General features: G+C 68.7%; 52 protein-coding genes and 1 tRNA gene (2 of these 53 cut by a window edge). 27 read left to right on the top strand and 26 right to left on the bottom strand.

Annotation, left to right across the window (positions count from 1 at the left end):
• From bcsB to bcsQ, 3 genes are all read right to left on the bottom strand, one after another.
• On the bottom strand, window positions 1–2,074 hold the 5' portion of the coding sequence (bcsB, locus tag AAFN46_RS02555; RefSeq protein WP_347807125.1) for a cellulose biosynthesis cyclic di-GMP-binding regulatory protein BcsB. The gene continues 200 nt to the left of window position 1, outside the view; 2,074 of the gene's 2,274 nt are visible here — the first part of the coding sequence; its start codon is at window positions 2,072–2,074; the stop codon falls past the left edge of the window.
• The gene (gene bcsA, locus AAFN46_RS02560; RefSeq protein ID WP_347807351.1) at window positions 2,071–4,167 is read right to left on the bottom strand and encodes a UDP-forming cellulose synthase catalytic subunit; all 2,097 of its coding nucleotides are present in this window, start codon (window positions 4,165–4,167) and stop codon (window positions 2,071–2,073) included. The genes bcsB and bcsA overlap by 4 nt, the downstream gene beginning before the upstream one ends.
• Window positions 4,168–4,247: 80 nt before the next feature.
• Complete coding sequence (bcsQ, locus tag AAFN46_RS02565) at window positions 4,248–5,405, bottom strand: cellulose biosynthesis protein BcsQ (protein ID WP_347807126.1); 1,158 nt, start codon at window positions 5,403–5,405, stop codon at window positions 4,248–4,250.
• Window positions 5,406–5,688: 283 nt separating this feature from the next.
• Between bcsQ and AAFN46_RS02570 the strand changes: the two genes are divergently transcribed.
• The 7 genes from AAFN46_RS02570 to AAFN46_RS02600 all read left to right on the top strand — a co-directional run bounded on the left by AAFN46_RS02570 (window position 5,689) and on the right by AAFN46_RS02600 (window position 11,337).
• Complete coding sequence (locus tag AAFN46_RS02570) at window positions 5,689–6,756, top strand: DUF2157 domain-containing protein (protein WP_347807127.1); 1,068 nt, start codon at window positions 5,689–5,691, stop codon at window positions 6,754–6,756.
• On the top strand, window positions 6,753–7,610 hold the full coding sequence (locus tag AAFN46_RS02575) for a DUF4824 family protein (protein ID WP_347807128.1): 858 nt from the start codon (window positions 6,753–6,755) through the stop codon (window positions 7,608–7,610). Before AAFN46_RS02570 ends, AAFN46_RS02575 begins: the two co-directional genes overlap by 4 nt.
• A gap of 33 nt (window positions 7,611–7,643) precedes the next feature.
• A complete protein-coding gene (locus tag AAFN46_RS02580; RefSeq protein ID WP_347807129.1) occupies window positions 7,644–9,119 on the top strand; it encodes a diguanylate cyclase in 1,476 nt (491 codons plus the stop codon).
• A complete protein-coding gene (locus AAFN46_RS02585) occupies window positions 9,116–9,322 on the top strand; it encodes a cysteine-rich CWC family protein (protein WP_347807130.1) in 207 nt (68 codons plus the stop codon). Before AAFN46_RS02580 ends, AAFN46_RS02585 begins: the two co-directional genes overlap by 4 nt.
• A gap of 3 nt (window positions 9,323–9,325) precedes the next feature.
• Entirely contained in the window at window positions 9,326–10,018 is a 693-nt protein-coding gene (locus tag AAFN46_RS02590) for a pseudouridine synthase (protein WP_347807131.1), read from the top strand.
• Between the two features lie 317 nt (window positions 10,019–10,335).
• Window positions 10,336–11,211 (top strand): alpha/beta hydrolase, encoded by an 876-nt coding sequence (locus AAFN46_RS02595; RefSeq protein WP_347807132.1) that lies wholly within the window; start codon window positions 10,336–10,338, stop codon window positions 11,209–11,211.
• Between the two features lie 51 nt (window positions 11,212–11,262).
• Window positions 11,263–11,337, top strand: a tRNA-Gly gene (locus AAFN46_RS02600).
• A gap of 141 nt (window positions 11,338–11,478) precedes the next feature.
• On the opposite strand, the gene AAFN46_RS02605 is transcribed toward AAFN46_RS02600, so the two are convergent.
• Both AAFN46_RS02605 and AAFN46_RS02610 read right to left on the bottom strand, forming a co-directional pair.
• The gene (locus tag AAFN46_RS02605) at window positions 11,479–12,147 is read right to left on the bottom strand and encodes a glutathione S-transferase family protein (protein ID WP_347807133.1); all 669 of its coding nucleotides are present in this window, start codon (window positions 12,145–12,147) and stop codon (window positions 11,479–11,481) included.
• A gap of 15 nt (window positions 12,148–12,162) precedes the next feature.
• Window positions 12,163–12,594: a DoxX family protein gene (locus AAFN46_RS02610; protein ID WP_347807134.1), complete on the bottom strand. Its 432-nt coding sequence runs from the start codon at window positions 12,592–12,594 to the stop codon at window positions 12,163–12,165.
• A gap of 101 nt (window positions 12,595–12,695) precedes the next feature.
• On the opposite strand from AAFN46_RS02610, the gene AAFN46_RS02615 reads away from it, so the two are divergent.
• The 4 genes from AAFN46_RS02615 (at window position 12,696) to AAFN46_RS02630 (ending at window position 17,987) form a co-directional block, all read left to right on the top strand.
• Window positions 12,696–13,589 carry a LysR family transcriptional regulator gene (locus AAFN46_RS02615; protein WP_347807135.1) on the top strand — a complete coding sequence of 298 codons (894 nt, stop codon included), beginning with the start codon at window positions 12,696–12,698 and terminating at the stop codon, window positions 13,587–13,589.
• A 206-nt stretch (window positions 13,590–13,795) separates the two neighbouring features.
• Window positions 13,796–13,957, top strand: coding sequence for a hypothetical protein (locus AAFN46_RS02620; RefSeq protein ID WP_347807136.1), 162 nt, complete (start codon window positions 13,796–13,798; stop codon window positions 13,955–13,957).
• 128 nt (window positions 13,958–14,085) lie between these two features.
• Window positions 14,086–15,723: a VRR-NUC domain-containing protein gene (locus AAFN46_RS02625; RefSeq protein ID WP_347807137.1), complete on the top strand. Its 1,638-nt coding sequence runs from the start codon at window positions 14,086–14,088 to the stop codon at window positions 15,721–15,723.
• A complete protein-coding gene (locus AAFN46_RS02630; protein WP_347807138.1) occupies window positions 15,720–17,987 on the top strand; it encodes an ATP-dependent DNA helicase in 2,268 nt (755 codons plus the stop codon). The genes AAFN46_RS02625 and AAFN46_RS02630 overlap by 4 nt, the downstream gene beginning before the upstream one ends.
• Window positions 17,988–18,004: 17 nt before the next feature.
• Here AAFN46_RS02630 and AAFN46_RS02635 read toward each other — a convergent pair whose 3' ends face one another.
• Window positions 18,005–18,304 (bottom strand): Fur family transcriptional regulator, encoded by a 300-nt coding sequence (locus AAFN46_RS02635; RefSeq protein WP_347807139.1) that lies wholly within the window; start codon window positions 18,302–18,304, stop codon window positions 18,005–18,007.
• Window positions 18,305–18,532: 228 nt separating this feature from the next.
• Here AAFN46_RS02635 and AAFN46_RS02640 point away from each other — a divergent pair, with 228 nt between their 5' ends.
• Entirely contained in the window at window positions 18,533–18,826 is a 294-nt protein-coding gene (locus AAFN46_RS02640) for a hypothetical protein (protein WP_347807140.1), read from the top strand.
• Here the strand turns inward: AAFN46_RS02640 and AAFN46_RS02645 are convergent.
• The 6 genes from AAFN46_RS02645 to AAFN46_RS02670 form a co-directional block, all read right to left on the bottom strand.
• Window positions 18,823–19,980, bottom strand: coding sequence for a phosphatidylserine/phosphatidylglycerophosphate/cardiolipin synthase family protein (locus tag AAFN46_RS02645; protein WP_347807141.1), 1,158 nt, complete (start codon window positions 19,978–19,980; stop codon window positions 18,823–18,825). The genes AAFN46_RS02640 and AAFN46_RS02645 overlap by 4 nt on opposite strands.
• A complete protein-coding gene (locus tag AAFN46_RS02650) occupies window positions 19,977–20,552 on the bottom strand; it encodes a YceI family protein (RefSeq protein WP_347807142.1) in 576 nt (191 codons plus the stop codon). Before AAFN46_RS02650 ends, AAFN46_RS02645 begins: the two co-directional genes overlap by 4 nt.
• Before the next feature lie 99 nt (window positions 20,553–20,651).
• Window positions 20,652–20,984, bottom strand: a complete 333-nt coding sequence (locus AAFN46_RS02655; RefSeq protein ID WP_347807143.1) for an amidase — start codon at window positions 20,982–20,984, stop codon at window positions 20,652–20,654.
• Window positions 20,981–22,078 (bottom strand): serine hydrolase, encoded by a 1,098-nt coding sequence (locus tag AAFN46_RS02660; protein ID WP_347807144.1) that lies wholly within the window; start codon window positions 22,076–22,078, stop codon window positions 20,981–20,983. Before AAFN46_RS02660 ends, AAFN46_RS02655 begins: the two co-directional genes overlap by 4 nt.
• Window positions 22,079–22,149: 71 nt before the next feature.
• Window positions 22,150–22,935, bottom strand: a complete 786-nt coding sequence (locus AAFN46_RS02665; protein ID WP_347807145.1) for an MBL fold metallo-hydrolase — start codon at window positions 22,933–22,935, stop codon at window positions 22,150–22,152.
• Window positions 22,936–23,128: 193 nt separating this feature from the next.
• On the bottom strand, window positions 23,129–24,007 hold the full coding sequence (locus AAFN46_RS02670; protein WP_347807146.1) for an acyl-CoA dehydrogenase: 879 nt from the start codon (window positions 24,005–24,007) through the stop codon (window positions 23,129–23,131).
• A gap of 137 nt (window positions 24,008–24,144) precedes the next feature.
• On the opposite strand from AAFN46_RS02670, the gene olsB reads away from it, so the two are divergent.
• Both olsB and AAFN46_RS02680 read left to right on the top strand, forming a co-directional pair.
• On the top strand, window positions 24,145–24,894 hold the full coding sequence (gene olsB, locus AAFN46_RS02675) for an L-ornithine N(alpha)-acyltransferase (protein WP_347807147.1): 750 nt from the start codon (window positions 24,145–24,147) through the stop codon (window positions 24,892–24,894).
• Between the two features lie 4 nt (window positions 24,895–24,898).
• On the top strand, window positions 24,899–25,663 hold the full coding sequence (locus AAFN46_RS02680; protein ID WP_347807148.1) for a lysophospholipid acyltransferase family protein: 765 nt from the start codon (window positions 24,899–24,901) through the stop codon (window positions 25,661–25,663).
• 4 nt (window positions 25,664–25,667) lie between these two features.
• On the opposite strand, the gene AAFN46_RS02685 is transcribed toward AAFN46_RS02680, so the two are convergent.
• The 3 genes from AAFN46_RS02685 to AAFN46_RS02695 all read right to left on the bottom strand — a co-directional run bounded on the left by AAFN46_RS02685 (window position 25,668) and on the right by AAFN46_RS02695 (window position 31,285).
• On the bottom strand, window positions 25,668–26,855 hold the full coding sequence (locus AAFN46_RS02685) for a multidrug effflux MFS transporter (protein ID WP_347807149.1): 1,188 nt from the start codon (window positions 26,853–26,855) through the stop codon (window positions 25,668–25,670).
• A 125-nt stretch (window positions 26,856–26,980) separates the two neighbouring features.
• Entirely contained in the window at window positions 26,981–30,115 is a 3,135-nt protein-coding gene (locus AAFN46_RS02690; RefSeq protein ID WP_347807150.1) for an efflux RND transporter permease subunit, read from the bottom strand.
• A gap of 12 nt (window positions 30,116–30,127) precedes the next feature.
• Window positions 30,128–31,285 (bottom strand): efflux RND transporter periplasmic adaptor subunit, encoded by a 1,158-nt coding sequence (locus AAFN46_RS02695; protein WP_347807151.1) that lies wholly within the window; start codon window positions 31,283–31,285, stop codon window positions 30,128–30,130.
• A gap of 152 nt (window positions 31,286–31,437) precedes the next feature.
• Here AAFN46_RS02695 and AAFN46_RS02700 point away from each other — a divergent pair, with 152 nt between their 5' ends.
• Window positions 31,438–32,067, top strand: coding sequence for a TetR family transcriptional regulator (locus AAFN46_RS02700; RefSeq protein ID WP_347807152.1), 630 nt, complete (start codon window positions 31,438–31,440; stop codon window positions 32,065–32,067).
• Window positions 32,068–32,107: 40 nt separating this feature from the next.
• Here the strand turns inward: AAFN46_RS02700 and AAFN46_RS02705 are convergent, their stop codons facing one another.
• Window positions 32,108–32,308 carry a heavy-metal-associated domain-containing protein gene (locus AAFN46_RS02705; protein ID WP_347807153.1) on the bottom strand — a complete coding sequence of 67 codons (201 nt, stop codon included), beginning with the start codon at window positions 32,306–32,308 and terminating at the stop codon, window positions 32,108–32,110.
• 130 nt (window positions 32,309–32,438) lie between these two features.
• Here AAFN46_RS02705 and AAFN46_RS02710 point away from each other — a divergent pair, with 130 nt between their 5' ends.
• The 3 genes from AAFN46_RS02710 to cueR all read left to right on the top strand — a co-directional run bounded on the left by AAFN46_RS02710 (window position 32,439) and on the right by cueR (window position 35,908).
• The gene (locus AAFN46_RS02710; protein ID WP_347807154.1) at window positions 32,439–32,864 is read left to right on the top strand and encodes a hypothetical protein; all 426 of its coding nucleotides are present in this window, start codon (window positions 32,439–32,441) and stop codon (window positions 32,862–32,864) included.
• Between the two features lie 74 nt (window positions 32,865–32,938).
• Window positions 32,939–35,314 (top strand): heavy metal translocating P-type ATPase, encoded by a 2,376-nt coding sequence (locus AAFN46_RS02715; protein WP_347807155.1) that lies wholly within the window; start codon window positions 32,939–32,941, stop codon window positions 35,312–35,314.
• Window positions 35,315–35,506: 192 nt separating this feature from the next.
• A complete protein-coding gene (gene cueR, locus AAFN46_RS02720) occupies window positions 35,507–35,908 on the top strand; it encodes a Cu(I)-responsive transcriptional regulator (protein WP_347807156.1) in 402 nt (133 codons plus the stop codon).
• Between the two features lie 41 nt (window positions 35,909–35,949).
• Here cueR and bfr read toward each other — a convergent pair whose 3' ends face one another.
• On the bottom strand, window positions 35,950–36,414 hold the full coding sequence (gene bfr / locus AAFN46_RS02725) for a bacterioferritin (RefSeq protein WP_347807157.1): 465 nt from the start codon (window positions 36,412–36,414) through the stop codon (window positions 35,950–35,952).
• Between the two features lie 219 nt (window positions 36,415–36,633).
• Window positions 36,634–37,392, bottom strand: a complete 759-nt coding sequence (locus AAFN46_RS02730) for an SDR family oxidoreductase (RefSeq protein ID WP_347807158.1) — start codon at window positions 37,390–37,392, stop codon at window positions 36,634–36,636.
• Between the two features lie 116 nt (window positions 37,393–37,508).
• On the opposite strand from AAFN46_RS02730, the gene AAFN46_RS02735 reads away from it, so the two are divergent.
• Entirely contained in the window at window positions 37,509–38,408 is a 900-nt protein-coding gene (locus AAFN46_RS02735) for a LysR family transcriptional regulator (RefSeq protein WP_347807159.1), read from the top strand.
• Here the strand turns inward: AAFN46_RS02735 and AAFN46_RS02740 are convergent.
• From AAFN46_RS02740 to AAFN46_RS02750, 3 genes are all read right to left on the bottom strand, one after another.
• Window positions 38,365–39,264 carry an EamA family transporter gene (locus AAFN46_RS02740; RefSeq protein WP_347807160.1) on the bottom strand — a complete coding sequence of 300 codons (900 nt, stop codon included), beginning with the start codon at window positions 39,262–39,264 and terminating at the stop codon, window positions 38,365–38,367. The two genes, AAFN46_RS02735 and AAFN46_RS02740, sit on opposite strands and share 44 nt — an antisense overlap.
• 90 nt (window positions 39,265–39,354) lie before the next feature.
• Window positions 39,355–40,239 carry a PA4780 family RIO1-like protein kinase gene (locus AAFN46_RS02745; protein ID WP_347807161.1) on the bottom strand — a complete coding sequence of 295 codons (885 nt, stop codon included), beginning with the start codon at window positions 40,237–40,239 and terminating at the stop codon, window positions 39,355–39,357.
• 56 nt (window positions 40,240–40,295) lie between these two features.
• Entirely contained in the window at window positions 40,296–41,183 is an 888-nt protein-coding gene (locus AAFN46_RS02750) for a LysR family transcriptional regulator (RefSeq protein ID WP_347807162.1), read from the bottom strand.
• A 102-nt stretch (window positions 41,184–41,285) separates the two neighbouring features.
• Here AAFN46_RS02750 and AAFN46_RS02755 point away from each other — a divergent pair, with 102 nt between their 5' ends.
• Both AAFN46_RS02755 and AAFN46_RS02760 read left to right on the top strand, forming a co-directional pair.
• Window positions 41,286–41,927 (top strand): NAD(P)-dependent oxidoreductase, encoded by a 642-nt coding sequence (locus AAFN46_RS02755; protein WP_347807163.1) that lies wholly within the window; start codon window positions 41,286–41,288, stop codon window positions 41,925–41,927.
• Between the two features lie 10 nt (window positions 41,928–41,937).
• A complete protein-coding gene (locus AAFN46_RS02760) occupies window positions 41,938–42,231 on the top strand; it encodes a DUF2218 domain-containing protein (protein WP_347807164.1) in 294 nt (97 codons plus the stop codon).
• Between the two features lie 4 nt (window positions 42,232–42,235).
• Here the strand turns inward: AAFN46_RS02760 and AAFN46_RS02765 are convergent, their stop codons facing one another.
• Complete coding sequence (locus tag AAFN46_RS02765) at window positions 42,236–43,408, bottom strand: HD domain-containing phosphohydrolase (RefSeq protein WP_347807165.1); 1,173 nt, start codon at window positions 43,406–43,408, stop codon at window positions 42,236–42,238.
• 22 nt (window positions 43,409–43,430) lie between these two features.
• Window positions 43,431–46,928 (bottom strand): response regulator, encoded by a 3,498-nt coding sequence (locus tag AAFN46_RS02770; RefSeq protein WP_347807166.1) that lies wholly within the window; start codon window positions 46,926–46,928, stop codon window positions 43,431–43,433.
• Window positions 46,929–47,052: 124 nt separating this feature from the next.
• Between AAFN46_RS02770 and ada the strand changes: the two genes are divergently transcribed.
• From ada to AAFN46_RS02785, 3 genes are all read left to right on the top strand, one after another.
• Window positions 47,053–48,090: a bifunctional DNA-binding transcriptional regulator/O6-methylguanine-DNA methyltransferase Ada gene (gene ada / locus AAFN46_RS02775; RefSeq protein WP_347807167.1), complete on the top strand. Its 1,038-nt coding sequence runs from the start codon at window positions 47,053–47,055 to the stop codon at window positions 48,088–48,090.
• Window positions 48,091–48,268: 178 nt separating this feature from the next.
• Window positions 48,269–48,571, top strand: a complete 303-nt coding sequence (locus AAFN46_RS02780) for a nucleotide pyrophosphohydrolase (RefSeq protein WP_347807168.1) — start codon at window positions 48,269–48,271, stop codon at window positions 48,569–48,571.
• A complete protein-coding gene (locus AAFN46_RS02785; RefSeq protein ID WP_347807169.1) occupies window positions 48,568–49,317 on the top strand; it encodes a methyltransferase domain-containing protein in 750 nt (249 codons plus the stop codon). Before AAFN46_RS02780 ends, AAFN46_RS02785 begins: the two co-directional genes overlap by 4 nt.
• 69 nt (window positions 49,318–49,386) lie before the next feature.
• On the opposite strand, the gene AAFN46_RS02790 is transcribed toward AAFN46_RS02785, so the two are convergent.
• Window positions 49,387–50,193, bottom strand: a complete 807-nt coding sequence (locus tag AAFN46_RS02790) for an ATPase (RefSeq protein WP_347807170.1) — start codon at window positions 50,191–50,193, stop codon at window positions 49,387–49,389.
• A gap of 212 nt (window positions 50,194–50,405) precedes the next feature.
• Between AAFN46_RS02790 and AAFN46_RS02795 the strand changes: the two genes are divergently transcribed.
• The 3 genes from AAFN46_RS02795 to AAFN46_RS02805 all read left to right on the top strand — a co-directional run bounded on the left by AAFN46_RS02795 (window position 50,406) and on the right by AAFN46_RS02805 (window position 52,764).
• Entirely contained in the window at window positions 50,406–50,711 is a 306-nt protein-coding gene (locus AAFN46_RS02795) for a hypothetical protein (protein ID WP_347807171.1), read from the top strand.
• 99 nt (window positions 50,712–50,810) lie between these two features.
• Window positions 50,811–51,623: a transglutaminase family protein gene (locus AAFN46_RS02800; protein ID WP_347807172.1), complete on the top strand. Its 813-nt coding sequence runs from the start codon at window positions 50,811–50,813 to the stop codon at window positions 51,621–51,623.
• A gap of 67 nt (window positions 51,624–51,690) precedes the next feature.
• The gene (locus AAFN46_RS02805) at window positions 51,691–52,764 is read left to right on the top strand and encodes a hypothetical protein (protein WP_347807173.1); all 1,074 of its coding nucleotides are present in this window, start codon (window positions 51,691–51,693) and stop codon (window positions 52,762–52,764) included.
• 161 nt (window positions 52,765–52,925) lie between these two features.
• Here AAFN46_RS02805 and AAFN46_RS02810 read toward each other — a convergent pair whose 3' ends face one another.
• Window positions 52,926–53,837 carry an SDR family oxidoreductase gene (locus tag AAFN46_RS02810; RefSeq protein ID WP_347807174.1) on the bottom strand — a complete coding sequence of 304 codons (912 nt, stop codon included), beginning with the start codon at window positions 53,835–53,837 and terminating at the stop codon, window positions 52,926–52,928.
• Between the two features lie 98 nt (window positions 53,838–53,935).
• A protein-coding gene (locus tag AAFN46_RS02815; protein WP_347807175.1) for a hypothetical protein crosses the window boundary here: on the bottom strand, window positions 53,936–54,209 show its 3' portion. 107 nt of this gene lie beyond the right edge of the window; only the last 274 of its 381 coding nucleotides appear in the window; the start codon falls outside the window, past its right edge; its stop codon occupies window positions 53,936–53,938.

Consider the following 54,209-nt stretch of genomic DNA (forward strand, 5'->3'; position numbering starts at 1 on the left):
CCACCGCCAGGCTGCCCTGCAGGGACTGCTCGTAGTCCTCGCCGCCGCGCAGGGCCGCGCTGACCTCAACCAGATTCTCGGGTGCATTGGCGGCGATCACCACCACGCTGCGCTCGCTGGTCAGTGGCGACTCGAAACCGGTGACGTAGGCTCCGGCCGCACCGCTGCCCAGCACCAGATTACTGCGTGCCGGGCGGCGACTGTCGCTGCCCACCCAGTAGCTCATGCGATGCACCAGGTCGGACAGCTCGAAGCTGGCGCGCCCGTTGATCTGCGCCGGCAGCCAGTCCGCCCAGCGCGTGAGCAGCGGCTGGTTGCTGCCGGTGGCGAGAATCAGCAGGTCCTTATCCTCCAGCTCGGCATCCTGCTCACCCTGGGTCACGGTCACGGCGCTGGCCGGCAAGCCGGTGGATTCGCCGAAACGACCGAGCAGGTCGAGCAGCAGGGAGACTTCCTCGGCGCTGGCGTTGGCCGGCACTACCACGGCGGTCTCGGACAGGTCGGCCATGCGCGTGAAGGGGAAGCCGCTGTTCTGGAACACGCCCAGGTTGGGCATGGCGATGAAGTGGTCGTAGCCGCTCAAGTCCAGGGTCGAATCCGGCTCGATAGTGCCGCGCATGTTGTCGATGATGATGTCGCGGCACTCGCCCTGCTTGATGTAGTCGTACATGAAGCGCAGCTGCAGGGTCGACTGCAGCGGCAGGCTCTCCAGGGGCAGCCGCAGTTCGGCCTCGCGCAGCAGGCTCTCGTCCTGCAGCTTGGCCAGCAGCGATTCGTCGAGGTTTTCCTGGGAGGGCAGCGGCAGCGACTTGATGAACTTGCCGCCGACGCTGATCAGCAGCGACGAGTTGGTCGACACCGGCTGCGGCGTGTAGCGGTACTTGAGGTGCAGTGGCACACCCTTCTCGCGCCAGTTGAACAGGTCCGGCGGCAGGCGCATGGGCAGCTCGATGTTGCCCGGGTTGTAACCTGCCACACTCAGGCGCTTGGCCTCGGTCAGCTCGCCTAGGCGCACCGGGCGGTCACTGGGCAGCCAGTTCGGCGCGTCATAGGGCTTACGCGGCGCCAGGCTGTCGACCCGCTCGATGCGCGCCTGGGCGCCGGCCAGCACCTGGCTGCCGCTGACCAGGGCCAGGGCGGCCTGCTTGAGCTGCTCGCCATCGCGCCCGGCGATCAGCAGGAGCTTGCCGTAGGGATCGTTGGGGTTGGCCATCAGGGTCAGGCTGGGGCCGTTGCCCGCCGGCACCTCGATGCCGCCGACGCTGGCCGGGCCATTGAGCAGGACGATGGCGTGGCCCTGCTCCGGCAGCTGCCCGAGGCTGACCGGGAAGCGCGCGCCACGGTAGCTGGCCAGGGCGCCGAACCAGGACGACACGCTGCCTGCCGCTTCCAGGGTGCGATTGTCCGGTACGCCGGCGAACACGAATGGCAGCTCCAGCAGGCGCGAGTCGCGGCTGTCGAAGAACGGCAGAGGCAGCTTGGCCAGGTCGTCCGGCAGGGCGATCTGGGTGGTCTCCAGCTGCAGCTCGCTGGTGTTGCTGACCTTGGCCCACAGGCTGGAGTGCAGCGGGTCCTCGCACATCATGGTGTAGTGGCCGATCAGCTGCAGGGTCAGGCGGTTGAACTCGGTGATCAGGTGCGGCGGGATGTCCAGCACCTGCTGCTGCAGGGTGCCGGCGGTCTCCTTGGGCACCGGCAGGCTGGCCGCCACCTGATCGTTGATCATCAGGTTGATCTGCGACAGATCGGGCAACAGTGCCGGCGAGTAGCTGTACTCCAGATTGACCCGCGCCTTGCTCACCACCTGGTCGGCACGCACATCGAAACTGACGCTGTCGCTGCCCTCGATACCGCGCAGGTGCATGGTGTAGTTGACGCCCAGCTGTTTGAGGCTGGCGCTGTAGGTCGGAACGAACTCGGGCACCAGCTCCTCCCCCTCGCCTTCGCCCTCGACAGCCTCCAGGCCTGCTTCCGCGCCGGCCTCGACCGGCTCCTCGGCCCAGGCCGGGAGCCAGGGCAGCGCCAGGCTCAGCGCGAGAAAGAGGGACGACAGTCCATTGCGTGTATGGCTCATGAGTTCCTCGGGGTGGAGCGAAGGTGGAAAGACAGGGCGCGCAGCTGGCCGACCAGTTCGACCAGGGTGGCACGCGACAACAGGCGGATGCCGCGCCAGCCGATGCTGGAGACTTCGGCCAGGGCGCCCAGCGGAGTGTCCACCGCGCCCTGGCCCCAGGTCGCGGCCCAGGTATCGGCGCGGGAGAAGGTCATGCCGGTCAGCTCGCGCTGCTGTTCGAGGTTCAGCTCGCAGAAGTTCAGGCCCAGGACATGCCCCTGGCTGAACACCACGGTGGCGGGAAACACGCTCTCCTCGCGGTCGCGGAACAGCGACACCAGCACCCGCTCACCACGGGCGACCACCGCCCCTTCGGGCAGTTCGAGGCCGACGCCGCTCTGGGAGAAGTCCTTGGTGCGGCACACCACCGTCTTGCCATCGGCCAGGCCGAGGGTGGCCGGCAGCTCCGCGTAGACCCGCGGTTCGCCGCGAATCTGCCGGGCCTCGGCGGCCACCGCCACCGAGGCGGCGCTGATGACGATGTTGTACAGGGTCCAGGTCAGGTTGATCAGCAGGGTGCTGGCGCTGGCCTCGGCATCGAAGCCCAGCTTGAACAGCCCGACCAGCACGCCGAGCAGGTTGAGCAGCAGCACCACTATGTAGGGTCGCGCCATCTTCCAGTCGAAGTAGCTCTTGTCGATCACCCCGCCCTTGGCCGTGACGTTGAACTTGCCGAGCTTGGGGTTGACCATCGCCAGCAGCACCGGGCGCATGATGTACCAGGCCAGTACCGACTCGTAGACCTCGTTCCAGAAGGAATGGCGGAAGCGCCCCTGGATGGTCGAGTTGGTAACGCTGGCGATGAGGATATGCGGCAGCGCGTAGGCCATGATCAGCAGCGCCTCGGCCTGGAATATCTGCGCGCCGAAGAACAGATAGGCCAGCGGCGCGGTGAGGAACACCAGGCGCGGCAGGCCGTAGAAGAAGTGCAGCATGGCATTGAGGTAGCACAACCGCTGCCCCAGCTTGAGGCCCTTGCCCAGCAGCGGGTTGTCGGTGCGGAAGATCTGCGCCATGCCGCGCGCCCAGCGGATGCGCTGGCCGATATGTCCGGACAGGCTCTCGGTGGCCAGGCCGGCGGCCTGCGGCAGCGCCAGGTAGGCGGTGTTGTAGCCCAGGCGATTGAGCTTGAGCGCGGTGTGGGCGTCCTCGGTGACTGTCTCCACGGCGATGCCGCCGACTTCCTCCAGCGGGCCGCGCTTGATGATGGCGCAGGAGCCGCAGAAGAAGGTGGCGTTCCACAGGTCGTTGCCGTCCTGCACCAGGCCGTAGAACAGCTCGCCCTCGTTGGGCACCGAGCGGAAGGTCTCGAGGTTCTTCTCGAAGGGGTCCGGCGAGAAGAAGAAGTGCGGCGTCTGCAGCATCGCCAGCTTCGGATCCTTGAGGAACCAGCCCATGCCGACCTGGAGGAAGGAGCGGGTCGGTACGTGGTCGGCGTCGAAGATGGCGATGTAGTCGCCACCGGTCAGCTTCAACGCATGGTTGAGGTTGCCGGCCTTGGCGTGGAAGTTGTCCGGACGAACGATGTAGCCAATGCCGGCCGCCGCGCAGAACTCGCGGAACTCGTCGCGACGACCGTCATCGAGCACGTAGACGTTGAGCTTGTCCTTCGGCCAGTCGATGGCCTGGGCGGCGAAGGCGGTCAGCTTGATGATGTCCAGCGGCTCGTTGTAGGTGGGGATGTACACATCCACGCTGGGCCACAGGCGCTGGTCGGCCGGCAGCGGATAGGGCTTGCGCTGCAGCGGCCAGGCCGTCTGCAGGTAGCCGAGCAGCAGCACCAGCAGGGCATACAGCTCGGCCAGCACCAGGCCGTAGCCGAACAGCATGTCCAGCAGGCTCTCGAACCCCAGGGAGCTGGTCAGGCGCCAGTACATGTAACGCAGCGAGGCGATGACCGACATCACGATCATCGCCAGTATCGCCAGGCGGTTGGCATGCCGGCGCAATAACAGCGCCGCCGCCATGCAGGCGGCGGTGAACAGCATCTGGCGTTCCAGGTCCAGCGGCGCCGCGACTATGACGGCGAGCACCAGCAGGGCCGCCAGCAGCATCAGGCTCTGCCCCGCTCGCCCCGCCAGAAAGCGCGCGAGCCGCGACTCCGGCGCGAGGGCGCCGGACCATGTACGGCGACTCACGCGGGTTGCTCGGCTCTGCTGTCCGTAGCCAACCTGGTCACCAGCCCCTGAGCGCACTCGAGGATGTCGTGACAGCCCCGTCCATGGGGGTCGAAGTCCAGTATGGTGCGGTTGTAGGCCAGCGCCTCGCCGATCGACTGATCGCGATGCACCAGGCCGAGCAGGCGCTGGCCGAGCAGCCCCTGCATGATCCGCGTGATGTCCTTACTGAGTTGCCGGGAGTTGTCGACCTGATTGATCAGGTAGGTCGCCCCGAAGAAATCCGCGCGCCCCTGCGCGTAATCGGCGATCAGGCCATCGATCATCGGCAGCGCGGTGTAGGACGCCGCGTCGGCGAGGCTGACCACCAGCGCCAGGTTGGCCACCGACAGCGCCTGCTGCAGGTACAGCGAGGGTCCCGGCGGCGTATCGATCAGCACCACCGCGCCTTCCGCCAGCTGCAGATCGGCCAGGCGCCGCGCCAGCCAGAGAGGGTCGTCGTCCAGGCGCTGCTCGAAGGCACGCCGGCCGGGCTCGTCGATCTGCCCGTAGGGCAGCACGCACACGCCGTCGCGGCTGGCCGCGCATAGCTCGCGCCAGTCCTGCTCGGCGCCGGACAGCCCCGCCACCACGGCCGGCCGCTCGTCGGCGAACTGGAAATGGTGATGCAGGGCGTTCTGCGGATCGAGGTCGAGGGCGAGCACGGCGCGGCCGGCCTTGCGCAACGCCGCGGCCAGGCTGGCGGCCATGGTGCTCTTGCCGACCCCGCCCTTGGCGGAGACCACGGCGATCACCCGCACATGCTCGAGACGCGGCCGCGCCTGCTGCAGAGCAGCCGCCTCGGCCTCCTGAGCCTCGTGCTCGCGAGTCTCCTCGGCCAGCTTGGCCAGCAGGCTCTGCAGCCCCTCGGGGGACCAGGCCGAGGCCTGCTGCGGCTGTGGCGCAGGCGCCTCGGTGGTACCGGGCACGGACGGATTGCCCTCGACGGCCTGCGCCTGCGACGCCGCGGCCACTGCAAACGGCGAGGGGCTCTTTACCGAAACCTCCCCGCGAGCCACCGTCGGCCAACGCTCGACAGAGGCACGTGAGTCATCCTTGCTCGCGATCTCCTGGTAGTGGTCGGGACGACCACCGAACTGCTTGAACAGATTGGCGATATCGCTAGAGACGCCCATGGCTACACCGCTGACTAGGAAATAACAGGGAGGAGATGAGACGCCCAACACATGGCGTCAAAAAATCAGCATCTGAATATTATTTATTGGAATGGTGTCAATTCTACAGCGATATAAAAAGATGATGTCAAGATGATATTTCACCTGCTTCCGCCCATGTCGCCAACAGAGCCGGTCGTGACGCCTCCAAGCAAGAGACGCGCCATTTATAAGAAACATGCGGAATGGCGCGGATTGGGGCATAAGGGCTAAAGTCGCGACAGCGCCCCCACAAGGACGAAGCATGCCGCTGACCCGCGACCAAGCCCAGCAACGGGCCGACGATATCCAGGCGTTCCGCCGCGAGGCGCAGCGCCTGGACGCCGAGAATGTACTGGCGACCGACGATGCGCCGCTGGCGCGTATCGCCGCCCACCACGACCGCCTGCTGGCACAGTACCGCGCCAGCTTCGACATCGATCACGACCAGCAGACCAAGCGCCTGTCGCTGAGCATGCGCATCGTCTCGCTGCTCGGCGCCCTGGCCCTGGCCGCCAGCCTGCTGTTCTTCTTCTACCAGTTCTGGGGGCTGTTCGGAGAAGCGAGCCAGATCGTCATTCTGATCGGCTTCTCGCTCGGCAGCCTGCTGCTGACCTTCGCCCTGCGCCGGCGCGATGCCTCCGGCTACTTCGCCAAGCTGGCGGCCATGCTGGCGCTGGCCTGCTTCATGCTGAACATCTATATGCTCGGGCAGATCTTCAACATCACGCCCTCGGACAAGGCCCTGCTGCCCTGGGGCGCCTACGCGCTGCTGCTGGCCTATGCCTGCAACGCGCGCCTGCTGCTGGTGCTGGGCCTGGCCTGCCTGCTGGCCTTCTGCGTCACCCGCCTCGGCAGCCTGGCCGGCTTCTACTGGCTGCACGCTGGCGAGCGCCCGGAAAACCTGCTGCTGCCCGGCCTGCTGCTGTTCCTGCTGCCGCAGTGGCTATCGCAGGCGCGCTACAGCGGCTTCGCCGTCGCCTACCGCATCGTCGGCCTGCTGGCCCTGTTCGGCCCCATGCTGGTGCTGGCCAACTGGGCCGAGGGCAGCTACCTCGACCTGGACGACGACCTGCTCGAGGGTGGCTACCAGCTGCTCGGCTTCCTCGCCTCGGCCCTGCTGGTGTGGCTCGGCAGCCGCCGCGACTGGCCGGAAGTGGCGCTGTTCGGCCAGCTGGCGTTTATCCTGTTTCTCTGCATCAAGATGGTCGACTGGTGGTGGGATCTGCTGCCCAAGTACCTGTTCTTCCTCATCCTCGGCCTGGCGGCGATCCTCGCGCTGCTGGTGCTCAACCGCCTGCGTCGCGGCCACAGCGGAGGTGCCAGCGCATGATCGCCCTCAAGCCTCGCCACGGCCTGCTGGCCGGCCTGGCGCTGATCCTGCTGAGCAACGCCGTGGCCCTCGGCGGCGCCTGGTACAACCGCCAGGGCGAGGCGGAAAGTCGCCTGCTGCTCTCCGAACGCGAGCTGTGGCGCAGCCACGACGGCATGCGCCGGGAAAACAGCGGCCTCAGCCTGCACCTGGACTGGCGCACGCCACGCGATCCCGAGAGCGAAAGCCGCTACAGCCGGCAGTCGCTCGGCGAGGCCACCCTGCTGCGACTGGGTTTCGAGCCCCACGCCGGCAGCGCGCAGCGCTGGCGCCAGCCGCGCGAACGCCAGGCCCTGATAGTGCTGGAGCTGGACGGCCCGGCCTACCGGGCCGAACTCCTGGCCGCCGAGCAGGAACTGCTGCAGGCCGAGAGGATGCTGGCCCTGAGCCCGGATAGCAGCGAACTCAAGGAAAAGGCCGAGCTGGCCCGCAAGGCGCTGGAACACGAGCGCACAAGAGCGAGCCGCCTGTTCGCCATAGACGCCGGCAGCGATATCCAGACCCTGCGCCAGCGCTACCCGGACCGCAGCCGCTACGCCATAGTCGGCGGCACTGTGCGCGCCTGGTGCAGCTGCGGCGGCGACGACCCGCACCGCCTGCAGGGGCAGGTCGACGCCCTGCTGGTCGACGAGCTCAACGTGCCCGCCACCTGGCGCGCGCAGCTGGCCGAGCGCATGCCGCGCCGCTACGAGAGCGAGCAGCTGCCGCTGCAGATCGAAGTCAGCTTCGGCCGGCGCCTGGAGCCCTGGATCGGCGCGCTGCGCCTGGCGGAAAAAGCCGGCGACCGCGATGACGGCGGCGCCACAGCGCGCTAGCATGGCCGCCAACGCTTCCAAGACCCAGCCCCCATGCCGCTCAGCACGTCCCGCAAGGCCCAGATCGTCCTCCTGCTGCTCCTGGCCGTCCTCCTGCTGGGCGGTTTCCTCGCCACCAGCCTGGTCAGCTACTACGCCTCGCGCGACAGCATCCGCGCGCAGATAGTCAACACCGAGCTGCCGCTGACCTCCGACAACATCTATTCGGAGATCCAGAAGGACCTGATTCGCCCGACCCAGATCGCCTCGATGATGTCGCGCGACACCTTCCTGCGCGACTGGGCGCTGGCCGGCGAGACCGACAGCGAGCCGATGATCCGCTACCTGCGCGAGATCCGGGAACACTACGGCACCTTCACCAGCTTCTTCATCTCCGAGCGCAGCCGCACCTACTACCAGGCCAAGGGCGTGCTCAAGCAGATCAGCGAAAGCGAGCCACGCGACGCCTGGTACTTCCGCGTGCGCGGCATGACCGAACCCTACGAGATCAACGTCGACCCGGACATGGCCAACGACGATCGCCTGACCTTCTTCATCAACTTCAAGGTGTCCGACTACCAGGGCGAGTTCATCGGCGTGACCGGTGTCGGCCTGACGGTGGATGCCGTGGTCAAGCTGGTGGACGACTACCAGAGGCGCTACGACCGCAACATCTACTTCACCGACCGCCACGGCCGCCTGGTGCTGACCGGCGCCGAAGGCGGCCCGCAGGGCGCCCGCCGCGGCCAGGCACTGAGCGAGATCCCCGCCCTGGCGCCCCTGCAGGCCAAGCTGCCACAGCCCAAGAGCGGCGACTTCAGCTACGAGGAGCAGGACCGCGGCCACTTCCTCAATGTGCGCTACATCCCCGAACTGGACTGGTACCTGTTCGTCGACAAGCACGAGGAAGGCGCCCTCGCCGGCATCCGCCACAGCCTCCAGCTCAACCTGCTGATCTGCGCCCTGATCAGCGCCCTGGTGCTGTTCCTGGTCTACCTGGCCACCCGCCGTTACCAGCAGCATATCGTCGCCCTGGCCACCACGGACGCCCTCACCGGCCTGCCCAACCGGCGCGGTTTCGACCTGCTGGCCAACCAGGCCCTGCAGGAGGCGCAGCGCGCGCAGAGCCCGCTGAGCGCCCTGATGATCGACCTGGATCACTTCAAGCGGCTCAACGACACCCATGGCCACCTGGCCGGCGACCAGGTGCTGCACGGCTTCGCCGAGCAGCTGCAGGGCAGGCTACGGCAGTCCGACATCATCTGCCGCTGGGGCGGCGAGGAATTCATCCTGCTGCTCAAGGACACCGACCTCGCCACCGCGCGGCAGCTGGCGGAGAAGATTCGCCAACAGATCGAGCAGGCCGTCTTCGCCTTCAGCGGCGCCGAGCTGCGCATCACCTGCAGCATCGGCCTGGCCGAGCGACATGGCGAGGACAGCCTGGAGCGCCTGATCGCCCGCGCCGACCGCGCCCTGTACCGGGCCAAGCAGTCCGGACGCAATCGCAGCTGCGAAGAGAGCCTCGCATGAACCCGGCGCAGCGTTGCCCGGGCTGCGGCCGGGCCAACGGCTGCGCCCAGGCCGGCCGGGACACAGCGGTGCAGGACTGCTGGTGCTTCCATGTCCCGCTGCCGCCCGCCGCCCTGGACGAGCAGCCCGAGGCCCGGCGCAACGCGGCCTGCCTCTGCCCCGACTGCCTGCGCGCCCTGGGCGCAAGGGCCAGGCCCGCCTGAGCCATGCGCCTCGACCGTTTCCTCAGCAACCTGCCGCGCTTCAGCCGCGCCGACGCCCGCCTGCTGCTGGCCGCCGGGCGCCTGCGCGTGGACGGGGCGACGGTGCGCGACGGCCGCTTCGAGGTGCGCGAGTTCAGCCGCATCGAACTGGACGACGAACTGCTGCAGGCCGGCAAGCCGGCGCGCTACTTCATGCTGCACAAACCGGCCGGGGTGGTCAGCGCCACCGCCCACCCCGAGCACCGCACCGTGCTCGACCTGCTCGACGAGCCGGACAAGCACGAACTGCACATCGGCGGACGCCTGGACCTGAACAGCACCGGGCTGCTGCTGGTCACCAACGACGGCCTCTGGTCGCGCCGCCTGACCGAGCCGCGCAGCCGCCAGGGCAAGGTCTACCGGGTGACCACCGAGCAGCCGATCGGCGCGGAATACGTCGAGGTCTTCGCCCGCGGTATGTACTTCGCCTACGAGGACCTCACCACCCTGCCCGCCGAGTTGCGCATACTCGATGCGCACAACGCCCTGCTGACCCTGCACGAGGGCCGCTATCATCAGGTCAAGCGCATGTTCGGCCACTTCCGCAACCGGGTGATCGGCCTGCACCGCGAGCGCATGGGCCCGCTGCGCCTCGACCCAGAGCTCGCTCCGGGGCAGTACCGCGCCCTGCATGCCGAGGAAATAGCTGCGGTCTGACACCGACCGACGGCAGAAGCATTTTTCATCGATATGACTTGCATCGGTAACACCGGGCTGCTTGAATCAACCCCAACGGTCCGTTAGTGACCGATTAGTCACGCAAGACATCTAACAAGCCTTTTCCGCCGCCACACGGGCCTGCCAAGCGAATCTTCGGTGCCCGGACGGAAAGCGCCCCGCCGCCAATAACAAACTCGGCCCGCCGTCAGAGCCGACCCGGCCCCGCTTACCAGGCCCATGCCTACCTGCCCTGAAGCCTGCGCAGCTTCGGTGTACCGCTGCGCGTTCGAAACGCCGATGTCGGGGGCATCATCATGAAAGCAGAAACCGCCGTGCTGGATATCCAGGGGCAACACAGGGTTTATACGGAGTTCTACCGCAGCGAGGCCGCCAGGGGCACCATCGTCCTGGTCAATGGCTCGTTGTCGACCACGGCATCCTTCGCACAGACGGTTCGCTACCTGCATCCACACTTCAATGTGGTGCTGTTCGACCTGCCCTATGCCGGCCAGTCGCGCCCACACAACAGCCACGAGCGCTTCCTCAGCCGCGAGGAGGAAGCCGACATCCTGCTCGCCCTGATCGAGCACTTCGCCTGCGACCATGTGCTGTCCTTCTCCTGGGGCGGCATCGCCACCCTGCAGGCCCTGGCCCGGCGCCCGGCACGCATCAAGCGCGCGGTGATCAACTCCTTCTCGCCCATCGTCAACCAGGCCATGCTCGGCTACCTGCGCAGCGGCCTGATCGTGATGCGCGAGTACGACCGCGAGAGCATCGGCATGGTGCTTAACGGCACCATCGGCAAGCACCTGCCCTCGCTGTTCAAGCGCTACAACCACCGCCATGTCAGCGGCCTGGAACGCTACGAATACGATCAGATGAGTTTCCATGTGCAGACCGTGTTGAACAACGGCGGCCGCTCCTGCGTCAGCTTCGCCGGAAAGATCGAGATTCCCCTGCTGTTCGTCAACGGCGAATGGGACGAGTACACCACCGCACAGGACGCCCGCCTGTTCACCCAGCATGTGCGTCACTGCGAGTTCCGCACCATCGCCCAGGCCGGCCACTTTCTCGACATGGAGCACAAGGGCGCCTGGCTGCAGACCCGCGACGCCCTGCTCGGCTTCCTGCTGCCCACGCCTGCAGCACTGCCGCAGCAACGCGAGCGGGAAGCCGCCCTGGCCGGCTGAGCGCCGGCCCGCTTCACCCACGCGCCCGATTCTGGTAAAAAGTCGCCCTGCGCGGGTGTCGTATAATGGCTATTACCTGGGCTTCCCAAGCCCATGACGTGGGTTCGATTCCCATCACCCGCTCCAATTCAGAATTGTTAAAGCCCTGTTTTTACAGGGCTTTTTCATTTATGCCGATTGATGCTGTCGAAAGCGAGGCGCGACCAGCTCAGCGAGAGACCGCCTGGATGACGCGCTTCGGGTCGTTCGGCAGGGCCTTCACCCTCGCTACTGGCCACCGATACGCCTGGACAGCGCCGAGCCACGCCCCAGCAGGAACTGCCGCAGTAGCCGGGGATAGTCGGCATGCACCGCCGAGCATACCGACGGACGCTCCGCCAATGCCGCGCGCCAGGCGCTCAGCTTCGGCAGGCCGGTGAAGAACGAGAGGTCGCCCAGCGTCTCGAACTGGTCGAAATAGCGGAACGCAGGGGCGAAGGCCGCATCGACGATGCCGAAGCGCTCGCCGGCGAAGAACGGGCCATCGGCAAGCACTTCCTCGAGTTGCTCGAAGCGACTGCGGATGTCCCGAGCCCTGGCTGTCAGCTCGCTCTCCCCCGGCGCGTTGTAGAAGGCCCCGATGGCGTTCAGCAGCGCCGAGCCGAACTCGATCCAGGCGCGATGGCGTGCGCGTTCGAGCGCTGCCTCGGGGTGCAGTCGCGGTGCGAGGCTGTCATCGAGGTACTCGCAGATCACGGCCGATTCGAACAGCGCCGTGCCGTCGACCAGCAGAACCGGAGTCTTGGCCAGCGGCGACAACCTGAGAAACCAGTCCGGCTTGTCGCCCAGGTCGATATCGCGACGCTCGAAGGACACGGCTTTCTCGGCGAGGACTATCGCGGCCCGCTGCACATAGGGGCAGAGTGCATGGCTGACGAGTATGAAGTTCGCTTTCATCGCGACGCCCTCCACTCAGGCGTGGCCCGGAACGAAGCGCCGGCTGCGCCGCAATGCCAGCGCGCCGTCGCCGATCAGCCATTGCGCCAGGGATGCCATGACCAGGAAGACGGGGTACTCCCAACCGCCGCCCTCGCTCGTGTGCGTCCAGCCATTGGGCAGATGGACCCAGGCCGCCACGAGCATGATCGGCACTAGCGCCAAGGCGGCCTGGCGGGCATAGACCCCCAGCACCAGGGCAACCCCTCCGAGCAGCTCGGCCACGAACACCGGGTAGGCCAGGATGCCCGGCAAGCCGACGCTCTCGAAGAACTGGGCGGTGCCAGGCAGGGTGAAGACGAACCACTTGAGCAGGGCATGGGCTATCCACATGACACCCAGTGCCACTCGCAGCACCAAGCTGCCATAGGCCTGGGCGCTGTCATGCGTATAAGTCGATCGGTTCATGGTGGCTCCCTTGCATGGGTTGGTGAAGGAACTCCATCAGGATATGGTTGCGAAATCACTACAAAAATAGCGCAATCACAAACATCTGTTGCGAGAATGCAATGAACAGAAATGCGGACGATAACTTCCGGCTCAGCGCTTCGGACCTGGAGACCATCCTGACGCTGGTACGCACCGGCACACTGGCCCTGGCCGGCGAGCGGCTGGGGGTGGACGGTTCCACAGTGTTCCGCAGCCTCCAGCGCATCGAGAGGGGCCTGGAGCAGGGTTTGTTCGAACGTTCCCGCAGCGGCTACCGCCCGACGGAGCTCGCGCTGGCGCTGGCCGAGCATGCCGAGCAGGTCGAGGTGCAGGTCGAGTCGGCTCGCTCCATCGCCCAATTGGCTCCCGAGCAGGTGGCCGGCAGCGTGCGCCTCACGACCACGGACACCATCCTGCATGGGCTCGTCGCTCCCGCGCTGAGACTGCTGGAAGCTAAGCACCCGCTGCTCACCTATGAGCTGCATACTGGCAACGAGATCGCCAGCCTGACACGCCGGGACGCGGATATCGCCGTGCGTGCGACCCGGCAGCCGCCGGAGCATCTGGTGGGCAAGCACATCGGCCCCATCCAGGTCGCGCTGTTCGCCTCGAGGCACAATGGCGGGGCAGTACGCCGCTACGTGGATGTCGAAGCGGGAAGGGCCCGCTGGATAGCGCCCGATGACGCACTGCCCGAGCATCCCTCGGTGCTCTGGCGCAAGCGGCACTTCCCGAAAGTCGCCCCACACTACAAGGTCAACAGCATCCTCACGGTCATGGAGCTGGTCGCCCTCGGCATGGGGGTAGGCATTCTGCCGATGTTCCTGACCCGAGGGCGTTCCGACCTGGTGCAGCTGACCGAAGTCATAGACGAGTGCCAGACCGAACTCTGGCTGCTGACTCACCGCGAGTCCCGCCACCTGCGGCGCGTCTCCACCGTCTTCAAGCATCTGTCGTCGACCTTGAAGCTCTGACGGGCTGTCGCCGCTGTCCGCCGCCCTGCTCACCCCTTCCGAGCCTGCCCAGGGGCCTCGACCGGGGCGCATGTAAGCCAAAACCTACAAGCCGCATGGCGAGATGCCATTATGCTTTTGGACGAAAGCAGTCTGTCGACCGCATCACAGTGACTGTATGATTCACCGCACATCACTCTCCCACAGGGGCTACAGGAGCTACGCCGATGAAGGAACAACGGCAGTTTCTCGCACTGCGTGCGCACATCGATCGATTACTCAAGGAAGGTGCCGAGATCGTCAATCGCAGCCCCTTCACCATCCGCGTCCAGGGCCGCCAGTTCTGGGTACAGCACGGCATGCTGATCGGCCACTCGGCCGCCGCCTGACGCAACCAGCTTCGCGGCCCGCCCATCCGGCGGGCCCGCTTGCTTCTGCAGGCCGTCGCCACGGGCTTGCTCCTGCGGCATGGATCGCGCACTCTTTAACTGTATAAAAAACCAGTTAAACGCCACCCATGCCCGCCCCGCTCGACTCCGACCTCTACTACCTCGACAACTTCCGCACGGCGCTGAGCTGGATCGGCGAGCGCTATCGCGACCTGCTGAACGCCGAGGAACTCGCCTTCCTGCAGTGCTTCGCCGCCTTGCCGCAGCCATCCCAGGCGCTGCTGGTGCGCCTGGTCATGCGCAAGGGCCCGCACTTTCGCGCGAGCAAGCTGAGCTATGCGGAGATCGGCGACATCCGGGCAGCGGCCGAGCCGCTGCTGGCGCTGGGCTGGCTGATCGAGGATGCCGGGCTGCAGCTGGCCGAGCTGTTCGCCCTGCTGCGCAAGGACGAGCTGCTCGCCGCCTTCCCCGAACTCGCCGCGCTGCGCGGCCTGAACAAGGACGAGCAGCTGCAGGCCCTGCTGCCACGCCACCCGCAGACGCAAGCCTTCGCGCACTGGTACCCAGGGCCGGACCGCCTGCTCAGCCTCACCCTCGGCCCGCTGTGCGACCGCCTGCGCCTGCTGTTCTTCGGCAATCTGGCGCAGGACTGGTCGGAGTTCGTCCTCGCCGAACTGGGCATCTACCACTACGAGTCGGTCGAGATCGCTCCCGAGGCGCGTGGCTTTCGCAGCCGCCAGGACCTCGACCGGCATCTGCACCTGCAGCGGTGCCGCGAGCGCTTCGAGGCCGGTCTGCCTGTTGCCGAGGTGCTGGCCGAGCTGGGCGAGTTCGCCGCCGACAACCCGCACCTGAACCGCCGTCACGCCAGGCTGCTGTTCCATCTGGGCCAGCAGCTGGAGCGCGAGGGCCAGCTGGCCGAGGCCGCCGCACTCTATGCCACCAGCCGGCATGGCGAGGCGCGCCAGCGGCGGATACGGGTGCTGGAGAAGCTCGGCGAACATCATCGGGCCCATGCGCTGGCACTGGAGGCGCTGGCCGCGCCGTGCAGCGCCGCCGAGGCCCAGGCCGTGGAGCGCGCCCTGCCGCGCCTGCAGCGCCACCTGGGCCTGGCGCAGGCGCCGCGGCGGGCGCCGGCCGAGGCCGGGCTGATCGAACTGGAGCTGCCACAACCACAGGAACTGAGCGTGGAATGGGCGGTGCGGCAGCACCTGCATGAGGAACAGGCACCGGCCTTCTATGTGGAAAACACCCTGGTCTGCGGACTGTTCGGCCTGCTGTGCTGGGAGGCGATCTTCGCCCCGCTGCCCGGCGCCTTCTTCCACCCCTTCCAGGCCGGCCCGGCGGACCTGTTCGACGATGACTTCCGCGACCGCCGCGCCGCACTGTTCGCCCGCTGCCTGGCACGCCTGGACGACGGCAGCCACGCCGAGGCGATCCGCGCCACCTACGCGGCCAAGCACGGCATCCTGTCGCCCTTCGTGCACTGGCAGGTACTGACCCCCGAGCTGCTGGAAACCGCCCTGCACTGCCTGCCGCCGGCGCACCTGCGCGCCTGGTTCGAGCGCCTGCTCGGCGATGTCCGTGGCAACCGCGCCGGCATGCCCGACCTGATCCAGTTCTGGCCCGCCGATCGGCGCTACCGGATGATCGAGGTCAAGGGCCCCGGCGACCGCCTGCAGGACAACCAGAAGCGCTGGCTGGCCTTCTGTGCCGAGCACGGCATGCCGGTGGACGTCTGCTACGTGCGCTGGAGCGCGGCATGAGCTACGCGGTGGCCGTGCGCGCGCTGTGCGAGTTCACCGCCAAGCAGGGTGACCTCGACCTGCGCTTCACCCCGGCGCCGACCGCCGCCGAAGGCATGGCCGGGCACGCCACCGTGGTGAGCCGGCGCGGCCCCGGCTATCTCGCCGAGTTGGCGCTGCATGGCGAATATCCGGGGCTGCTGATCAGCGGCCGCGCCGACGGCTACGACCCGGAACAGAATCTGCTGGAGGAGATCAAGACCCACCGTGGCGACGTGGCGCGCATCCCGGACAACCACCGCGCGCTGCACTGGGCCCAGGTCAAGGTCTACGGCTGGCTGCTGTGCGACGCGCAGGGCCTGGCGGAGATCGATCTGGCGCTGGTCTACTTCAACGTCCTCACGCAGAAGGAGAGCGTGCTGCGCGAGCGCTTCGCCGCCGCCGAGCTGCGCGCCTTCTTCGAACTGCAGTGCTCACGCTTCATCGCCTTCGCCGAGCAGGAGAGCGCGCACCGTATCCGTCGCGACCTGGCCCTCGAACGTCTGCGCTTCCCCTACCCGAGCTTTCGCCAGGGTCAGCGCCAGCTGGCCGAGGCGGTGTACCGCGCCGCCCGCGACGGCCGCCACCTGCTGGCCCAGGCCACCACCGGCATCGGCAAGACCCTGGCCACCCTGTTCCCGCAGCTCAAGGCCTTCCCCGCCCAGGGCCTGGACCGCCTGTTCTTCCTCAGCGCCAAGACCCCGGGCCGGCGCCTGGCGCTGGACGCCCTGGCCAGCCTGCATGCGCAGGAACCCGCGATGCCGCTGCGGGTGCTGGAGCACGTGGCCCGCGACAAGGCCTGCGAGCATCCGGACAAGGCCTGCCATGGCGAGTCCTGCCCGCTGGCCAGGGGCTTCTACGACCGTCTGCCGGCCGCCCGCGCCGCCGCCCTGGAGCATCGCTGGCTAGACCAGCAGGCGGTGCGCGAGATCGCCCTGGCGCAGCAGATCTGCCCCTACTACCTGGCTCAGGAGCTGTGCCGCTGGAGCGACGTGGTGGTCGGCGACTACAACTACTACTTCGATATCGGCGCCCTGCTGCACGGCCTGACGCTGCTCAATGAGTGGAAGGTGACGCTGCTGGTCGACGAGGCGCACAACCTGATCGACCGCGCCCGCGGCATGTACAGCGCGGAGCTGGATCAGGCCGAGTTCAACGCCCTGCGCAAGGTCGCCCCGGCCAGGCTCAAGGGCGTGCTGGAGCGGGTCGGCCGACACTGGAACCAGCTGCACCGCGACCAGGAAGTCGCCTACCAGATCCACCCGAGCCTGCCGGACCTGTTCATCCTCGCCCTGCACAAGGCGGTGAGCGCCATCACCGACCATCTCAGCGAGCAGCCCGAGGGCAATCAGGCCGCGCTGCTGCGCTTCTACCTCGACGCCCTGCTGTTCTGCCGTCTGGCCGAGGCCTTCGGCAGTCACTCGCTGTTCGACATCAGCCTGCATCCGGGCCGGGGCCAGCGCAGCCTGTCGACCCTGTGCATCCGCAACCTGCTGCCAGCGCCCTTCCTCGCCGAACGCTTCGCCAACGCCCACAGCTGCACCCTGTTCTCCGCCACCCTGAGCCCCGGCCATTACCACGCCGACCTGCTCGGCCTGCCGCGGGAGGTGCAATGGCTGGAGGTGCAGTCGCCGTTCAGCGCCGAGCAGCTCAGGGTCCAGGCGCTGGCCAATCTCTCCACCCGCTACCGCGATCGCGAGCGCAGCCTGGCACCCATCGCCACCCTGCTGGCCCGCCAGTTCCACGCGCAACCGGGCAACTACCTGGCCTTCTTCGGCAGCTACGCCTATCTGGAACAGGCGCTGGCACGCTTTCGCGCCGAGCATCCGAACATCCCGGTGTGGGCGCAGTCGCGCAGCATGAGCGAGGCCGAGCGCCAGGACTTCCTCGCACGCTTCACCGAGCACTCGCGGGGCATCGGCTTCGCCGTGCTCGGCGGCGCCTTCGGCGAGGGCATCGACCTGCCGGGCAAGCGCCTGATAGGCGCCTTCATCGCCACCCTCGGCCTGCCCCAGGTCAACCCGGTCAACGAGGAGATGAAGGCGCGCCTGCAGCAGATGTTCGGCAACGGCCACGACTACGCCTATCTGTTCCCCGGCCTGCAGAAGGTGGTGCAGGCCGCCGGGCGGGTGATCCGCACGCTCGAGGACCGCGGCGTGGTCTATCTGCTGGACGACCGCTTCACCCGCCCCGAGGTAGGCCGGCTGCTGCCCGGCTGGTGGCATCTGGAAAGTACGCGGCTCTGAGGAAAATCGCGGCGCAGTCAGCCGGCATCGCGTATGACGACCGCTTCCCGTTCGATCAGCCGATAGCAGCCCCGCTCGTCGCGCAGCACCAGGCCGCAGGCACCCAGGCGTCCCGGCACCTGGCGCACGCTCAGCATGGAGATCTGCTCGTTGGCCCGCAGCAGGCGCTCGTGCAGCTCGCGCGAGCGCATGGCGCCGGCGCCCTGCAGCACCTCCATCACTTTCAAGCGCACCAGGCTGGCCTTGAGTCCGGCCTGCTGCAGCAACAGACGCAGCTCCCTGTGTCGCTCGTTGCCCATTTCACTCTCCCTGTGCATGCATCTGTTCTCCCTTATGTAAGACGAACGAGAAACGAAAACCTGTAGTCAGGCTGACATCTTTATGTCTCGCACCCGCCCTATGCTTTGTGCTATTTGTCGTCGGCCTCGGCCATTGCCGACGCGGGGTGCAAGCAGCGCTGCGAGACAAGAGCTGCGCCACCGCCGAGGCCATTGCAAGGGGGGCGGCCATGCCGCCGAACACAGGCAAGCCCGCTGGGGTATGAAATGAACAGGCTTGTGCTGCTGACCGTGGTGCTGGCGCTCTGCGCCGGCTGTTCCGCAACCGCCAAGACGTATGAGAAGAAGGGCCGCAAGGGCCTCAACATCAACTGCTCGGGGCTGACCTCCAGCTGGGAGCAATGCGAGCAGAAGGCCGCCCGTGCCTGCGGCGCCAAGGGCTACAAGGTGCTGGCCAAGGCCGGCGACGACCAGGGCGAGGAGGACGACCCGGCGGACTTCGTGTTCGGCCTCAACCCGGCCGGCTTCTCCAGCCGCAGCCTGGTGGTGCTCTGCCGCTAGCGGCGGCGGTCCAGCAGGTTCACCGCCATGCGGTCCAGCCAACCCCACAGACGCTGATAGAAGCGCTTAAGCAGCGGCCTGGCATGCCAGTCGTGCAGGGTCACCTCGCGACTCTGGGCGAAGTCGTCGAGAAAGGATGCCTCGGCCGCCAGGGTCAGCTGCGGGTCCAGCGCCTCCAGGTTGGCATCCAGATTGAAGCGCAGGTTCCAGTGGTCGAAGTTGCACGAACCGACGCTGACCCAGTCGTCCACCAACACCATCTTCAGATGCAGGAAGCGCGGCTGGTACTCGAAGATGCGCACCCCCGCGCGCAGCAGCTTGGGATAGTAGCGCTGCCCGGCGTAGCGCACCGGCGGGTGGTCGGTGTTGCGCCCGGTGAGCAGCAGGCGCACCTCGGCACCGCGCGCGGCGGCGCGCATCAGCTGGCGGCGCACCTTGCGGCTGGGCAGGAAGTAGGGCGTGGCCAGCCACACCCGGCGCTTGGCATGGCCGATGTTGCGCAGCAGCGACTGGACGATGTCGCGATGCTGGCGCGAGTCGGCGTAGGCCACCCGCCCCATGCCCCGCCCCAGCGGCGGACAGGGTGGCAGGCGGGCCAGGCCCGGCGTCTGCCCCGGCGCCCAGGGGCTGCGCTTCTCGCTGGCCAGCCACTGCGCCTCGAACAGCAGCCCCCAGTGGCTCACCAGCGGCCCCTCGACGCGCACCATCACCTCGTGCCAGTCGCTCTGCTCGGTCTGCGGCCGCCAGAAGGGGTCGCTGGCGCCGGTACCGCCGACATAGGCGCAGGTCTCGTCCACCACCAGGAGCTTGCGGTGGTCGCGGTACAGGTTGCGCAGGCCGCGGCGCCAGCGCAGCGGGTTGTAGAAGCGCAGCTGCACGCCGGCCTCCAGCAGGCGCTCGCGCAGGGCTCGGCCGAAACCCAGGCAGCCGAAATCGTCGAGCAGGCAACTCACCCGCACGCCGCGCCGCGCCGCGCCGCACAGCGCGTCCACCAGCGCCTCGGCGCACTGGCCGTCCTGCGCCAGATAGAGTTCCAGCAGCACGCGCTGCCGCGCCGCCTCGATGTCCGCCAGCATGGCGGGAAAGAAGGCGGGCCCGTCGACCAGCAGCGCGAAGCGGTTGCCCGACCGCCAGGGGAAGATGGCGCCCGTCATCGTGTGGTGAAAATCATCACTGCGCCGACCGGCACCGACAGGCCGATGGAAGACAGCCGGGCCAGCTTGCGCAGCTCGTCGATGCCCGTCTGCAGGCCGAAGTGCTCGGCATGCAGCACCAGCGGCGCCAGGGTCACCACCTGGAAGCGCCGATCGTCCAGGCGGGTGACCAGCAGCTCGGCCATGTAGCCGTGCTTGCGCCCGCGAATCTCCACCTGGATCGGCAGGCGCAGCTCCAGCTGGGCGCCGGGCGCCAGATCGGTGATCGGCACCAGGTAGAGCTGGGCCATGATCAGCGCCTCGGGGAAGCGGGCCACGTCGAACAGCAGGCTACGCAGGCGCTCGTCGCGCAGCGGAATGCCGGTGCTCAGCGACTCCAACTCGACGCGCAGACGCGCCAGCCCCTGGCCGTCGATCCTGCCGTGCAGGGTGCGGAAGCGGTGCACCTCGGAGAAGTTGCCGGCCTTGGTGGTGATGAAGGATAGCCGCGAGGATTCGTTGTCGAGGTACCAGTCGGCCCGCACCGGCAGGGCCAGAAAAGTGACGAGAAGGGCGATGAGGAGTCTGGCCATGGGCTCACTTGGGTTGCGCGTTGCTCGCAACGATAGCGGCCCGCAAGGCCGCTGCCAAACCCCCGTCGCAAGGCCCGCTGGCGCCTCGGCGCCAGCGGGTTATGGCAGGGCGTGCTCGTCGGGCATCAGCACGCAGCCGCTGCGCGCGCCGAGCCACACCGCCATGCGCGTCTCGCCCAGGGCGGATGCGCTGACCCGCTTGTGCGCGTCGTTGTCGCGCAGCTCGCCCAGCGGCAGGTACAGCTCGACGTAGCCGGCGCAGTACTGCGCCGGGTTGCCGGTGACATAGCGACAAGAGCAGTACTCCTTGGCCGAATAGGCCGGCAGGATGCCGGGAAAGGCGGCCAGGTGCACGCGGTTGCTCCAGGCCAGCAATACCAGGGCGGCGAGCAGGGCCAGGCTCACCGAGAGAATGGGACGGCGGCGGATCATGGCTGTTCTCCGTAGGCGGCCAGCACGCGCTTGAGCAACTCGTTGTGGCTGTAGCTGCCGTCGCGGTCGTCGGCGTAGCGCACCACCACCAGCTTCTGCTCGGGCAGCACGTAGAGCCCCTGGCCCCAGTGGCCGAGGGCGGCGAAGGCGCTCTGCGGCACGTCCGGCCAGGGCCGGCGCGCCTCCTCGACCTCGGCGTTGAGCCACCATTGCCCGCCCGGCACGGCGTCGTCCGGTTGCTGCGGATCGGGCCGGTAGTTGGCGAAGGGCGTGCGATTGAACGCCACCCAGCTCTGCGGCAGCAGCTGGCGCTCGCCCCAGCGGCCGTCGCGCTGCATCAGCAGACCGACCCGAGCGAGGTCGCGGGCATTCATGTAGGCGTAGGAGGAGACGACGAAGGTGCCGCTGGCGTCGCGCTCCCACACCGCCGAGTCGATGCCCAGCGGCTCGAACAGCGCGGTCCAGGGATAGTCGGCATAGGCCTGCTCGCCGACCATGGACTTGAGGCTGGCACCCAGCAGGTTGCTGTCGCCGCTGGAGTAGGAGAAGCGCGCGCCCGGCGCCGCGGCAGGCCGGTGGCCGGCGGCGAAGGCGGCCATGTCGCCGCGGCCGTGGGTGTAGAGCATGGCCACCACCGAGGACTTCAGCGGCGCGTATTCGTAGCTCTCCTGCCAGTCCAGGCCCGAAGCCCAGTTGAGCAGGTGGCCCATCTTCAGCGCCGGGTGCTCGGCGAGAGGCGGATAGTGCTTGGCCGCCGCGTCGTCCAGCTTGAAGCGCCCCTCGCCATAGGCCACGCCGAGCACGCTGGCGAACAGGCTCTTGCTGATCGACCAGGCCAGGTGCGGGGTCTGCGCGGTGGTCGGCGCGGCGTAGCGTTCGTGGACTATGACGCCGTCCCTGACCACCAGCAGCGCATCGCTGCGCACGCCGCCGCGGCCGAGGTCGTCGCGCGCGGGAAAGGCGTAGTCGTCCAGCGCCCGCACGGCGGGCGTGGCGGCGGCCGGCTGGCTGTTCCACTCGGGGATCGGCCAGGTCTCGGCGGCCAGGGGGCCGGCCAGCAGCAGACCGGCGGCCAGGAGGGTTCGACGCGGCATCGGGCTCTCTCCCGTGGGTTGAGAGGGGCCGACGCTAGCACGCCGAGGGTGACGAACAACAGCGCGCCGGATCAATCGGGCAGGCGGTAGTCCTGCTGGGTCATCAGGTCCAGGCCGCACTCCAGGTGCTCGATCCAGTCGAGGAAGGCGTCGATCATGGCCTGCCCGACGAAGGGCCGGCCATGCTGCGGCACTATCATGGCCACGTCCATCTCGCGGACCATCTGCGCCCAGAAGCGGCAGGCCCTGTTGCCGGCCATGTAGCGACGATGGAAACCGGCCATGTGCGGAACGTGGCTGGCGAAGTCGCGCACCGGGCTGGCGTCGTCCACCAGGGATGCGCCCATGTCGCCGGAGAACAGGATCCGGCTCAGTGGGTCGTACAGCTGGAAATTGCCCACCGAGTGCAGGAAGTGCGCCGGCACCGCCTTGAGCTGGCACTTGCCCAGGGCGAAGGACTGGCCGCGGTCCGGCAGGGCGACGATGCGATCGTAGGTGTTGATGCCGTGACTGAGGGCCAGGTAGTTGGCGGTCAGGTGCGGCAGGAAGCGCGCCCACAGCTTGGAGCAGATCACCCGCGCGCGGGTGTGCAGCAGCCACTTGTCCAGCGAGGCGATGATGTCCGGGTCCTGGTGCGAGGCGAAGATGTAGGTCAGATCCTGCACCGGGATGTGCTGGGACAGCGCCAGCGACAGCGGGGTGTAGGTCAGGTCGCCGCCCGGGTCGAGCAGCAGGTACTGGTCGTGGTCGACGATGAGGAACTGGTTGGACTGCACGCCTTCGCCGCTGACCAGGTCATCGAACATCAGGCATCGGTGGCTGCCGTTATCGAACAGCACTATGGGCTCGCGGCGCATGGAAACCTCGCAGGAAAAACGCGAGGCGAGCTTAGGGGCGGGTCCGCGGCGGCGTACTGATCTGGATCAAGCGGGGCGCAATGCTGCGCCTGAGCCCCCTCTCCCCCCGGGAGAGGGCTGGGGTGAGGGCAAGCAGCGCGTCGTCTATGGCACCCTCACCCCCGGCCCCTCTCCCAAGGGAGAGGGGGCTGTCCTATCGCGCCAGTGCCGCCCAGGCTTTCTCCAGGCGTTTGGCGCGGGCCGCGCCGGCCACCTCCAGCAGATCGCAGTCACGTGCCCAGAGCGCCGCCCATTCGCCGGGACCGGCGCCGATGGCGGCGTCCAGCGCCGGGCGCAGGGCATGGAACTGGGCGAACAGCCCGGCCAGCTGCAGGTGAGTGACGGGATCGCCGGCATTGTGCCGGGCCACCTCGGCGCAGCCGGCCAGCAGCGCCAGCAGGCGCAGGCGCACCTCCTGCGGCCAGTCGCTGTCGCTGCCCACGCCGAACAGCCAGGCGCTCAGCGCGCTCAGCACATGCAGGTCCTCGATGCTGCGGAAGGGCTTGACGTAGCTGTCCCAGCCATCGCCCGGCAGCAGCTCGCACAGTGCCTCGTCCAGGTGCAGGCGGGCGTGGCCGATGTCCGGCATCAGCGGCAGCGCCGGCAGCGGCTCGATGCGTGCTCCCGGCGTGCCGCTGCGCACCACGCCCATGGCCAGGCGCGGCTCGCCCTGCTCCTCCACACGCGCCGCCACCAGCAGCCAGTCGGCGGCATCGGCGGCGGTGACGAAGTCCTTGCGCCCGGACAGGTGCAGGCCACGCAGGCGGGTGTGCAGGTCCGCCGGACGGGTACTGCGGTTCTCGGTCACGCACAGCGCGCCCAGGCTGAGCGGCGCCGCCGGCCACAGCGCGCGCAGGGCGCCCTGGTAGCCGGCCAGGAAGGCCAGGCCTGGGGTCGCGGCCAGGCGGCCGCCGAGCACGGCCAGGGCGAAGGGCGTGGTGTCGCCGGCGCGCTGCAGCAGCGCGGCATACCAGTCGTCCAGCGCGGTCACCGGCAGGCGGTCGCGGGTTTGCAGCAGGGATTGCCAGGGCATCAGAAAAATCCTCGTCGTCTGTCACGCAAGCATCACCAAAGGTTCACGGAGGTGACACCGGGTCTTCCTAGCCTGAGCTTGCCCAACAACATCGACCGGCCGCAACCCACCGCAGGCCGGCATATGGAGGCTCATCGATGACCCGCATCGCCCGCGACACCACTGCCGAACGCCGCCTGCATGCCGAACGCCTGATCGGCCCGGACGCCCTGCGCGAGGCCCAGGCCCTGCGCTTCGCCGTGTTCAGCAGCGAATTCGATGCCAAGCTGAAAGGCGCAGAGATGGGCCTGGACATGGACGACTTCGACCCGCATTGCCAGCATATCGGCGTGCGTGACCTTAACAGCGGCGCCCTGGTGGCCACCACCCGCCTGCTCGACCACCAGGCCGCCGCCAGCCTCGGCCGCTTCTACAGCGAGGAGGAGTTCAGCCTGCACGGCCTGGCCCACCTGCAGGGGCCGGTGCTGGAGATCGGCCGCACCTGCGTCGACCCGGCCTACCGCAACGGCGGCACCATCGCCGTGCTGTGGAGCGAACTGGCCGAGGTGCTCAACGAGGGTGGCTACCGCTATCTGATGGGCTGCGCCAGCATCCCCATGCAGGACGGCGGCATCCAGGCCCAGGCCATCATGCAGCGCCTGCGCGAACGCCATCTGTGCACCGAACACCTGCGTGCCGAGCCGCGCACCCCGCTGCCGGCCCTGGACATCCCCGGCAACGTGATCGCCGAGATGCCGCCGCTGCTCAAGGCCTATATGCGCCTGGGCGCCAAGGTGTGCGGCGAGCCCTGCTGGGACCCGGACTTCCAGGTGGCCGACGTGTTCATCCTGCTCAAGCGCGACGAGCTGTGCCCGCGCTACGCCCGCCACTTCAAGGCGGCGGTCTGAGCCGATGCGCCTGCACCTGCGTCTGGCACGGCTATGCGCCGTGCTGCTGCTGGGCCTCGTCTTGGCCGGCGGCGTGGCCCTGGCCGAGAGGCTGCGCCGACACGACCTGATGGGCCTGCGCCAGCGCCTGACGCGCTGGTTCCTGGCCCGCCTGAGCGGCGCCCTGCCCTTCGAGGTCGAGGTGCACGGCGAGCTGCCGACGGGGCCGCATCTGTGGCTCGGCAACCACGTGTCCTGGACCGATATCCCGCTGCTCGGCCAGTTGCTGCCGATCTCCTTCCTGTCCAAGGCCGAGGTGCGCACCTGGCCGCTGGCCGGCTGGCTGGCGCACAAGGCCGGCACCCTGTTTATCCGCAGGGGCTCGGGTGACAGCACCCTGCTCGCCCGCCAGCTGCACCGCCATCTGCAGGCCGGTCTCTCGCTGCTGGTGTTTCCCGAAGGCACCACCACCGACGGTCGCCAGCTGCGCACCTTCCACGGCCGCCTGCTGACCAGCGCCATCGAGGCCGGCGTGCCGCTGCAGCCGGTGGCCATCCGTTATCTGCGCAACGGCGAGATCGACCCCATCGCGCCCTTTATCGGCGACGACGACCTGCCCTCGCACCTGCTGCGCCTGCTGCGCAGCGAACGGGCCAGGGTCGAGATCCACCTGCTCGCGCCCATCGCCACGGCGGGCCAGGAGCGCAATGCGCTGGCGCGCCAGGCGCAGCAGGCGGTGCAGCTGGCGCTGTTCGGCGAGCAAGCGCTGCCGCGCCCACGCGCCGCCTGATGCCTCAGTAGGCCAGCGCCTGGCGCCGCGCGTGGTGTGCGGCGAACAGCGCCAGCGCCACGCTGAGCACCCCGCACAGCGCGATCACCAGGGCCATCGGCCTGGCCGTGCCGTCGTGCAGCGCTCCGACCAGGGCCGCGGCGCCGGCCGCCACCGTGAACTGCAACGCGCCGATCAGCGCCGAGGCGCTGCCGGCCTGGGCGCCCTGCCCGGCCATGGCGCAGGCGGTGGCGTTGGGCAGCACGCAGGACAGGCTGGCGGTGCTGACGAACAAGGGAATCAGCAGCGGCCAGAGCTGGGCCGGCTGGGCCATGGCCACCGCCAGCAGGGCCAGGGTCGCCGCGCAGTAGACCCACACGGTGCGCTTGACCCAGTAGTCGGCCCCCTGGTGGCGCAACAGCCAGCCGTTGAACTGGGCGGTGAGGATGAAGCCGGCGGCGTTGGCGCCGAACAGCCAGCCGTAGTGCTCGGCCGGCACGCCGTAGAGGTCGATGAACACGTAGGGCGAGCCGGAGATGTAGGCGAACATGCCGGCCATGGCCACGCCGCCGGTGAGACCGTGGCCGATCAGCAGGCGGTCGCGCAGCAACAGCCCGTAGCGCCCCAGCGCGCCGCGCAGCGGTTGCGGCGGCAGGTCCGCCGCGCGAGTCTCCGGCAACCACAGCAGCACGGCGCCCAGGCACAGGGCACCGAACAGCATCAGGCCGTGGAAGATCGACTGCCATCCGAACAGCTGCAGCAGGATGCCGCCGCCCAGTGGCGCGAGGATCGGCGCCACGCCCATCACCAGCATCAGCTTGGAGAAGGCCTTGGCCGAGGCCAGCGGATCGCACAGGTCGCGCACCACGGCGCGCGAGATGACCATCCCTGAGCAGCCGCCGAGGGCCTGAACGAAGCGCGCCACGATCAGCCATTCGAGACTCTGCGCCAGCGCGCAGGCCAGCGAGGCCAGGGTGAACAGCACCAGCCCGGCCAGCAGCGGCCTGCGTCGGCCGAAGCGGTCTGCCAGAGGCCCGTAGATCAGCTGGCCCAGGGCGGTGCCGGCGAAGTAGGAGGCCAGCGACAGCTGCACGTGCTCGACGTCGGTGGCGAACGCCGCCGCCAGGGTCGGGAAACTCGGCAGGTAGAAGTCGATGGCCATGGGGCCGAAGGCGCTGAGCGTGCCGAGGATCAGCAGGATGCGCAAAGTCATGGGTTCTCCACCACGGGGCGCACCCCGGAAAACGCAGTCAGAGCTCCCTCTCCCGTAAACGGGAGAGGGGTGCATAGCTCTCAAGTTAACGGTTCCTAGCCCTCCCCCTCGGGGGAGAGGGAACACTAGTGCTGCTCGACGGCCGCAGGCTTTTTCTTGCGGCCGAGCTTCTCGCCCAGCGACTCCACCAGCAGGTAGAACATCGGGATCATGAAGGTCGCCAGTACGGTCGCGGCCAACATGCCGCCAAGCACGCCGGTGCCGATCGAATGACGGCTGGCCGAACCAGCGCCGGAGCTGATCACCAATGGCATGACCCCGAGAACGAAGGCCAGGGAGGTCATGACTATCGGGCGGAAACGCAGCCGTGCCGCCTCGTAAGCCGCCTCGAAGATGCTCCGCCCCTCGGCGCGCAGTAGCACGGCGAACTCGACGATGAGGATGGCGTTCTTCGCCGCCAGGCCGATCAGGGTGACCAGGCCGACCTGGAAGTACACATCGTTCTGGATGCCGCGCAACCACACGGCGAGGATGGCGCCAAACACGGCGAAGGGCACCGCGGTGACCACCGCCAGCGGTAGGGTCCAGCGCTCGTACTGAGCGGCGAGGATGAGGAACACCATGATCAGGCCGAAGATGAAGGCGGTGCTGCCCGAACCCTGGGTGGCCTGCTCCTGGTAGGCAGTACCGATCCAGCCGAGGCTGTAGTCGCTGCCGAGCACCTCGTCGGCGACCGCCTGGATCGCCGCCAGGGCCTGACCGGAGCTGTAGCCCGGCGCCGGCCCGCCGAGAATCTTGGCCGCCGGATAGACGTTGAAGCGCGCGTAGGTGTCCGGGCCGAGGATGCGGTTGACCTTGATCAGGCTGGTCAGCGGCACCAGGTCGCCGCCGCTGGCGCGCACATAGACCTGCGACAGGTCCTCCGGTTTGCGGCGGAACTCCGACTCCGACTGCAGGCTGACCTGCCAGGTGCGCCCATACAGGGTGAAGTCGTTGACGTAGTAGCTGCCGAAGGTCGACTGCATGGCGGTGAACACATCGCTGATCGACACGCCCAGGGCGCGCGCCTTGGTACGGTCGAGGTCGATGTAGTACTGCGGCACGTTGGCGCTGAAGGTGCTCTGCACCCCGGCCAGCTCGGGCCGCTGGCGCGCCGCTTCGAGAAAGGCCTGGACCTTGGCGCCGAGCTGTTCGACGCTGCCGCCGCTGCGGTCCTGAATATAGCCCTCGAAGCCGCCGGTGGTGCTCATGCCGGTGATCGGCGGCGGGTTGAAGCTCATCACCACGCCGTCCTTCTCCGACAGGCCCATGCCCATGAACTCACGGGTCAGGTTGCGCGCGTCCAGCTCCGGCGTGGTGCGCTCGGACCAGTCCTTCAGCGGCACGAAGCTCACCCCGGCGTTGGTGCGCTGGCCGAAGGTCAGCACGTCGAAGCCGGCGAAGGTCACCACGTTCTCCACCGCCGGGTGCTGCATCAGCTGCTCGGTGAAGTCGCTGGTCAGCGCATCGGTGCGGTTGACCGAGGCGGCCGGCGGCAGGAAATAGGCGTTGATCACGTAGCCCTGGTCCTCGTCCGGCACCAGCGAGCCGGGCACCCGGTCGAACAGCACGACGATCAGCACGATCATCCCGCCGAACAGCGCCAGGCCGAGCAGCGAGCGCTTGAGGAAGAACACCACACCGGCGCTGTAACCGTCGGTGAAGCGATCAAACACGCGGTTGAACAGACGAAACGGCAGCGCCGGCTCGCCGTGCACGGGTTTGAGCAGCAGGGCACAGAGCGCCGGCGACAGCGTCAGCGCGACGATACTGGAGATCACCACCGACACCGCGATGGTGATCGCGAACTGCTTGTACATCTCGCCGGCCAGACCGCCGAGGAAGCCCACCGGCACGAACACCGCGCACAGCACCAGGCTGGTGGCGATGATCGGCCCGGTCACCTCCTCCATCGCCTGGATGGTTGCCTCCCGTGGGCCGATGCCCTTAGCGGCCATCGAGCGCTCGACGTTCTCGATCACCACGATGGCATCGTCCACCACGATGCCGATCGCCAGCACCATGCCGAACAGGGTCAGCAGGTTGATCGAGAAGCCCAGGGCATACATGCCGGCGAAGGTGCCGATCAGCGACACTGGGATGGCCAGCACCGGGATCAGGGTCGCGCGCCAGTTCTGCAGGAACACGAACACCACCAGCACCACCAGCGCCAGGGCCTCGAAGAAGGTGTGCACCACCTCCTCGATGGATATCTCGACGAACTTGGTGGTGTCGTAGGGAATCTTGTAGGCGATGCCCTCGGGGAAGCGCTCGGCCAGGCGATCCATGGTCGCACGTACCGCCTCGGCGGTGTCCAGGGCGTTGGCGCCGGGCTGCAGGTAGATGCCGAAGGCGGCGTTCTGCTGGCCGTTGAGGCTGGTCACCAGGGAGTAGTCCTGGGCACCCAGTTCGATGCGCGCCACGTCGCCCAGGCGCAGGCTGGCGCCAGTGGCGTCGGAGCGCAGAATGACACTCTCGAACTCCTTAGGGTCCTTGAAGCGGCCCTGGGTGGTCACCGTGTAGGTGAAGTCCTGCGCCGTCTGCAGCGGCTGCTGGCCGAAGCTGCCGGCGGCGAACTGCGAGTTCTGCTCGCGGATGGCGTTGACCACGTCGGTCGGCGTCAGGTCGTACTGCGCCAGCTTGTCCGGCCGCAGCCAAATGCGCATGGAGTAGTTCTTCGAGCCGAACTGGCTGACGTCGCCGACGCCCGGAAGGCGCTTGAGCTCGTCGATGACGTTGATCAGCGCGTAGTTGGAGATGAACACCGGGTCCTTGGAGTCGTCCGGCGAATAGAGGTTGACCACCTGGAGAATGTCCGAGGACTTCTTCTCCACCTTCACCCCCTGCCGACGCACCTCCTCCGGCAGCTTGGCCAGGGCGGCCTGCACCCGGTTGTTGACGTCGATGGTGGCCTGGTCCGGGTCGCGACCCACCTCGAAGTAGATGGACAGGCTCATGCTGCCGCTGCTGGCCGAGTTGGACAGCTGGTAGATCATGCCCTCGACGCCGTTGATCTGCTGTTCCAGCGGCGCCGCCACGGTCTCGGCGATGACCTGGGCGCTGGCGCCCGGGTAGCTGGCAGTGACCGACACCTGCGGCGGCAGGATCTGCGGGTACTGGGCGACGGGCAGCGACTTCATGGCCGCGAGGCCGGCGAGGATGATGACGATGGAGATGACCGCGGCGAACACCGGCCGGTCGATGAAGAATCTGGAGATCACGGGGCGCGCTCCTTACTGCTGGGTCTGAGCGGTCGGTGCGGCGGCGACCACCTTGACCGGTGCGTTCGGCCGCACCTTGGGCAGGCCCTCGACTATCACCCGGTCGCCGGCGGCGATGCCACTATTCACCACCCAGCGGCCCTCGGCGGTGTGCGCGGTGCTCACCGGGCGCGCCCGGGCCATGCCCTGCTCATCCACCACATAGACGAAGGTGCCGTTCGGCCCCTGGGAGATGGCGCGCTCCGGCACGGTCACCGCGTTCGGCTTGCTGATACCCTTGACCACCACGCGCACGAACTGGCCGGGCATCAGCGCCCGGTCCGGATTGGGCAGCACGGCGCGCACGCTGACGGTGCCGGTGCTGCGGTCGATGGTGCTGTCGGTGAAGTCCACCTTGCCCTCCAGCGGGTAGCTGGTGCCGTCGCCGTACTTGATCTCCACGCTCATCTGCTGACCGCTCTCGCGCACCAGGCTGCCGGTCTGCAGGCCGCTGCGCACGTTGGACACCTCGCGGTCGGGCGCGGCGAAGTTGACGTAGATGGGGTCGAGCTGGGTGATCTGGGTCAACAGGCTGGCATCGGGGTTGCCGGCCACCATCAGGCTGCCTTCGGACACCGTCTCCTTGCTGGTGATGCCGGAGATCGGCGCCTTCACCGTGGTGTAGTCGAGGTCGATCTGCTTGGCCTGCACCTCTGCCCTGGCCGCCTCGATATTGGCCTTGCTCTGCTCGAAGTTGGACACCGCGTTGTCCAGCTCGCTCTCGCTGGCGAAGCCCTTGGTTTGCAGCTCGCGGATGCGCTTGAGGTCGCGCTCGGTCTGCCGGTAGCGCGCCTGCTCCTGGGCCAGGGCGCCCTTGGCCCGCGCCAGCGCCGCCTGGTAGGGGCGCGGGTCGATGCGGAACAGCACCTGACCCTGCTTGACCTGACTGCCCTCCTGATAGGTGCGCTCCTGCAGGATGCCGCTGACCTGGGCGCGCACTTGCACCTCGCGATAGCCGGCGGTGCGCGCCGGGTACTCGAACTGCAGCGGCAGCGACTCGACCTTGACCACCTCCACCACCACCTCGGGCGGCGGCATCTGCTGGCCGGACTCGGCCGCCAGAGCCGGGTTGCCGAAGAGCAGGCCAAAGGCCAGCGCCGTCAGCGCGAAGGGACGTGGGCGAAAGGACATGGGTCGTCTCCGTGACATCTGGTATGGGCAATGGCCCGGAAAGGGTGCCATGCTAGTTACATACATTCATGCTTGTAAACCAGACTTCGGCACCAAAATCGTTACACTGCGTTCCCCAGAACAAGAGCCTAGCCCCATTCCCCCCGACCGCCATGCGCCGCACCAAAGAGCAAGCCGAACAGACCCGCACCGCCATCCTCGCCGCGGCGGAGGAACTCTTCCTGAAGAAAGGCGTGGCCCACAGCACCCTGGAACAGATTGCCGGCGCCGCCGGGGTGACCCGCGGCGCCGTGTACTGGCACTTCGAGAACAAGGCGCATCTGTTTCACGAAATGCTCAGCCAGGTGCGCCTGCCGCCGGAGCAGTTGGCCGAGCGCCTGAGCGGCTGCGCCGCCGGCGACCCGCTGCTGTCGCTGCGCGACCTGTGCATCGAGGCCGTCACCAACCTGGCCCGCGACCCGCAGAGACGGCGCATCTTCACCATACTGCTGCACCGCTGCGAGTTCACCGACGAGCTGCGCGAGGCGGAGCAGCGCCGCAGCGCCTTCGTCAACCAGTTCATCGCCCTGGTGGAGAACCTCTTCGCCCGCCCGCAGTGCCGCTCGCGCCTGCGCCCCGGCGTGACTCCGCGTCTGGCAGCTCTGGCCCTGCACGCGCTGATCGTCGGCCTGTTCACCGACTGGACCCGCGATCCGCAGCTGTTCGATCCGCTGAGCGACACCGCCGCGCTGATCGACGCGCAGCTGCGCGGCCTGCTGAGCGAGTGGAATCCGCCGGCTTAACCTCCCCCTCCCCCGCCGCAGGGCGGGTGAGGGAGCAGCTCTAGGCGCCAGCCTCGGCGGCATAGCCCTTGTCGCGAATGGCCTGTAGCAGCTCCTGCAGACTCTGCCGGCTGGCCACCCGCACCTCGCCGGCACCCAGGTCGATCTGTACCTGCGCCGCCGGATCGCCGGCCTGCAGAGCCCGGGTGATGGCGCGCACGCAGTGACTGCAGCTCATGCCGGAAACCTTGAGAACGTGCATGGTGTTTTCCTCTTCGGGTGGTGATTGCTGCCAGTCTCGTGCTTGCCACGATGGCAAGGTCAAGCCGCCGCGACTTGTCGTGGCGCGCGCCCTGGACCAAGCTGCACGAAACGCCCCCGAGGTGATTGCCATGCGCCCGCTGCTCGCTTCGCTCGCCCTGCTCTGCCTGCCGGCCCTGGCCGACGAGTCGGTGCCCGAGCCCGTCACGCCGCCCGCCGCGCTACCGCTGGTGCCCATGCCCCCGCCCATCCCCATCGACTATGGCGTGCTCACCGTGTCGCGCGAGCGCCTGGAAGTCTCCACGCCCTGCGACATCGGCCTGTACCTGCAGGGCAATCTGGCCGCGCGGCTGTACCAGGGCCAGTCGGTCACCCTCAACCTGCCGCCCGGCGAGGTGCGGGTGCGCCTCGGCCAGCTCGGCGGCGAGCACTGCCAGCCGCGTTTCGAGCAGCTGCGCAGCCAGACCCTGCGCATCGACGCCGGCACCGTCAGCAAGTACCGCATCGCCATGGACGCGCTGGGCCTGCAACTGATCCCGGCGCCGCTGAGTTACTGACAGGGCCAAAGGGCGCTTGACCTTACCCCGTGGTCAAGGTTGATCCTAGGGGCGAACCCGTTGGAGTCGCCCCCATGAGCACAGTCGAAACCTTCGATCTCCCCATCCGCGGCATGACTTGCACCAGCTGCGCCGGCCGCGTCGAACGCGCCCTCGGCCAGGTGCCCGGGGTGCAGCAGAGCAGCGTCAACCTGGCCAGCGAACAGGCGCGCATAACCGCCCCGCGCGAACGCCTGGACGAGCTGCTGGCGGCCGTCGAGCAGGCCGGCTATTCGGTACCGCTGCAGAGCCTGGAGCTGAACCTCGGCGGCATGACCTGCGCCAGCTGCGCCGGGCGCATCGAGCGCGCGCTGAGCGGAGTGCCGGGGGTGCGCCGCGCCAGCGTCAATCTGGCCAGCGAGCGCGCCCATATCGAGATGCTCGAAGGCACGCCCGGCGCCGCGCTGATCGCCGCCGTCGAGGACGCCGGCTATTCGGCCAGCCTGCTCGACGCCACGCCGCGCCAGGACCCGCAGGCCGCGCTGCGGCGCGAGCGCCTGGCGGTGCTCCTCGCCCTGCTGCTGGCCGCCCCCCTGGTGGTGCCGATGCTGGCCGAGTGGGCCGGCCTGCACTGGATGCTGCCGGCCTGGGTGCAGTTCCTGCTGGCCACGCCGGTGCAGTTCGTCCTCGGCGCGCGCTTCTACCGCGCGGCCTGGAAGGCCGTGCGCGCCGGCAGCGGCAATATGGACCTGCTGGTGGCCCTGGGCACCAGCGCCGGCTACGGCCTGAGCCTCTATCTCTGGGCCACGGCCGGGCAGCACGAGCCACATCTGTATTTCGAGGCATCGAGCGTGATCATCGCCCTGGTGCTGCTCGGCAAGTACCTGGAGAGCCGCGCCAAGCGCCAGACCAGCGCGGCCATCCGCGCCCTCGAGGCCCTGCGCCCGGAGCGCGCCACGCGCCTGGCGGACGGCCGCGAGGAGGAAGTGGCGATCGCCGCCCTGCGCCTCGACGACCGCGTGGTGGTGCGCCCCGGCGAACGCTTCCCGGTCGACGGCGAGGTGCTCGAAGGCCATAGCCAGGCCGACGAGGCGTTGATCAGCGGCGAGAGCCTGCCGGTGCCCAAGGCGCCGGGCGACCGGGTCACCGGCGGCGCCATCAACGGCGAGGGCCGCCTGCTGGTGCGCACCACGGCCCTCGGCGGCGAGACGGTGCTGGCGCGCATCATCCGCCTGGTGGAAGACGCCCAGGCGGCCAAGGCGCCGATCCAGAAGCTGGTGGATCGGGTCAGCGCGCTGTTCGTCCCCGCCGTGCTGCTGATCGCCCTCGCCACCCTCGGCGGCTGGCTGCTGGCCGGCGCCGGCCTGGAGCAGGCGTTGATCAATGCGGTGGCGGTGCTGGTGATCGCCTGTCCCTGCGCCCTCGGCCTGGCCACTCCGGCGGCGATCATGGCCGGCACCGGCGTGGCGGCACGCCATGGCATCCTGATCAAGGACGCCGAGGCCCTGGAGCTGACCCATCGGGTGTCGGTGGTGGCCTTCGACAAGACCGGCACCCTCACCTCCGGCCAGCCACGCATCGTCCACCTGGCCGCCCAGGACATCGACGAGAGCGAGCTGCTGCGCCTGGCCGGCGCCCTGCAGCAGGGCAGCGAGCACCCGCTGGCGCATGCCGTGCTCGACGCGGCCCGCGAGCGCAGCATCGAGCTGCCCAGCGTCACGGCCAGCCAGGCCCTGGCCGGACGCGGCATCCAGGGCGAGGTGCAGAACCGTGAGCTGGCCTTGGGCAACCAGCGCCTGTTCGACGAACTGCGACTGGCCAGCCCGTTGCAAGAGCTGGCCAGCGCCTGGGAGGCCGAGGGCCGCACCCTGTCCTGGCTGATCGAGCGCGGCGCGGCGCCGCGGGTGCTGGGCCTGTTGGCCTTCGGCGACAGCCTCAAGGAAGGCGCCGCCGAGGCCATCGCGGCCCTGCGCGAAGGCGGCATCGAGTGCCACCTGATCAGCGGCGACAATGCCGGCAGCGCGACGGCAGTTGGCCAGGCCCTGGGCATCGAGCGAGTACATGCACAGGTGTTGCCGGCGGACAAGGCGAGCCATGTCGCCGCGCTGAAGAGCGATGGCGCCACCGTGGCCATGGTCGGCGACGGCATCAACGACGCCCCGGCCCTGGCCGCCGCCGATGTCGGCATCGCCATGGGCGGCGGCACCGACGTGGCCATGCACGCCGCCGCCATCACCCTGATGCGTGGCGACCCGCGCCTGGTCCCGGCCGCGCTGCAAATCAGCCGGCGCACCTGGCGCAAGATCCAGCAGAACCTGTTCTGGGCCTTCGTCTACAACGCGGTGGGCATTCCGCTGGCCGCCGCTGGCCTGCTCAACCCGATGGTCGCCGGCGCCGCCATGGCCCTGTCCAGCCTCAGCGTGGTGAGCAACGCCCTGCTGCTCAATACCTGGACTCCCCGTGACACCTGATCCCGGCAAGCCCCCCTCTCCCGCCGGGAGAGGGGCCGGGGGTGAGGGATGCTTGGAACGACTCGATGCCAGCCCTCACCCCAGCCCTCTCCCAAAGGGAGAGGGAGTGCTCATCCTCGACCCTAGCCCGGATGCAATCCGGCACAGGCCCCGGACTACATCCGGGCCAAGCAAGACGAACGGAGAAACGCCATGAATATCGGCCAGGCCGCCAAGCACAGCGGGCTCAGCGCCAAGATGATCCGCTACTACGAGTCCATCGGCCTGCTCAGGCCGGCCGGGCGCAGCGACAGCGGCTATCGACGCTACGGCGGCGACGACCTGCATGTGCTGGCCTTTATCAAGCGCGCCCGCGACCTGGGCTTCTCCCTGGAGGAGGTCGGCAGGCTGCTGGCTCTGTGGCAGGACCGCACGCGCGCCAGCGCCGACGTCAAGGCCCTGGCCCAGGGCCATGTCGAGGAGCTGAACCGCAAGATCGCCGAGATGACCGCCCTGCGCGACACCCTCAGCGAGCTGGTGCGCCACTGCCAGGGCGACCAGCGCCCGGACTGCCCGATCCTCAACGACCTCGGCGCGGGCCACTGCCAGCCATGAAAAAGGGAGCCAGAGGCTCCCTTGTCACAGCGTTATCTCGCTCAGGCCTGCGATTGCAGGTAGTTCTGCAAGCCGATGCGGTCGATCAGGCCGAGCTGCTGCTCCAGCCAGTAGGCGTGGTCTTCCTCGGTGTCGTGCAGCTGCACTTCGAGGATCTCGCGGCTGACGTAGTCGCCGTGCTTCTCGCACAGGGCGATGCCCTTGGCCAAGGCCTCGCGCACCTGGTATTCCAGCTTGAGGTCGGCACGCAGCATGTCCGGCACCGTGGCGCCGGGATGAATCTTGTGCGGCCGCATGTCCGGCGTGGCCTCGAGGAACAGGATGCGCTTGAGCAGGGCGTCGGCGTGCTCGGTCTCCTCCTCCATCTCGTGGTTGAGGCGCTCGTAGAGCTTCTTGAAGCCCCAGTCGTCGTACATCCGCGAGTGCAGGAAATACTGATCGCGAGCGGCCAGCTCGCCACGCAGCAGTTCCTTCAGATAATCGACGACCTCAGTCGAGCCTTTCATGCGTCCTTCCCCGATAAATCACTGATACAGACGGGCAGCTTCGACCCTGAAAGCGCCTGGGTCAAGCACTGCAATCAAACGACCGAAGAAGCGATTCGCATTAGCGCAATACCGCGTGGTTACTGGGCCGCAGCCAATTTTAAGACAAATGAAAATGACTCTGAATCGGTCTCGCAATCAGGCCCCGATCCGACCAGGATCGGGGCCCTGCCTACCCTCTCAGAGGAACATGCCGCCGGACACTTCCACCCGCTGCGCGTTGACCCAGCCGGCCTCCTCCGACAGCAGCATGGCGATGGCGTTGCCTATGTCGTCCGGCAGGCCGACGCGACCCAGGGCGGTCTGGCTGGCGATGAAGTCGTTCACCTGCCGGTTGTCGCGTACCACGCCGCCGCCGAAGTCGGTCTCGATGGCCCCCGGGGCTATCACGTTGGCGCGGATACCGCGGCCGCCCAGCTCCTTGGCCAGGTAGCGGGTGAGCACCTCGATGCCACCCTTCATCGCCGCGTAGGCGGCGTAGCCCGGCAGGGAGAAGCGCGCCAGGCCGGTGGAGACGTTGAGGATGCGCCCGCCGTCGGCCAGCAGCGGCAACAGCTTCTGGGTGAGGAAGAAAGTGCCCTTGAGGTGGATGTTCACCAGTTGGTCGAACTGCTCCTCGCTGGTCTCGGCGAAGGGCACGTGGATACCGATGCCGGCGTTGTTGACCAGCGCATCGAAGCTGTCGCGCTGCCAGGTGACGGTCAGGGCGTCGCGCACCTGCTCGGCGAAGGCGGCGAAGGTCGCGGCGCGGCTCACGTCCAGCTGCAGGGCCACGGCCTTGCGACCGAGGGCGCGGATCTCCGCCACCACGGCCTCGGCTTCGGCCTGGCCGCTGTTGTAGGTGAGGATCAGGTCATGACCTCTGCGGGCCAGGTGCAGCGCGGCGTTCTTGCCCAGGCCGCGGCTGGCGCCGGTGATCAGGGTGATGGTCGAGTTCATCTGCAATACCTCGTCGGGGTGAATGGCTGACGAGGACTAGGCTATTACTCGGCTATAGCGGGATAAATCAGGCACTCCTGCTTAGACTGTCCAGGAATCAATAACAGTGAGCCACCATGGACCGCCTCCACGCCATGCAGGCCTTCGTTCGGGTCGCCGAGCTGGCCAGCTTCACCCGCGCCGCCGAGAGCCTCGGCCAGCCCAAGGCCAGCGTCTCGTTGCTGGTGCAGCAGCTGGAGAACCAGCTCGGCGCGCGCCTGCTACACCGCACCACCCGGCGGGTGAGCCTGACCCAGGACGGCCAGGCCTGCTACGAGCGCTGCAAGGACCTGCTGGCCGACGCCGAGGAGATCGAGGCGATGTTCCAGCTCGACGCCAGCCAGCTGCGCGGCCGCCTGCGGGTGGACATGAACCAGGCGGTGGCCCGCGACCTGGTGCTGCCGCGTCTGGCCGAGTTCCTCGCCGCCCATCCGCGGCTGCAGCTGGAACTGAGCTGTACCGACCATCGCGTCGACCTGATCCGCGAAGGTTTCGACTGTGTGCTGCGGGTCGGCGGCCAGGCCGACCCCGGGCTGATCGCCCGCCCGCTGGGGCAGATGGAACAGATCAACTGCGCCAGCCCCGCCTACCTGCAGCGCTTCGGCACGCCGCACAGCCTGGCCGACCTGAGCGCGCACCGCCTGGTGCACTATGTGTCGGTGCTGGGCAGCAAGCCCGACGGCTGGGAGTACCAGGAGGATGGCCAGACGCGCGTCCTCGACATGCCCGGGGCGCTGACGGTGAACAGCACCGACGCCTACAGCCAGGCCTGCCTGGCCGGGCTCGGCCTGATCCAGGTGCCACGCGTCGGCGTGCTGCCGCAGCTGGCCGACGGCCGCCTGGTGGAGGTGCTACCCGCCTACCGCGCCGCACCCATGCCGGTCGTCCTGCTCTATCCGCACCGGCGCAACCTGTCCAAGCGCGTGCAGCTGTTCATGGACTGGTTGGCGGCGCAGATAAGGCCCTACCTCGCCTGAACGGCCCGGTCGGCAGCAGGGTGATGGCCAGACCGCCGAACACCAGGGTGCAGGCCAACCAGCCCTGCGCCGTGAGCGCCTCGCCCAGCAGCAGCCAGCCGGCCAGCAGGCCGGACACCGGCACCGCCAGGGCGAAGGGCGTGACCTGGCTGGCCGGGTAGCGGCGCAGCAGAAAGCTCCAGATGGCGAAGCCGACCGTGGTGGCGAGGAAGGCGATGTACAGCAGCGCGCCGACGCCGCGCCAGCTCGGGTGGGTGAGCGCCGACTCGATGGCCTGCGCCCCCTCGAACAGCCAGGACAGGCCCAGCAGCGGCAACACCGGCACCAGGCTGACCCAGCAGATCAGGCGCAGCATGTCGCTGGCCCCGGAGCGCTTGGTGGCGATGTTGGAGCAGGCCCAGGCCAGCGCGGCGGCGATCACCAGGGCGAAGCCCAGCAGGCTGTCGCCCAGCGGCCGCTGCAGACCGATCAGCAGCAATCCACCGGCGGCCAGCGCCAGACCGGCCAGGGCGCGGACGCCGGGCCGCTCGCCGAGCAGCACGGCGGCGATCAGCACGGTGAAGAACACCTGGCTCTGCAGCACCAGCGACGACAGCCCGGCCGGCATGCCCAGGTGCATACCGACGAACAGCAGGCCGAACTTGATCACCCCGAGCAGCACGCCGATCTGCAGGATGCGCCACGGCGGCGCCGGCAGCGGCCCGCGCAGGATCAACAGCGGCAGCGCCGCCAGGGCGAAGCGCAGGGCGCAGAACAGCAGCGGCGGGAAGTCCTCCAGGCCGACCTTGATCACCACGAAGTTGACGCCCCAGATCAGGGTGACCAGCAGGGCCAGGAGAATATGCGGCAGCGGCATGGCGGAGCTCCGGAACGAGTCTCCGCACACTAGCAGCCGGGCCGCGAGCCTTCCCGATACAGTTGCCCGCTTTCCCGACCAGACAGCGCGCTACTGCATCCAGGGCGGCGGTGGCTCGCCCTGCGGCGCGTCCTCGGCGTTGCGCAGCGCCTCGCGACGTGCCTGCTCGGCCAGGGCGGCCTTGATCTCGCGCATCACCGCATCGACATCGGCCGCGTCTTCGGGCTCCGCAAAGAGGCCGGTGAGCTGGCTCTGCGGGGTCAGCTTGCCGTCCTCGTAGAGCGCCCAAATCTCCTTGGCGTAGCGGGTTTCCAGCAGCTCCGGAGCGAACTGGCCGAAGTACTCGGCCATGTTGCGCACGTCGCGCTCGAGCATGCTGAAGGCATGGTTGTTGGCCGCCGCGTCCACCGCCTGCGGCAGGTCGATGATCACCGGGCCGTGCGGGTCGAGCAGCACGTTGAACTCCGACAGGTCGCCATGCACCAGGCCGGCGCAGAGCATCTTGACGATCTCGCCGATCATGAAGGCGTGAAACTCGCGGGCATCCTCCGGCAGCAGGTCGACGTCGTTGAGGCGCGGCGCGGCATCGCCGTAACCGTCGTCGATCATCTCCATCAGCAGCACGCCGTCGAGGAAGTCGTAGGGCTTGGGCACCCGTACCCCGGCACTCGCCAGGCGGAACAGCGCGGCCACCTCGGCGTTCTGCCAGGCGTCCTCCTGCTCCTTGCGTCCGTACTTGCTGCCCTTGGCCATGGCCCGGGCATCGCGGCTGTTGCGCGTCTTGCGCCCCTCCTGGTACTCGGCGGCCTGGCGGAAACCGCGCTTGTTGGCCTCCTTGTAGACTTTGGCGCAGCGCAGCTCGGCGCCGCAGCGCACCACGTAGACCGAGGCTTCCTTGCCGCTCATCAGCGGCCGCACCACCTCGTCGATCAGACCGTCTTCGAGCAGGGGTTGCAGGCGTTTCGGGGTTTTCATCGCGTACTGCGGGGCTCCGATGGGAAATGCTGGGGGCGTTATACGGTAATCCGCGCCTACCCCGCCAGCAGTGCGCGACGCAATGCATCAATGGCATAGCGCACCTTGGCCGGCTGAGCGTCGCGCCGCGGGGTGACCAGGTGCAGGCCGATGGGGTCGGGCTGCCAGTCCGGCAGCAGGTTGAGCAACTCGCCACGGGCCAGCAGCTCGCGCACCTCGGGCTCCGGCTGCAGCGACACGCCCATGCCGGCCAGGGTGAACTGGCGCACCGAGAGAATGTTGTTGCACACCACCCGCCCCTCCACGCGCAGGCGCTGCACCGCGCCGCCCGGACCATGCAGGGTCAGCTGGCCAGCGCGCTCGTGGCCGAGGCTCAGCCAGTCCAGGCCGCTCAACCGCTGCGGCCCCTCGATGGCACCACAGTGCGCCAAGTAGGCCGGTGCCGCGCACAGCAGCATCGGCCAATCGCCGATATACCGCGCCACCAGGCTGGAGTCCTCCAGGCTGCCGACACGGATGGCCAGGTCGATGCGCTGCTCGATCAGGTCGATCTGCTCGTCCTGGAAGAACAGGCGCAGGCTCAGCTGCGGATGCGCCTGCAGCAGCGGTGCCAAGGCATTGGTCAGCAGATGGCCGGAGAAGCCCACCGGCGCGGCGATGCGCAGCTCGCCCACCGGCGCATCGCGCAACTCGGCCAGGCGCTGCTCGGCCTGCTCGGCCAGCTGCACGATCTGTCGGCAGCTCTGGTACAGCTGCGCACCGGCCTCGGTCAGAGTCAGGCGCCGCGTGGTGCGGTGCAGCAGACTGACCCGGGTGCTGTCCTCCAGCTTGCGAATCTGCTGGCTGACCGCCGAGGCGGTCATGCCCAGCGCCTCGGCGGCGGCGACCATGGAGCCCTTCTCCACCACGGTGGCGAACAGGGCCATGCGCTTGAGCTGCTCCATTATTAAGCTCTGCTTAATTGTCAAAGCGGATTAGGCGTCTTTTTCTCGACTTTATCCAGCAGCGATTATCTGTCCCACACAAACACCCACCGAGGACACCCCATGAAACTCGCCCTGATCGGCGCCACAGGCTATGTCGGCGCCGCCCTGCTGGAAGAAGCCCTGAACCGCGGCCACCAAGTCACCGCCCTGGTCCGCCACCCGGAGAAACTGGCGCAACGCGCCGGCCTCAGCGCCCTGCGCGCCGACGTGCAGGATGTCGCCGCGCTCACCGAACAGCTGCGCGGCCACGACACCGTGCTCAGCGCCTTCAACCCCGGCTGGGGCGTGGCCGATATTCGCGAGCAGTTTATCGCCGGCTCCAAGTCCATCACCGCCGCGAGCAAGGCCGCCGGGGTCAAGCGCCTGCTGGTGGTCGGCGGCGCCGGCAGCCTGTACGTGGCACCGGGCCAGCAGCTGATCGACAGCGACGGCTTCCCCGCCGAATACAAGGAAGGCGCCGAGGGCGCGCGCCAGGCGCTCGATCTGCTGCGCGATGAACAGGGCCTGGAATGGACCTTCCTCTCCCCCGCCGCACATCTGGAGCCGGGCCCGCGCACCGGCCAGTTCCGCCTCGGCGGCGAAGAGTTGCTGATGACGGGCGAGCAACCCGGGCGCATCTCGGTGGCCGACCTGGCCGTGGCACTGCTCGACGAGACCGAGCAGCCGCGCCATGTGCGCCGGCGCTTCACCCTGGCCTACTGAGGAGACGGGCATGAATCCGCTACAGTCTCGCGCCTTCGTCGCCACAGACGTTCCCGGGCGCTATATCGGCCGCCTGTGCAGGCACTTCGCGCACAATATCCCGGTCAGCTTCGACGAGCGCCAGGGGCGCATCCAGTTCGACAGCGGGCTTTCGCTGCTCCAGGCCGAGAGCGGCGGGCTGAATCTCAGGGTCGAGGCAGTCGATCGCGACAGCCTGGAGAGGCTGCAGCACGTGGTGGCCAGCCACTTCGAGCGCTTCGCCTGGCAGGAAGCGCTGAGCCTGGAATGGCAGACTCCGGACTGAGCCCTCAGTCCGCCGGCAGGGTCAGCTCGATGCTCTCGCCGAGCGACTCCTCCAGGCGCTGCAGTTCGCAGTGCAGCGAGGCGGCATCGTCGGCGTGCTCGCCGGCGATCTGCACGAAGCGCTCGGCGCACTCGATCAGGGCCAGCACCACCGAGGGGTCGAAGCGCTTGCCGCTGTCGGCGCTGATCCGCGCCAGCGCGGCGGGGTGACCCAGGGTCGGCCGGTAGGGGTGGTAGCTGGTCAGCTCCTCGTAGGCGCCGACCACCGCCATCAGCCGCGCGGCCAGGGGAATCTGCTCGTGTCGCAGGCCCTGCGGATAGCCGCTGCCGTCCCAGTGTTCGTGCTGGCTGTAGACGATGTCGCGGGCATCTCGCAGGAAGTCCGGCACGCTGCCCAGCTTGGCCTCGGCGGCCAGCAGCGCGTCGCGCCCGGCCTGGGCATGGCTGTGCAGCAGTTCCAGGTCCTTGCCCTCGAGCGGCACCGGGCTGAGCAGGATGCGATCCGGCAGCACCAGCTTGCCGATACCGTGCAGCAGGGCCGACTTGCCCAGCTGGGCGATGCGTTCCTCCGTCAGCTCCTCGGCCAGCGCGGGCTGCTGGCGGGCCAGGCTGGCGGCCAGCTCGACCATGTAGGGCTCGATGCGCGCCAGGTGCTTGCCGCAGGGGTTGTCGCGCAGGGCGGCGAGGCTGGCCATGGCCTCGATGGTCACCTCCTGCAGGCGCTGGATGTCATGGGTGCGGCGGCGCACCTCCCACTCCAGGTACTCGCTCCTGTCGCGCAGGAAATCCGCACCGGCCTTGAGCTGCAGCTGGGCGCGCACCCGCGCCAGGACGATGGGCGGGCTGATCGGCTTGGCGATGTAGTCCACCGCGCCCAGGTCGAAGCCCTGCTGCTCGTCGGCCAGCTCGCTCTTGGCGGTGAGGAAGATCACCGGAATCTCGGCGGTGGCGGGGTCGGCCTTGAGCCGGCGGCAGACCTCGTAGCCGTCCATCTGCGGCATCATGATGTCCAGCAGAATCAGGTCCGGCAGGCTCTCGGCGGCGATGCGCAGGGCCTTGGCGCCATTGTTGGCGACCTTGACCCTATAGCTGTCGGCCAGCAGCTCGCTCATCAGCGTAAGGTTCTCCGGGGTATCGTCCACCAGCAGCACCAGCGGCTGGTCGGGCCGATCGAGCATCTCCACTGTCCCGCCTCCTCGTTCAGAGCCTGAGTTCCAGTTGTTCGGTCGCCGCCCGCAGCAGCGCCTGGGCCCTCTCGAAATCGAAGCCCTGCACGGCCGCCGCCAGCGCTCCGTACTCCTCATTAAAGGCGCTGCGCAGCAGTTCGGCTTGCTCTTCGAAGACTTTCCCGGCGCGCGGGTCGTCTTCGGCGAACAGCCGCAGCAGCTGCCGGCACAGCGGCTGCAGCCGCTGCGGATCGGGCGGGGCCTGCGCCTCGGCCTGCGGCAACGCGCGAATCGCCTCGACCAGGCCCGCCAGGCTCTGCTCCAGCTCGATCAGCAAAGCGCCCAGCTCGTCGTGGCGCTCGTCCTTGATCGCCGACTCCAGCAGCGCCGCCTGGGCCGCCAGGTCCAGGGCGCCGAGGTTGCCGGCCAGGCCCTTGAGGCTGTGCGCCTCGCGCTCGGCGCCCTCCAGCTCGCCGGCGGCCAGCAGGTGGCGCAGGCGGTCGACGAAGCCGGCCTGGCCGGCGGCGAACTTGTGCAGCAGGCGCAGGTACAGCTCGAGCCGGCCCAGCACCCGGCGCAGGCCGCTGGCGATATCCACCCCGGGCAGTTGCCAGCCCGGCAGCGCCTGCGCCGCAGGCGACTGCGCTTGCGCTTGCGCAGTGCGCGCCTGCAGCCAGCGACCCAGGGTGCGCCACAGCTCGGCCGGTTCGATGGGCTTGCCGAGGTGGTCGTTCATCCCCGCCGCCAGGCAGCGCTCGCGGTCGGCCGGCATGGCGTTGGCGGTCATGGCCACGATCGGCAACGCGGCGAAGCGCGCCTCGCGACGCAGTGCCTCGGTCGCGGCGATGCCATCGAGCACCGGCATCTGCATGTCCATCAGCACCAGGGCGTAGTGCCCGTCGGGTGCCGCCCGCAGCAGGTCGAGGGCCGCCTGGCCGTGCTCGGCCTGGTCGATCTGCAGGCCGCTCTCCTGCAGCAGGCCGCAGGCCACCTCGCGATTCAGCTCGTTGTCTTCAACCAGCAGCACGCGCTGGCCGGAGAAGTCGGGCAACGCCTCGCCCACCGGCAGACGCGCGAAGCCCTGGGCAAGCCCCTCGCCGCCCAGGCTGCGGATCACCGCGTCGAACAGCAGCGAGGGATTGAGCGGCTTGATCAGCACCTCCTCGATGCCGACCCGCCCGGCGCCCTGCAGAATCTCCTCGCGGCCGTGGGCGGTGGCCATCAGCAGGCGCGGCGGCGGTTGCAGGCCCAGCTCGCGAATCCGCCGCGCGCTCTCCAGGCCGTCCATGCCGGGCATCTGCCAATCCAGCAGGACCAGCTCGAAGGGATCGCGGCGCAGCGCGGCCTCCTGCACCCGCTGCAGCGCGGCGCCGCCGCCGTCCACCGCCTCGACGCGAAAGCTCATGCTCTCCAGCATGCCGGCGAGCACCTGGCGCGCGCTGTCGTTGTCGTCCACCACCAGCACCCTGCGACCGCGCAGATCGGGCTGCGCCAGCAGCTTCTGCGCCTGTCGCCCGGCGATGCCGAGCGGCAGGCGGCACCAGAACAGGCTGCCGCGGCCCGCCTCGCTGTCCACCCCGACGCTGCCGCCCATGGCCTCGGCCAGGCTCTTGCAGATCGCCAGGCCGAGGCCGGTGCCACCGTACTTGCGGGTGGTCGAGCTGTCGGCCTGCTGGAAGGACTCGAACAGCCGCCCCTGCTGCTCCGCCGTCAGGCCGATGCCGGTGTCACGCACGCCGAGGTACAGCTGCACCTCGTCGGCCCTGTGTCCCTCGTCGCGCAGTATCACCTCCACCTCGCCGCGCTCGGTGAACTTGACCGCGTTGTTGGCGAAGTTGATCAGGATCTGCCCCAGGCGCAGCGGGTCGCCCAGCAGTTGCCGGGGCAGTCCGGGGTCGAGGTTGAACACCAGCTCCAGGCCCTTGGCCGCGACCTTGTCGCCGATCAGGCTGGCGAGGTTCTCCAGCACCTGTTGCAGGTCGAACTCGATGCGTTCCACGCTCAGCTTGCCGGCCTCGATCTTGGAGAAGTCGAGGATGTCGTTGATGATCCCCAGCAGGTGCTGGCTGGCCTGCTGGATCTTGTTCAGATAGTCGCGCTGGCGCGGCTCGAGCTCGGTCTTCAGGGCCAGGTGCGACATGCCGATGATGGCGTTCATCGGCGTGCGGATCTCATGGCTCATATTGGCCAGGAAATCGGATTTCAGCCGCGCCGCCTCCTCGGCCAGCTCCTTGGCGCGGGCCAGCTCGGCCTCGGTCTGCTTGCGCGCGGTGATGTCGCGGCTCACCCCGACCAGGCCGAGCAGCCGGCCCTGGTCATCGTGGAAGGTGGTGCGCAGGGTGTCGAACACCACCTGGCGGCCGTCCGGGTAGACCGCCTGGCCCTCGCTCTCGAAGGGATGCGGCCAGTTCAGCGCGGTACGGTCGTGCTCGGCGCGGGCCGCCGCCCAGGCCGGGTCCAGCAGCTCCTCGTCGCGCTTGCCCAGCACCGCCTCGTGCGGCTTGCCGAACAGCTCGGCGCAGGCCTGGTTGATGCCCAGGTAGCGGCCCTGGGCGTCCTTGAACCAGATCGGATCGGGGATGGCGTTGATCAACGCCACCAGGGTGCTGCGCTGGCGCTGCGCCTCGGCCTCGGCGCGCTGGCGCTCGGCGATCTGCACCGCCAGGCGACGATTCCAGACCAGCACGAAGGCGACCAGCGCGACCAGGCCGAGCAGGTAGGGCCAGCCCACCTGCAGCAGGCGCCGCCAGTTGAAGGCGGTCAGCGGCGGCAGCCAGCGCTCCTTGATCGCCTCCCGCTCGGCATCGCTCAGGCTGGCCAGGGCCTTGTCCAGCAGGGCGACCAGCTGCGCCTGGTCGCGCCGCGCGGCGAAGCGGAACTCGCTGGTGGACAGGCCGGTCTCGCCGCGCAGCTCCAGGTTGGTCAGGTTGCGCTCGCGAATCAGGTAGCTGGCCACGATCATGTCGCCGACATAGGCCTCGGCACGCCCCGAGGACACCGCGCGCAAAGCCGCCTCGGTGTCGCGCACCTCCAGTAGTTTGACGCCCGGCACGCTGTCGCGCAGGGCCTGCTGCAGCACGTAGCCGCGCTCGATGGCGACCAGGCGCCCGGCCAGGTCCGCCACGCGCTGCACCTCCAGATCGCTGCGGGTGAAGATCAGGCTGCTGCTGACCAGATAGGGCTGGGTGAAGGCCATGAAGGTCTCGCGCTCGGCCGTCCTGGCCACCGAGGGCAGCACGTCGACCTTGCCCTCGCGCAGCGCGCGCATGGCCGTGCCCCAATCCTCTAGCAGCACCGGCTGCAGGCGCAGGCCGAGGCGCTGGCCCAGCAGCGTCAGGTAGTCGCCGCTCAAGCCGCGGTGCTTGCCCTGCGGGTCGATCAGGTCGAACGGCGGCCAGCCGCTGCGCTCGATGCCCACGCGCAGCACCGGGTGCTCGGCCAGCCAGGCGCGCTCGGCGGCATCCAGCTGCAGGGCCGCGGGCGCGGCGAGCGGCAGCAGACAGAGCAGAAGCAGACAGCACAGGCGCGGCATGGTGGCGTCCCTGCTCGGAGAATGGATGGCGCCTTTCAGCATAGGCTTTGAAAGTCAGATGCGGATTGGCAGCACCGGCGCCCGGACCGACAATCGGGGCATACGCATCCCTCGGGAGATCGCCATGTTCGATCACGACCAATGCTGGCAGGCCCTGTGCGAGCGCGACGCAGGCTGCGACGGGCAGTTCGTCTTCGCCGTGCGCAGCACCGGCATCTACTGCCGGCCCAGCTGCCCGGCACGCCGACCAAGGCGCGACAACGTCAGCTTCCATGCCGACGCGGCCAGCGCCGAGGCCGCCGGTTTCCGCCCCTGCCGGCGCTGCTCGCCCAAGGGCAAGAGCCCGGCCGAACAGCTGGACGATCTGGTGGTGGCGGCCTGCCGGATGCTGGAAGCCAGCGAGCGGGCACCGACCCTAGACCGGCTGGCGGCGCGCATCGGCCTGTCCGCCTCGCACCTGGCGCGGGCGTTCAAGGCGCGCACCGGCATGACCCCGCGCGCCTGGTTCGAAGCCCGCCGCCGCCAGCGCCTGGAGCGAGCCCTGCCCCAGGCCGACTCGGTGCTGCAGGCGGCGCTGGACGCCGGCTACTCCGGCACCCGCGCGCTGTACCAGGAGCCCGAGGCCCTGAGCCCGGCGCAGCGGCGCGACAAGGGCGCCGGCGAGACCCTGCGCTATGCCATCGCCGACTGCCCGCTGGGCCTGCTGCTGCTCGCCGCCAGCACGCGCGGCGTCTGCGCCCTGCTGTTCGGCGACGACGAGGCCGAGCTGGAGGCCGAGCTGCGCCAGCGCTTCGCCGCCGCCGAGCTGAGGCGCGACCAGCGCGGCCTGCGCGACTGGCTGCGCGAGGTGCTGACCCAAGTGCGCGAACCGAGCCGCGCCGCCCAGCTGCCGCTGGACCTGCGCGGCAGCGCCTTCCAGCAGCGAGTCTGGCAGGCCCTGCGCGAGATACCGGCGGGGCAGACGCGGCGCTACGGCGAGCTGGCCGCGCAGTTGGCCAGCCACCCGCGCGCCGTGGCCCGCGCCTGCGCCAGCAACCCGCTGGGCCTGCTGGTGCCCTGCCACCGGGTAATAGGCGCCAGCGGCGCGCTGACGGGCTATCGCTGGGGCGTGCCGCGCAAGCGCGCGTTGCTGGAGCGGGAAGGCGCCACACTCGATGACTGATGCTCCCGTGACTCCCCTCTCCCCCTGGGAGAGGGGCCGGGGGTGAGGGACTGCCAAGCCACTCCGTGTTGCCCATGGCACCCTCACCCCAACCCTCTCCCGAGGGGAGAGGGAGTCAGCTCCCAGACTTGCGACAAACCTCTGCCGGGCCGAAGCTATGCGCCCCGAAGGAGAGCCCATGGATATCGCCGAACTCACCCGCCGCCTGCACGCGATCCGCGACCACAACGACTGGCGCCGCTTCCATAGCCCGAAGAACCTGGCCATGGCCGCCAGCGTGGAGATGGCCGAGCTGGTGGAGATATTCCAGTGGCTGTCCGAGGACGAATCGCGCCGGCTGCCGGCCGAGCAGCTGGCGCACGCCGGCCAGGAGATCGGCGATATCGTGCTGTACCTGACCCTGCTGTGCGCCGAGCTGGGCATCGGCCTGGAGCAGGCGGTGCGCGCCAAGCTGGCCGACAGCGAGAGGCGTTTCAAGTGACCGATCGCCACTTCGACGAACTGGCCACCCGCTTCGCCGAGAAGATCTATGGCGGCGCCAAGGGCGCCATCCGCCTGGCCGTGCTCCAGGCCGACCTCAAGGAGGCGCTGCCCGAGCGGCCGCTGCGGGTGCTGGACGTCGGCGCCGGGCTCGGCCACATGAGCCTGTGGCTGGCCCAGCGCGGCCATGCCGTGACCCTGGCCGAACCGGCCGAGCCCATGCTCGAAGGCGCTCGCCAGCGCTTCGCCGAGGCCGGCGTGGCGGCGCAGTTCATCCAGGCGCCCTGGCAGGAGCTGCTCGGCCAGCTCACCCAGCCCTACGACCTGGTGCTCTGCCACGCCGTGCTGGAATGGCTGGCCGAGCCGCACGCCATACTGCCGGTGCTGCACCAGCTCACCGGCGCCGATGGCTGGCTATCGCTGGCCTTCTACAACAAGGACGCGCTGGTCTACCGCAACCTGCTCAAGGGCCACTTCCGCAAGCTGCGCAAGCAGCGCTTCGCCGGCGAGGGACAGAGCCTGACCCCGCAGCGACCGCTGGACCCGCGCGAGCTGGCGGCGCAACTCGCCGGCCACTGGCGGGTCGAAAGCCAGAGCGGCGTGCGCGTGTTCCACGACTACATGCCGAGCGAGTTCCAGGCCAAGGCCGAACTGGCCGATCTGCTGGAAATGGAGCTGGCCCACCGCCGCCACCCGAGCTTCGCCGGCCTCGGCCGCTACCTGCACTGGCTGTGCCGGCCGCTGTAGCGCCTCCCGCAAGCGGGCGGAGCGGAGGAAGAGAGACGCAGCTCGGCGCTTAGCGGGCTTCGACGCGGCTCAGGGCCGCGCGTTGAGCTGCTGCTGCAGGTTCTGCACCTGGGCGGTCAGCGCGTTGATGTTGCGCGTGACCTGGGCGCGGAAGGCGTCGAACTCGGCGGTGTTGTTCTGCGCCGCGCGGTTGTCCAGCTCGCTGCGCAGCACCAGCAGGTCCTGCTCCAGGTTGCGCAGCGCCTGGCTCGGGTCGCCCTGTTTCTGCAGCGCGGCGATGCCCGCACCCTGCGTCTTGAGCTGCTCCTGCAGCTTGTCGACGCCGGCCAGGCCGGCCTTCTGCTCGCTGGCCAGCTTGCCGAGCCTGGCATCCAGGTCGCCCTGCTGGCTCTTCAGATCGGCGGCCAGCTGCTCGATGCGCTTGCCCTGGCCGCTCTGCTGGCCATTGAGGTTCTGCTGCTGCTTGGCCAACTCGGCCAACTTGGTCTCCAGCTGCTTGACCCGCAGCTTGAGCGCCTCGCTGTCGCTGGTGACGCTGGACTCGGTGGCCACCACCTTGCCGGAGATATCCTGGATGCGCCCGGCGGCATCCTCGCTGATGCGGGCGAAGGTCTCCTGGGTCACCACCAGTTGCGCCTGCATCTGCGCGACCTGCTGGTAGCTCCACCAGCTCAGGCCGCCCAGGGCGATAACCAGGGCGCCGATCAGCGCCCACAGGGGGCCGGTGCCGTAGCCACGGCGCCGCTCCACCTGCGGATAGGTGGGCGCGCCGCGCTGCGGGGTGGGGACATGCGCGGACGGATAGGCGTCGCGGTCGCGCGGGTCGGTGGTCAGGCTGGGCACATGCTCCAGCTCGTCGTGGGCGTCGTTGCGCATAGAAACCTTCGAAAATGCGGAAAAGTGAAACCGGCGGGCAGTATACCGCCATGCCGGGCCGGCTTCCGCATGGCGCCAGACGAGTGCACCGGCGCACCAGCGCCGTGCAGCTCCGAACGCGGCAAGCTGTGAAATGCCGCACAGTTCGCCACCCCGCCGACTGGTACGCAACTTGCTGAACCTCTGCCAGCCAAGCCTTCGGGGGAGTCGACATGGAACTGAACAAAGCCGTTCTGGACTGCATGCAGGCGCTGCGGCGCCGTCTGCGCGACGAGTTGACGCTGGATATCCGCCTCAGCCAGGCGGACGCGGTGGAGGCCATGCTGCTGGCCTGCCTGCGCTCCACCGACCAGGACACGCGCAACCTCGGCATCCGCCTGGCCGAGCTGAGCGACTTCCACGGCGCCGCGCCGCGCCGCGCCGAAGCGTCGGCCGCGCCCCTGCCACCGAGCGTCGGCGAGGAGCCCATACGCGGCGCGTCGGTGCGCATGTATCGCGGCCAGCGCGTCTACGCCTGAGCCGCCAGGCAGATTGCGAGCGCGCCTGCGGGGCGCACTGGACGATTGGCGGACGCTGGACGATAGTCAGGCTGACCGCGTTGGTCAGGGAGTCCCCGCATGAACGCTCGTCCCGCCTGGCTGCACTGTCTGGAAAGCGATCCACCCGCACTGCTCGAAGCGGCCCTGTGGATCGCTGCCGAGCACGATCCGCAACTGCGTCCGGAAAGCGTGCTGCGCGAGTTCGCCAATCTGCGCCAGCAGGTGGCCGTCGGCCTGCCCAACCTGGCCGCGGCGGACCTGGCCCAACCGCTGCTGCGGCGCCTCGGCGAGCTGGACTTCCACGAGGACGACGACCTGCCCCTGCGACCGCGCGCCGCCCTGTTGCACCAGGTGCTGCAGCGCCGGCGCGGCCAGCCGCTGTCGCTGGCGCTGCTCGCCCTGGAACTGGCCCAGCGCTTGGACATTCCGCTGCAGGCGGTGAACTTCCCCGGCCACCTGCTGCTGCGCGTTCCCGGCGCCGATCACCTGCTCGACCCCTGCAACGGTCGCAGGCTCTACACCCGCGACTGCCGCGAGCTGCTGGCGCGCGTCGCCGGCCCCGGCGCCGAGTTGCAGGCCCGACACTTCCAGACCTGCGACGGGCACGCCCTGCTGCTGCGCCTGTCGCGTAACCTCTGCCACCTGCACGGCGCCGCCGGCGACCACCTGGCGGCGCTCAAGGACGCCGAACGCATCCTCCTGCTGGGCCCGCCGAACAGCGCCGACCATCTGCTGCGCGCCGCCATCTATCGCGAGCTGGACTGCCCGCAGGCCGAACGCTTCGACCTGCAGCGCGCGCTGCTGCTGTGCGAGGACGCTGGCGAGCGGATGCAACTGGCCCAGCGCATCGATGCCCTGAGCCGGCGGGGGAGCAACGTCGCGCTGCATTGACAGCAAACTGCCATCACCGCTAAATAGCTGCGCCCCGAACACAACAACAACATAAGGGACGCTCACCATGCGCAAGCTCTTGCTGCTTTGCCTGCTGTGTTTTTCCTCGCTTGTCCACGCCGCCCCCGGCGTATTCCCCGACTCCACCTTCAACAACCTCGACTACGGCCTGTACTGGTTCGGTTACGGCGATACCTGGCAGAAGGCCGTGCCCGGGCAGAGCAACGCCTACTACGGCGCCAGCAAGCCCACGGTGATCTATATCCACGGTTGGCAGAACGGCGCCACCGCGCGCAAGGACCGCGAAACCTTCAACCGCGAGGGCGCCGGCGGCCCCAGCCTGGACCTGGCGACTGCCTGGCTCAACGCTGGCTACAACGTCGGCGTGCTGTACTGGAACCAGTTCGCCGACGAGGGCGAGGTGAAGGACGCCGAGGCCAAGATCTGGACCGCCAGCGGCCCGCGCGCGATGCGCTGGCGCAACAGCAGCGGCGTCTACAGCAATGGCCCGAGCGAATCGGCCGGCGATCTGCTGTTCAAGAGCTACAAGGACAACCTGGCCGGCTATAGCGGCAGCAACATCCGCATCCTCGGTCACTCGCTGGGCAACCAGATGGCCATCGTCCTGACCAAGAAGATCAGCGATGCGGTCGCCGCCGGCACGCTCAACAGCAAACTGCTGCCCAAGCGCGTGGCCCTGCTCGACCCCTTCTATTCCAACTACGCCAAGAGCTGGCTCGGCAACCAGTGGACCGGGGCCGTGTGCCGCAGCTACGTCAGCGAGCTCAAGGGCAAGGGCGTGATCTTCGAGGCCTATCGCAGCTCGTCGGTGACCAGCACGGTGTTCGTCGGCGACGAGAACAAGGGGCTGATGAACATGACCGCCTTCACCGAGCTGAAGCCCTGGTACTTCAGCTCCGTGCAGCAGACCGAGAAGCACAATGCGGCCGTCTGGCACTACCTCTGGTCCTTCAGCTTCAACCCGCCGCCGATCACCGGCAGCAGCAATCAGGCAGCCTCGGCGAAGACTAGCGACAGCCGTATCACCACCCTGATGAATGGCACGCAGAAACTGGTGCACGACCAGGGCGCCTATACCAAGGAACCCTCGGACGACACCTTCACGCTGCAGGCCCGCTAAACCCGAGCAGGCCAACCCGGGGCAATCAGGCCTGCTCCTCGGCAAAATCCCCGTGCCGCCCCGCCCCCGCCACGAGGCGGCGGGCGCCGGCACGGGTCTCGCCATCCCGCTCACGCGAGACTCCGCGCGCCCCCCGGCCGCTGGCCGGCTGCGCCGACGGCTCAGCCCACGTGCTTGTGCAGGTTGGCCATCATCTCGCGCAGGGCGGTGACGTTGTCGTCCGGGTGCACGGCGCCCGCGAAGTCGCCGATCTGCTGCCAGCTGGCCGCCACGTCTTCCGGGCTGAAGCCGACCCTGGGGTCGAAGCCGGCGCCCAGGCTGCGCTCCCAGCGCACCTTGCCGATCCAACCGCCGCCGACTTCATAGAGCCCGGCGGTGTCCTGGCAGCGGTTGCTGCCCAGGTACACCACCAGCGGGCTGACCAGCTCGGGCTTGAGCTGCTCGAACACCTGCGGCGGGATCAGGCCCTCGGTCATGCGGGTGCCGCCGGTGGGGGCGATGGCGTTGACCAGGATATTGTTCTTGCGCCCCTCGATGGCCAGGGTGCGGGTCAGGCCGTACAGGCCGAGCTTGGCCATGCCGTAGTTGCTCTGGCCGAAGTTGCCGTAGATGCCGGAGGTGGACGCGGTGAAGATGACGCGGCCGTACTGCTGCTCGCGCAGGTGCTCCCAGGCGGCGCGGGTGACCTTGTAGGCGCCCTCGACATGGACCTTGTAGACCAGCTCCCAGTCGGCGTCCTCCATCTTGTGGAAGGACTTGTCGCGCAGGATGCCGGCATTGTTCACCACCACGTCGACGCGGCCGAAGCTGTCCAGGGCGCACTGCACTATCTTGCCGCCGTCGGTCACCGAATCATGGTTGGCCACGGCCTCGCCACCGGCCGCGCGGATCTCGGCCACCACCCGGTCGGCCGCCGAGGCGTTGGCGCCTTCGCCATGGGTGCTGCCGCCCAGATCGTTGACCACCACCCTGGCGCCATGCTGAGCGAACAGCAGCGCGTGGGCACGACCCAGACCGCCGCCGGCGCCGGTGACAATCACCACTTGATCTTGGAAACGGATGGCGTCGCTCATGCTGGGGCTCCTCGCAGTAGTCGGCAAAGACCCCGAGTGTCCTGCAGTGGCTACGCCCCGGCAACGAACCGCCGTGGCACTGAATACCGGCCGATAAACTAGCGATGGTCGGTCGAGGCGAAGACCCGGTAGCGCCCCTCGACCCGGCACAGGTTGTAGGACTCGCGCCAGGCCGCGATGACGCCGCCGGCGGCGTCCAGCAGCTCCCAGGTCACGCTGGCCAGGGCGCAGTCGGCGCCCAGCGCCGTCACGTGCAGGTCGCGATAGCGGCAGGCGCGGCAGCCACGGGCGCGATAGTCGTCGAGGATGCCCTGGAAGTAGACGGCGATGTCCGCCGCCGAGGCGAATACACGCAGTTCCTCGGGGCTGTGG

Source organism: Pseudomonas sp. CAU 1711 (assembly GCF_039888625.1).
Lineage (GTDB): Bacteria > Pseudomonadota > Gammaproteobacteria > Pseudomonadales > Pseudomonadaceae > Aquipseudomonas.

Excerpts from the sequence above, each read along its gene's own strand:
- bcsA (WP_347807351.1), bottom strand. The coding sequence starts at position 4,167 with ATGCTGCTGGCGGCCCTGCTGGTGCTCGCCGTCATAGTCGCGGCGCCG.
- bcsQ (WP_347807126.1), bottom strand. The coding sequence starts at position 5,405 with ATGGGCGTCTCTAGCGATATCGCCAATCTGTTCAAGCAGTTCGGTGGT.
- AAFN46_RS02570 (WP_347807127.1), top strand. The coding sequence starts at position 5,689 with ATGCCGCTGACCCGCGACCAAGCCCAGCAACGGGCCGACGATATCCAG.
- AAFN46_RS02575 (WP_347807128.1), top strand. The coding sequence starts at position 6,753 with ATGATCGCCCTCAAGCCTCGCCACGGCCTGCTGGCCGGCCTGGCGCTG.
- AAFN46_RS02580 (WP_347807129.1), top strand. The coding sequence starts at position 7,644 with ATGCCGCTCAGCACGTCCCGCAAGGCCCAGATCGTCCTCCTGCTGCTC.
- AAFN46_RS02585 (WP_347807130.1), top strand. The coding sequence starts at position 9,116 with ATGAACCCGGCGCAGCGTTGCCCGGGCTGCGGCCGGGCCAACGGCTGC.
- AAFN46_RS02590 (WP_347807131.1), top strand. The coding sequence starts at position 9,326 with ATGCGCCTCGACCGTTTCCTCAGCAACCTGCCGCGCTTCAGCCGCGCC.
- AAFN46_RS02595 (WP_347807132.1), top strand. The coding sequence starts at position 10,336 with ATGAAAGCAGAAACCGCCGTGCTGGATATCCAGGGGCAACACAGGGTT.
- AAFN46_RS02605 (WP_347807133.1), bottom strand. The coding sequence starts at position 12,147 with ATGAAAGCGAACTTCATACTCGTCAGCCATGCACTCTGCCCCTATGTG.
- AAFN46_RS02610 (WP_347807134.1), bottom strand. The coding sequence starts at position 12,594 with ATGAACCGATCGACTTATACGCATGACAGCGCCCAGGCCTATGGCAGC.
- AAFN46_RS02615 (WP_347807135.1), top strand. The coding sequence starts at position 12,696 with ATGAACAGAAATGCGGACGATAACTTCCGGCTCAGCGCTTCGGACCTG.
- AAFN46_RS02620 (WP_347807136.1), top strand. The coding sequence starts at position 13,796 with ATGAAGGAACAACGGCAGTTTCTCGCACTGCGTGCGCACATCGATCGA.
- AAFN46_RS02625 (WP_347807137.1), top strand. The coding sequence starts at position 14,086 with ATGCCCGCCCCGCTCGACTCCGACCTCTACTACCTCGACAACTTCCGC.
- AAFN46_RS02630 (WP_347807138.1), top strand. The coding sequence starts at position 15,720 with ATGAGCTACGCGGTGGCCGTGCGCGCGCTGTGCGAGTTCACCGCCAAG.
- AAFN46_RS02635 (WP_347807139.1), bottom strand. The coding sequence starts at position 18,304 with ATGCACAGGGAGAGTGAAATGGGCAACGAGCGACACAGGGAGCTGCGT.
- AAFN46_RS02640 (WP_347807140.1), top strand. The coding sequence starts at position 18,533 with ATGAACAGGCTTGTGCTGCTGACCGTGGTGCTGGCGCTCTGCGCCGGC.
- AAFN46_RS02645 (WP_347807141.1), bottom strand. The coding sequence starts at position 19,980 with ATGACGGGCGCCATCTTCCCCTGGCGGTCGGGCAACCGCTTCGCGCTG.
- AAFN46_RS02650 (WP_347807142.1), bottom strand. The coding sequence starts at position 20,552 with ATGGCCAGACTCCTCATCGCCCTTCTCGTCACTTTTCTGGCCCTGCCG.
- AAFN46_RS02655 (WP_347807143.1), bottom strand. The coding sequence starts at position 20,984 with ATGATCCGCCGCCGTCCCATTCTCTCGGTGAGCCTGGCCCTGCTCGCC.
- AAFN46_RS02660 (WP_347807144.1), bottom strand. The coding sequence starts at position 22,078 with ATGCCGCGTCGAACCCTCCTGGCCGCCGGTCTGCTGCTGGCCGGCCCC.
- AAFN46_RS02665 (WP_347807145.1), bottom strand. The coding sequence starts at position 22,935 with ATGCGCCGCGAGCCCATAGTGCTGTTCGATAACGGCAGCCACCGATGC.
- AAFN46_RS02670 (WP_347807146.1), bottom strand. The coding sequence starts at position 24,007 with ATGCCCTGGCAATCCCTGCTGCAAACCCGCGACCGCCTGCCGGTGACC.
- olsB (WP_347807147.1), top strand. The coding sequence starts at position 24,145 with ATGACCCGCATCGCCCGCGACACCACTGCCGAACGCCGCCTGCATGCC.
- AAFN46_RS02680 (WP_347807148.1), top strand. The coding sequence starts at position 24,899 with ATGCGCCTGCACCTGCGTCTGGCACGGCTATGCGCCGTGCTGCTGCTG.
- AAFN46_RS02685 (WP_347807149.1), bottom strand. The coding sequence starts at position 26,855 with ATGACTTTGCGCATCCTGCTGATCCTCGGCACGCTCAGCGCCTTCGGC.
- AAFN46_RS02695 (WP_347807151.1), bottom strand. The coding sequence starts at position 31,285 with ATGTCCTTTCGCCCACGTCCCTTCGCGCTGACGGCGCTGGCCTTTGGC.
- AAFN46_RS02700 (WP_347807152.1), top strand. The coding sequence starts at position 31,438 with ATGCGCCGCACCAAAGAGCAAGCCGAACAGACCCGCACCGCCATCCTC.
- AAFN46_RS02705 (WP_347807153.1), bottom strand. The coding sequence starts at position 32,308 with ATGCACGTTCTCAAGGTTTCCGGCATGAGCTGCAGTCACTGCGTGCGC.
- AAFN46_RS02710 (WP_347807154.1), top strand. The coding sequence starts at position 32,439 with ATGCGCCCGCTGCTCGCTTCGCTCGCCCTGCTCTGCCTGCCGGCCCTG.
- AAFN46_RS02715 (WP_347807155.1), top strand. The coding sequence starts at position 32,939 with ATGAGCACAGTCGAAACCTTCGATCTCCCCATCCGCGGCATGACTTGC.
- cueR (WP_347807156.1), top strand. The coding sequence starts at position 35,507 with ATGAATATCGGCCAGGCCGCCAAGCACAGCGGGCTCAGCGCCAAGATG.
- bfr (WP_347807157.1), bottom strand. The coding sequence starts at position 36,414 with ATGAAAGGCTCGACTGAGGTCGTCGATTATCTGAAGGAACTGCTGCGT.
- AAFN46_RS02730 (WP_347807158.1), bottom strand. The coding sequence starts at position 37,392 with ATGAACTCGACCATCACCCTGATCACCGGCGCCAGCCGCGGCCTGGGC.
- AAFN46_RS02735 (WP_347807159.1), top strand. The coding sequence starts at position 37,509 with ATGGACCGCCTCCACGCCATGCAGGCCTTCGTTCGGGTCGCCGAGCTG.
- AAFN46_RS02740 (WP_347807160.1), bottom strand. The coding sequence starts at position 39,264 with ATGCCGCTGCCGCATATTCTCCTGGCCCTGCTGGTCACCCTGATCTGG.
- AAFN46_RS02745 (WP_347807161.1), bottom strand. The coding sequence starts at position 40,239 with ATGAAAACCCCGAAACGCCTGCAACCCCTGCTCGAAGACGGTCTGATC.
- AAFN46_RS02750 (WP_347807162.1), bottom strand. The coding sequence starts at position 41,183 with ATGGAGCAGCTCAAGCGCATGGCCCTGTTCGCCACCGTGGTGGAGAAG.
- AAFN46_RS02755 (WP_347807163.1), top strand. The coding sequence starts at position 41,286 with ATGAAACTCGCCCTGATCGGCGCCACAGGCTATGTCGGCGCCGCCCTG.
- AAFN46_RS02760 (WP_347807164.1), top strand. The coding sequence starts at position 41,938 with ATGAATCCGCTACAGTCTCGCGCCTTCGTCGCCACAGACGTTCCCGGG.
- AAFN46_RS02765 (WP_347807165.1), bottom strand. The coding sequence starts at position 43,408 with ATGCTCGATCGGCCCGACCAGCCGCTGGTGCTGCTGGTGGACGATACC.
- AAFN46_RS02770 (WP_347807166.1), bottom strand. The coding sequence starts at position 46,928 with ATGCCGCGCCTGTGCTGTCTGCTTCTGCTCTGTCTGCTGCCGCTCGCC.
- ada (WP_347807167.1), top strand. The coding sequence starts at position 47,053 with ATGTTCGATCACGACCAATGCTGGCAGGCCCTGTGCGAGCGCGACGCA.
- AAFN46_RS02780 (WP_347807168.1), top strand. The coding sequence starts at position 48,269 with ATGGATATCGCCGAACTCACCCGCCGCCTGCACGCGATCCGCGACCAC.
- AAFN46_RS02790 (WP_347807170.1), bottom strand. The coding sequence starts at position 50,193 with ATGCGCAACGACGCCCACGACGAGCTGGAGCATGTGCCCAGCCTGACC.
- AAFN46_RS02795 (WP_347807171.1), top strand. The coding sequence starts at position 50,406 with ATGGAACTGAACAAAGCCGTTCTGGACTGCATGCAGGCGCTGCGGCGC.
- AAFN46_RS02800 (WP_347807172.1), top strand. The coding sequence starts at position 50,811 with ATGAACGCTCGTCCCGCCTGGCTGCACTGTCTGGAAAGCGATCCACCC.
- AAFN46_RS02805 (WP_347807173.1), top strand. The coding sequence starts at position 51,691 with ATGCGCAAGCTCTTGCTGCTTTGCCTGCTGTGTTTTTCCTCGCTTGTC.
- AAFN46_RS02810 (WP_347807174.1), bottom strand. The coding sequence starts at position 53,837 with ATGAGCGACGCCATCCGTTTCCAAGATCAAGTGGTGATTGTCACCGGC.